Genomic DNA, 57671 nt, shown 5'->3' on the forward strand with positions numbered 1-57671 from the left:
CAGTAACGGTATCTGCTAGAGACAAATCACTTTTCCCTCCGGCAGCGTTATTATGACCGCCCCCGCTGTAATGATTTCTTGCAAATTCATTTACTGAAAAATCTCCTTTACTTCTAAATGAAATTTTAACTATAGACTCTTGCTTGTTTTCAATAAAAATTACGGCAAACTTTATTCCATTAACAGATAGTGCATAGTTTACAAACCCTTCGGTATCTCCTTTTTTAAACTTGTGGTCATCAAGTTCTTTTTGGGATAACGTAATGTAAGCAGTATTAAATTCTTTTAAAACAACAAGATTTTTTAATGCAACTCCCAAAAGTTGTAATTGCTCAGGGCTTTTAGTGTTATAAATATTTTGGTGTATTAAAGCTCCATTAGCACCCAATGCTACTAAATGTGCAATTACAGTGTGAGTAATCGCAGTTGTAGCAGGAAAACGGAACGACCCTGTATCGGTCATTATTCCTGTATAAATTTGGGTTGCAATATCTTTATTAAAAGTATGTTGTAACTCAAGGCTGGTTGCAAAGTGGTAAACCATCTCACAGGTAGAACTCATAGAAGTATCACTATACATCGCAACTGCATAGTCATCTGGTGCTTGGTGGTGGTCTATCATTATGAAATCTGCTGTAGCTTTCATAAGAACATCTCCAAGGTTTCCAACTCTAGAAAGAGCATTAAAATCTAGTGTAAAAATTAGGTTTGAGTTATCTATAATTTCTTTAGACTTTTCTATGGCTTGCTCGTAAATAACAATATTCTCACATTGTGGTAACCATTTCAAAAAATGAGGAAAGTCATTTGGCATCATTACAGTAACAGTATGCTCTGTAACTTTTAATATTTCACCAAGGGCTAAACAAGAACCTATTGCATCACCATCTGGGTTTTTGTGACCAATAATTGTTATATTTTTTGGAGACTGTAGCAGGTTTTTTACTTGCTGGATTGTTTCTTTATCCATAGAAGTACGAAGATACAATTTCTTAACTTTTGAATGGTTGAGAATGGCTAAATTTGAAAAACCTTTAACACTTACTTCATGAAATATCTAGTTTTTACATTTTCGCTCTTTATTTTGTTTTCATGTAAACAGCAAACTGCAGAGCATTCTCATGAACATCAAGAAACTGCTTATGAAAAAAAATCAGACTACACCATTGTTTTTGCAAGCTGTAGCGACCAAGATAGGCCACAACCTCTTTGGCTGCCTATAATTAACAATAATCCAGATCTATTTATTTGGGGAGGTGATAATGTTTATGCAGATACAGATGATATGGCAAAAATGGAAGCAGATTACAACAAAGTTTGGGATAATAAAGACTATCAAGAACTAGCTTCTAATACCGAAATTATAGGTGTTTGGGATGATCATGACTATGGTAAAAATGATGCAGGGAAAGAATGGACTAAAAAAGCCGAAGCGCAACAATTACTCTTAGACTTTTTAAAAGTACCAGAAGATGATGTGAGACGAAGTAGGGAAGGAGTCTATTTTTCAAAAATGATAACTACTTCAAAAGGGAAAATTAAAATCATTTTACTAGATACGCGTTACTTTAGAACTCAATTAAAGAAAAGTGAAGACCCTAATAAAAGGTATGACCCTTGGAGTGAAGAGGAGGGAGGAACCTTACTTGGTAAAACACAATGGGAATGGTTCACTGACGAATTAAATGATACTACTGCAGACTTCACCATGATTGTTTCTAGTATTCAGTTTTTAAGTGACCAACACGGTTGGGAGAAATGGGGAAATCAACAAGCTGAAGTAGAAAAAATGTACAATACCATTGCGAGTGCTAAAGCAAAAAATATCTTTTTTGTAAGTGGAGATAGGCACATGGCAGAGATTTCTAAAAATGAACTGGACTCTAAAGAGTATCCATTAATAGATTTTACCTCAAGCGGATTAACACATACTTGGCTTACAACACCTACAGAAGAAAACCCATATCGAATAAGTAATGTGATAAAACAGTTAAATTTTGGAGTGCTTCATTTTAATTTTGACACAAAAGAAATCACATTCGAAATTAGAGGAGAAGATAACTTTTTATATGAAAGTTATACGCAAAAGTATTAATCATCAATATTGATTGTTTTTGAACTCTAATTGGTTATTTTTGCACAAAATTTTAAAACTAGATGAGAACAGATAGAACGTTTACAATGTTAAAGCCTGATAGTGTTGAAAAAGGACACATTGGTGCTATTATTGAAAAAATTACTTCGGCAGGATTTAGAGTTGTTGCTATGAAGTTAACACAAATGACAACTGCAGACGCTAAAGAATTTTATGCAATCCATAAGGAGCGTCCTTTTTTCGGTGAGTTAGTAGAGTACATGACCAGAGGTCCTATTGTAGCTGCTATTCTTGAAAAAGAAAATGCAGTAGAAGATTTCCGTACACTTATTGGAGCTACAAACCCAGAAGATGCTGCAGAAGGAACTATTAGAAAACTATACGCAGCTTCTATTGGAGAAAATGCAGTACATGGTAGTGATAGTGATGAGAATGCAGCTATTGAAGGTGCTTTTCATTTTGCAGGAAGAGAAATGTTTTAAGACAATGTCTTAGTTATATTAAAAACGCCACTCAAATTGAGTGGCGTTTTTGATTTATCGTAAAACTAATTTGGTGATCAACTGTTTTCCCAAAGTTTCATTAAGCAGTTTTACTATCTTCTCTTTCCCATAACTTAATTCTTCTCGTAGCACCGAAGAACTTAACTGAATGTATAAAGTGCTTCCATCAAGTTTTACTTGCGTTGTATATCCAGAAACACCAGGCCCCATTACCTCATGCCATACCTCATTAATAGCAACTTTATCTAACCCCTTTTGCAGTTTGTTGTTGCTTATAAAATCTTTTAAAATATCACCCATAGGATTGGGCTCATGGTTTCTTTTACTCATAGTTACTCAAAAGTAAAGTTTTTAAAGCGTTTGTAGGTATATTTAATTTTATCTTTATTAAATACAACTAGTGAGCTGTCTTTAACATGTAGTATTGTTTCTTTCCAACTATTGTAAGGTGTTTTATAATACAAGTGCAGACTGTCATTTTCTTTTTTTATACTAAATGTTTCAGCACTTTTAGAGGTTGTAAAGGTACCATCAAGCTTTGGAGCAACTTTTTTTCTAATACCTACTGTATCGCCATTTATTTTAATAAAATCTATGGTAGTACTTAAACCGAAGTCTTTTTCAGTTCCGTCACTTAAAGCTACTTTCTCTATTTGCCAATACCCAGAAAGGTCCTCTAGATTAATTTCACTTTTCTTTTTACAACCAAAAATAAAGAGTGGAAGTAGTAGTAATAAGAATTTTTTCATTTTATAGTTTAAATAATTTATAGCTCTGGTGTACTTTTTTAATTACCGCTTCGGTTCTATCGGCATGGGTGTCACTAATAAATAGTTGCCCAAACTTTTCTTCATTAACAAGTTTCATTATTTGCGATACACGTTGCTCATCTAGTTTATCAAAAATATCATCTAGCAGTAGGATAGGATTTACGTTACTTTGTTGTTTAATAAAATCAAACTGCCCTAACTTTAAAGCAATGAGATATGACTTTTGCTGTCCTTGCGAACCAAATTTTTTAATAGGATGTCCGTCTATTTCAAAAATAAGATCATCTTTATGTATCCCAAAATTGGTGTATTGGCTCATCTTATCTTTTGTAATATTATCCTGTAATAGGTTAAGTAGAGGAGCCTCCTCTAACTGACTTCGATAACGCAGATGTACAGTTTCTTTACTATTGCTTATAGATTGATGGCGTTTTAAAAATATGGGTGTAAACGCTTCAAGAAACTGTTTACGTTTTTCAAAAATAAGCGTTCCATATTCATGTAATTGAGCGTTGTATATATCAATAGTATCTTGATTAAAAGTGTGGTTTGCTGCAAAATACTTAAGTAATGAGTTTCGTTGCGAGAGTACTTTGTTGTAGTTTATTAAACTTGTGAGGTAAGCACTATCGCCTTGTGAAATCACACCATCCATAAACTTTCGGCGCGTATCACTCCCTTCAATAATAAGGTCTCTATCGGCGGGAGAGATAATAACAAGAGGTAAAAAACCTATGTGTTCGCTAAACTTTTCATAGGGCTTTCCATTTCGTTTTATAATTTTTTTCTGTCCGCGTTTTGCGCTAACTAGTATCTTTTCTTCTCTTTCGGCTTTTAGATATTTCCCTTCAACCACAAAAAAATCTGTGTCGTGTTTTATGTTTTGCGTAGTGATAGGATTAAAATAGCTTTTTCCAAAGGAAAGATGGTAAATAGCATCTAGTACATTGGTCTTTCCAACCCCGTTATGACCCACAAAACAATTTATTTTTGGGTCAAATTCAAAATCTATCGAGTCAAAGTTTTTATAGTTAAGAAGGGCAATTTTTTGTAATATCATGTAAACTAACTACTTGCTATATTAGTATTGTATAATTTTATTCAGAAAAAGATACTCAAAATCTAATGCAAATTATTGAAAAATAAGGAATCTTTTCCCTTTTAAATTCTAATAAATATTTTATTTTTGCGCATCAATATTCAGAATATATGGCAACCTATAAGAAACGAGGTGGAAAACCTAGAACAAAGGCAGAAAAGCAAGTAGAGTTAGAAGACGATAGTGCAACGGCAGAAGTGTTTAACACGCTAGACTCTGGAGCTTCTAAGACCGAAGCTTGGATTGAGAAAAACCAAAAAGCAATTCTTGGTGTGATTGGTACTATTGCTGTTTGCGTACTAGGATACTTATTATATCAACAATTTGTACAAGAGCCTAAAGAAACAGAAGCGATGAATGAGATGTTTCAGGCACAGAAGTATTATAACCTAGCTTTAAATGCACCACAAGCAAAAGACTCTTTATACAACTTATCGCTTAACGGTGGTGAAGGGAAGTATGGGTTTATAGATATTGTAGATGAATATAGTGGTACAGATGCTGCAAACATGGCAAACTACTATGCTGGGATGGCGTTTTTGCAAACTGGTAAATACCAAGATGCAATTTCGCACCTTCAAGATTTTAGTAGTGACGATGCTATGCTAGGACCCCTTGCAAAAGGAGCTATAGGTGATGCCTTTGTACAAGTAAACCAAGAAGCAGATGCTTTAAAATATTATGAAGATGCTGCAAAAATGCAGGAGAACGAAGTTACAACACCACGTTTTTTACTTAAGGCTGGAATTACAGCGATGAACCTTGGTGAAACTTCAAAGGCATTAGAACACTTCTCTGCTATTTTTGAAAACTACCCTAACTCAACAGAAGCTACTAAAGCAGAAGCTTATAAGGGTATGACCGAAGCAAAACAATAAACACTTCCCCTTGTTGGGAATACTATATGGCAACAACCAATTTATCTGCATACGATAAAGAAACAATCCCAAACGCGAAAGACTTTCGGTTTGGGATTGTTGTTTCAGAATGGAATCCTGATATCACAAATGGGATGTTTCAAGGGGCTTTTGATGCTATTTTGGATTGTGGTGGGCTTAAAGAAAATATAGTACGTTGGAATGTGCCTGGTAGCTTTGAGCTTATTTATGGCTGTAAAAAAATGACCGAAAGCTTTGAGATGCTAGATGCCGTAATTGCTATTGGTAGTGTGATACAAGGCGAGACTAAGCATTTTGACTACGTATGTGAAGCCGTAGCACAAGGCATTAAAGACCTAAATGTACAAGGCGACATCCCTGTGGTGTTTTGTGTGTTGACCGATAATACAATGCAACAAGCCATAGACCGTAGTGGTGGTAAACACGGTAACAAAGGTACTGAGGCTGCCATAGCCGCTATAAAAATGGCACAACTTAAAAAAGACGCCAAGTTTTATAAGTAATCCTATATTCTACTTTAAGAGATTTTACTTTCTTACTTTTCTATTATTATTTTTTATAGCTTTACAGGATATCGTTCACCAAAAACTTACGTTAACCTGATTTATTTACGGGATAACGCTACTAAATTGAACGATATAACAAGTTGTAAGTAATGCGAAAAACGAACTTAGAAAATACAGCAAATGAAATTTTATACAGTATTACCAAAGAGCTTAAAACCTTTTTACGAATCAGAACTGAATAGCTACCAATTTGAGTATCAAAGTGACAATTTATCAAATGCTTGGAATCATTTAGAACGAGCACACATAATTGGACAAAAATATCCTTTTGCTCACACATATGTTCATTGGAAAATGTTACAGTTTGGAATCAAAATAAAAAGTGGAAAAGAAGTGATTGGACAGATTCCAAGATTAATATTTGGAGGTGTAAAATCTTTCGTAGGTAAAATTCCTGTTGGAAATCCTGGAGGAGCTAATGTCCCACCTTTAAAACCATTTCCAATAGACAAAGAGATACAAGATATTTTTATTAATGCAGGAATTCAAGTTTAAAGTATTTTAAATGAATAAGTCAATATTTGAAATTACCAAAATGGATTGTCCTTCAGAGGAAAATCTAATCCGAATGAAATTGGACGGAATCTCAAGTATTGCGAATTTGGACTTTGACATTCCGAATCGAAAACTGACCGTTTTTCACAGCGGAGAAACCGACCAAATCGAAAAGTCCGTTATCGAACTGAATTTAGGTGGAAAAAAAATCTTGACCGAACAGACCGACCAAAAGGAATTTAAAGAAAACGCAAACCAAAAAAAGCTACTTTGGTCTGTACTTGCAATCAATTTTGCCTTTTTCATTATCGAAATGACAACGGGAATAATCTCAAAATCAATGGGACTTGTTGCAGACAGTTTGGATATGCTTGCTGACAGTTTCGTGTACGGAATTAGCTTGTTTGCGGTTGGCGGAACGTTGATTAAGAAAAAGCGGATTGCCAAACTTGCTGGATATTTTCAAATTACACTTGCGATTATCGGATTTGTGGAAGTTTTAAGAAGATTTTTTGGAAACGAGAATCTTCCCGATTTTTCGACAATGATTATCGTTTCGATTTTTGCACTTATCGCAAACGGAATTTGTCTTTACATTTTGCAAAAGTCAAAGAGTAAAGAAGAGGCACATATGAAAGCGAGTATGATTTTCACCTCGAATGATGTCATTATTAATTTAGGAGTAATAATCGCTGGAATTTTGGTAAATTGGTTGAGTTCGAGTAAACCTGATTTGATTATCGGAACAATCGTTTTTGTATTGGTAATTCAAGGTGCGTTTCGGATATTAAAATTAAGTAAGTGAGTGAAAAAAGCACTACTTACAACAACGTATATAGCTCATAGCTTGTTAGTTGCTTAAATGAAGTTAAAGCATATTTGGAAAGTCGCCAAATTTTTAAATTTGACGACTTTCCAATAAAAAAGATAAATAGTAAAATTTAAAAATCTGGCTTGTGCTTAATCCGAAAATAATTTTCTAATTTGCACGCAACGAGCCATATACAAGACCGTTGGCGCTTATTGCACGGATGCGCCACAGGCGCAGAAAATTTTGGCAGTTTCTGAACCAATTTTGAACTAGTTCAGGCTCGGTCTCATTCAGACAGAGATCCTCACTCTGATCAAAAAACGGCTTATCTGAACCATTTTCTCGTGAAATTGAATTTTCCTCTTCTCAATAAACTTTTGATTTGATCAAAATGGAACATTTCTCACTCTTACGGTGACTGAAAAGCTGAATCGCTAGCTGAAAAACTAATGGTTGATTTGATTTCTTTGGGCTTTGAAAATCTCCATGTGACTTTTACCGAACCAGGTTCAGCCTGTGCCGGATCAAAGTTCCGGTTGTGCAACAAGAGCCAACAATGTATAACGCCCATTGCTTTGGTTGATTCCTACTGGGAATCAACCACGCATTCGGAAAATTCTCCGCAAATTCATTAAATTGCTAAGTGAAACGACGCAACGGGTCGTTATACGTTACCGTTGTGAGCAAGCTGTACAAAACGAAGTGAGAAACATTGAACAATTGATAAAAGAACTAATTCCGCCATCTGATTACCAAAATCGGAATGGATTTAGTAATGAACACATTGTTTTGAGCTTAACCGAAAAGGAAAAATTGGAAGTTGAGCGAATCCTAATTGAAATACTTGAAAAGAGTGAAGATGATTTGATTGGGGAAACGCTGACAATAATGAAATCGGCTAACTCACTTCCTGCTTTACAAAAACGGCTGAACTTATCTAAAAGTCCGACTATGACAATTATTTGGGCGAGTTACATAAACGAGATAAAAAATGGAGATGAGGAAATGAAAGAAATCGCGTTAAACGAAATGGACAAAGTTTCGGAAAAATATTCTCGAATCGGAATCTTTCACCATTTAGCTAAATTTAGTGACGACCGAATAAATAACAAGATTCGGAATTTTATAAATCATAAAGATTATTTGACTGCTTACAATGCAAGAACTTCTCTTGGAATTGACACAGCGGAAATAATAAAACGAGAACAAATAAAAAACGGAATCGGAACAAAAAAATGGTGGGAAATATGGAAATAAAAAGCCAGCTCACAACAATGTATAACCGCAATTACGGCAGATTCGACTACGTCCGAATCCACTCGGAATTGCTAAAGTCTGTGCTTAACCGAAAAGTCTGCGTATATTAACCCGTAACTGACGGTTATACGAGACCGTTGTGCGTCATATGACAAGCGACAGTAACAAAGAAAAACGGGAAAGCTGAAAACCGATTAGAGTAAGCACCTAAACTAAAACTGACAAAATATGAAATCAACTTTTAAATTTCTAATTGCTGTGATTTGCTTTGCAGTATTTTCGACTATTTCAGTTTTCGGACAAACGACTGAAGAACAAAAACTTTCGTATAAAACAGGAAATCCAGCGGATTGGCCAAAAGACCAAGATGCGGTTGTATCTGCACCAAATAATCATAAAATACTATTGGAAAATGATAAAGTAAGGGTTTTAGAAGTAACTGTCTTACCCAACGAAATTGAACCTGTTCACCATCATCAATGGAAAAGTGTCTTATATATTATAGAAGCTGGGGATTTCATTGACCGAGACGCAGAAGGAAATGTGATTATAGATACCCGGAAGTTACCTGAACCTCTTGTTTTTCCTTTGACAATGTACAAAGACCCTGAAGCACCTCATACAGTAGAAAATTTAAGCGATACGAAAACTATTCGGCTGATAAGAGTAGAAATGAAAGAATAAAATACGAACGCACAACAATGGCTATAAGCAATTGCTTGTTCTTGCCTACTTCTGAAAATCCTCGCGGATTTTCAGCTTGGTATGTACTTGCAAAGTTTAGTGCTAACCCACGCAACTACTCATAGCCTAACCGTTGTGCTTCATTATAACCAACCAATAACCAATGATAAAATTCTTTCGTAAAATTCGTCAAAACTTACTATCTGAAAATAAATTCAGCAAATATTTGATTTACGCAATTGGAGAAATAATTCTTGTCGTAATCGGAATACTGATTGCTCTGCAAATCAATAACAATAACGAATTAAATAAACAAAGAGCCAAAGAAGTACAGTTCTTGAAAAATCTAAAGAGTGATTTAATTTTTGAAGAAAGTGAACTTGAACGCTACATTGGAATTAGGGAAAGTATAGTGAGCTCGGCTCAAATTGCTCTTGAACATTTTAATGGAAAGCCTGTAGAGAATATTCAAATGTTTAACTATCATACCTTTAATGTGGGAATCTGGCAAGAATTTCAACGGAACAACAACACTTTCGTAGAATTATTAAATTCTGGAAATTTCACAATAATCTCAAACGAATCAATAAAAAATGAGCTTTTAAATTTAGACTTAATCCACAAACAAATTATATCATATCGAGAACATTTGAGAAATGATATGGAGCACTATTTTTATGACCCTTGGTTCAGAACTGTTGATTTAGATCCTTTTGCTCAAAGCTTTGTTTTCTACGCTAACAATGGAGAATTTGATACTGAAATAAGGCTTTCAAGGGAAGAAATAGACAGGCTGATTAACAATAAAGTCTTTAAGAATGGATTTGTCGTTTCAGTATTTACGAATTCGTTGATTATCGATGATTACAAAAAAATGAAAGATTTGAACAAAAAAGTTGTTGACTTAATTAACAAAGAAATAACGAAAGGCTAACAACGTATAACGCGCATTACACGGGATGGTCAAGAGAATGAAAAATACGTCGGAAAAAACAAAATATTCCTACATCTGAAAAAAACGTAACTTTCAAAACCGCACAACGCGCGTTATACAAAACCGTTGTAAAACATTTTGAAAAAAACACTCTACATATTGATTTTAGTAAGTTTCGGATTTAAATGCGCTGATAATAATTGCGAATTAAAAGACGGAAAATATAAAGTAATTTATGACGAACAGTTTTCGGAATATCCAAAATTTGAGTTTGAAATAAACGGACAAAACTTAACGGAAATAAACTCTGTGAAAAATCGGAATTATATTATTGAAAATCTTGGTGAAAATTCATTCCGACTAAAATCGCTGGAAAAACAAACGGACTCTCTGACTGAATTTCAAAAGACATTAATGTCGCACAGAAAACCATACTATGAAATAACGGATTGTAAAAATGACACTATCGAATTTACAATGCGAGTGAATTTGCACGTGATTTCACATTCTGGAAAATTTGTAAGAACAGAATGAATAAAAAACGTTTTACAACACCGTATAAAATTAATTGCTTGTTTTAAGCCTACTTACGAACATTCCTGCGGAATATTCTATCTGTGATTTATTTGCTAAATTAGGTGCTTATAACACGCAACAAACCATTTACAAAAACGTTGTGTGCAATTATGACCAGCGCATCGTCCTGAAAAAAAACCAAAGATTAAACTATTGAATTATGATATACTATTGGTTACATCTAATATACATTTACATAGGTTCAAAATTTTTTTGGAAAAAAATCGATTTGGATTCTGACCTCACTCGTATTAGAAGAGTTAGTATTTTGGATTGTGATTCCTTAAGATATATGGCAAATTCTAAATATTTTTATTATATGGATTTTATTAGGTTTGAGATTTTATTCAGGTCTAAACTTTACGAAAACACATTTAAAAAAGGAATATTTCCTGTTCTTGGTTCACAAAAGATTATTTATAAAAAACCTCTTAAGAGATGGACAAAATTTAGCATAACTCTTATTTTAGATGGATGGGACGAAAAGTGGGGCTATCATCGCCAAGTTTTTAAGCAGAATAATGAAATTTGTGCAATAGGATATACTAAATTTGCCTTATGGAAAAATAGAAAAGCACTTTACTTGCCAAAAATATTAGCTGATAGTGGAATCAAAAAAACAGAAATGAATCCATCTTCAGAAATGCTAAATATGTTCAAAAATGATTATGAAATGATTAAAAATTAAAATTAAAATAGTTGAATAAAACTGTACACAACAATGCATATATTTTATGTTTCGTTTTTGGCTTAACTTGAATCTCCCCAATTAATAGTAAATTGATCCAACGGATAAATCCGTCGGCGCGGCGCTACTGCCCCAGCTGATTCTCACGCTGTCGCTTCCAGCGCTAGCCGAACCAGCCGCAGTCACGCCACAAAACATATACAAGACCGTTAACAAATATTAGAACTGAATCTATGAAAGTAATTTACATAACAATCATACTTTCTTTTTTTTTGAGTTGTTCTTCATCTCAAAAAGCAGTTAAGGAAACGAAATGTCCAAAAATTTACAAGAATAAGTTTACGGAAATTTTAAATGAAAAGTATGTTGCTGTAAATGGTAAAGACACTACAAAAATTAATGAGGTTAGATATGAATGCGTTTTTTCTGCTTTATATACGCACAAAGTGATGTATGATAAATATGGGAAATGGGACAAAGTAATTTTTCCCAGTAACAGAAATCACCCAATACTAATGTGGAATAATGTTGACCTCTTGTCAAACGGAAAAAAATATACTGTTTTGACAAACGGACTTGAGGAATGGAAACATATTTACGCATCTGTTATGATTTTAGATGAAAAGGAAAGAGACATTTTAACAGAACAAACTGAAGAAAAAATTGCTCTGACAAATTTCTTTGGTGAATTAATTAAAAACCACAATCCAAAAAACAAAGATTTTTATGAAGTCTATTGGAAAATGGTTGACCCAAAACGTTGGGAGCAAATTAAAGAATATCAAAAGAATGAATAACCTTTGCTAACACCCGCTATAGTTAATTGCTTCTAACTTTCCTCTCGGAAATTCATTCGTGTTTGCTAACTTTGGTTTACGTCGCAATGATACTCTCACACCATTCTGTACCGAAACAAAGCTAAGACCGTAGTAACACATTAGAGAACAAAATTTGAGCCAACTAAAAAACTTCATAAACCCAATTACGGAGTTTTATACAAGTCCAAATGTGTATTCTAAAAAATGGTATAATCCAGCAATTAATCGTTGGTATCTATTCTTATAAATCTTTCAAAAATGAATTTAAATTAACAACTCAACGATACTTTAATGTATTTAGTTTTTAGTTCAGAAGCCTAATAATTATCATTTTTAAATAAAAAATTATCGTTTTACAATAATTTTATTTTATATTTGTCTCCATTATAATAATCTCTATCTAATAAAACGAACTTATGTCAAACAATTTACAATCAAGAGAAATCATAATCAAAGGAAATAAATTAGAATGTAGTATATGCAAGCATGACAAATTCTTATTAAGAAAAACCTTGATGAATACACCAAAAATGACTTTTTTCAAGTTAGATTGGGCTAATAAGACGGCACAAAATTATATATGCAACAATTGTGGCTTTGTACATTGGTTTATGAATTAATAACATACTATTATGACAACTAAAAGGATACTTAAGATAATGTATATTATTACATGGATAATCTTTATTGGGCTTTCACTTAGGGCTGTTGGCACAGTACTAGCTTACATCATTAGTTTCGTGAATGAGGGAGCTGTTAAAGATCTATATAAAGAAATGAATTTACTAGTATACAAGCAGAATAGTATAACTCAATATACCATTATTGTTGGTTACAGGCTTATACAATTTAGCATACAAGCTTATATAGCATTTCTCGTAACAAAACTTTTGAGCAATTTAAATATTCAAAGGCCTTTTAATACTAATGCATTAAAACAAATGCAAAAAATAAGCTATTCCCTTTTATCGCTTTGGGCAATAGTTGTAATACATAATTTTCATGTAGGTTTTTTAGAAGCAAGTACAGGAATATCCGCAAAATTGCTTTCAAGTGAGTTTGTTTATATTGTAGGTATTGTATATGTTTTTTCATTACTCTTTAAAAGAGGAATAGAGCTACAATCTGAAAGTGATTTAACCATTTAAATTATGCCTATAGTAGTTAACCTTGACGTCATGCTCGCAAAACGTAAAATGAAGAGCAAAGATTTAGCAGAGATCATTGGTATAACAACTGCAAATTTGTCCATATTAAAATCTGGAAAAGCCAAAGCTATTAGATTTTCTACTCTTGAGGCAATTTGCAGAGCGCTTGATTGTCAACCAGCAGATATTTTAGAATTTACAAATGAGTAATATAGAATATTAACTCTATAGTTAATTGGTTCTGTCTTTCATCTCGAAAAGTCCTCTTAATTTTATTATCTTTCGGTTACAGCGGAGAGAATCTTTGTAGATTACTCTGCAACGAAATCATAGCCGAGAAGGTAGGCAGTAATATAATTTAAAGCGATGCAACAGTACTCACTATCAATTTTATTCACATTAACAACTTTATTAAATATTCAATCACAAGAATATTTTGAAGGAGAAGTCCATTTTAAAACAACATACGAAACTCTCGTTGAAAGTGTTCCAAATGAATTACTAATTCAAGAGTTTGGTGATAGTTTGGTAGGCTATGTGCAGGAACACAGGTATATAATGAAAAGTAATACAAGAGGAGCATCTGGAGAACAAACATTATTGATGCTAATGGATGAGAATTTAGTCTATTTTGTTCAAGAAAAATCCGATACAATTTATAGATACCCAATTAATCAAGTTAAGGAAGAGCTACTTGAAGTCCATAAAATTAAGGATGAAACAAAGGTTATTTTAGGAGATGTTTGTCCAGCTTTAGTTCTAAACACTAAAAATGTTGACCCTGAAAACCCTTTTACAGTTACTTTAGGAAAGTATTATTATAACCCTAAGTACAAATTAAACAAAGAGGCTTATAAAAATCATAAAAGCGGCCATTGGAATGCTTTTGTTAACGAAAGTGGGGCAATTAGTGTAAGAAATGAGGTTCGGCACGAGCCTATTTATAAGTCCGTGATGGAAGCCTATCTTATCTTACCTAAAGAAATACCAGATGAACTCTTTAACATTGATAGATATAATAAAATAATTGTTGACATTGAATAGACTAATGTTAACTTCTGAAGCAAAACAAAGTACATGCTATTTTAAACTGTCACGAAACCAGACCTAAGCCTTGTAAGGGAATATTTAAGAGAAAACTAATGAAGAATTTTATAATTGCTCTACTATTAACAGCTTTCAATATAGCATTTAGCCAAGATAATCGAGTTGAGCAACCAATAAAAAACTTTGACAAGCTCTGGAATGAGTTTAACGATAGATATGCCAATTTTGAGATAAAAAACATCAACTGGAACGAAATCTACAAAAAATATAGACCCTTAATAAATGAAAATACAACCAATGATAGCTTGTTTAAGGTTTGTAATAACATGCTACTTGAGCTAAAAGATGGCCATGTTAATTTAGTCCAATATGGAAAAAAAGACAGAGTAGTAAACAAAGCAGATGACGGTAGCCCATCTACATTTATTAAAAACTTTCCTCTCTCAAAAGAAGAAACCCCAAATATTCATCAATTACTTAAAACAGCCGACAAAACCCTTAAAGACAATGGTTTTCTCACAATTGGGGTTTCCAAAAAAGGTTCTATGGAATATGCCGTGTCAAAAGAGTATGGTTATTTAAGGGTTTTATCAATGGGCAATCTGTCTTTGAGTGACTACAGGAAACACTCTGATAATGCCGTTGAAGCTTTTAAAAATTTAAAAGGTATAATCATAGATGTTCGATTTAATGGGGGAGGTGATGATAAGGCTTCATTTGAAATTGCAAGTAGATTTACAGACAAAAAAAGGATTGGACACTATAAGAGAGAAAAAATAAAAGGTAGTTCGGACTTTAAAAAACTAAAAACAAAATATTTAGAACCCTCTGGTGAAAAACAATTTGTCAAACCTATAGTAGTTTTAACAAGTGACCTAACTGCAAGTGCAGCAGAAGTTTTTACTATGATAATGAAAGAATTACCATATGTTAGAGTCGTAGGAGATAATACTAATGGAATTTTCTCTGATATGTATAATTTTAAGTTGCCTAATGGATGGCTTGCTACTTTATCACACCAGCAATACTTTTCATCCAAAATGAAAAATTTTGAAGGCATAGGTATAGAACCTGATATAAAACTCTTAAATCAACCTCAAGATATTAATAATGAGATTGACCCATTAATTGAAAAAGGAATAGCTGAATTAAAAAAAGCAGCCGCAAACAATGGCTATGAGTAGTTTTGCTATTGACAAAGATTTTGATGGTATATAAAAATTCTTACTACCCATGAATCGTTTCTTTTTTACTTAAATCCTTCATCACTTCTGCCTCAAAGGCTAGTAGTTTTTTCCATTTGACATCTACTTCTTCGCGGTCACCATATTTTCTTGCGAATCCTAAAAACATAGTGTAGTGATTAGCTTCACTTACCATTAATTTTCTATAAAATTCTGCCAATTTTTTATCTTCTAATTCTTCACTTAACAACCTAAAGCGTTCACAGCTTCGGGCTTCTATTAAAGCAGCATACAGTAATCTATGGACTAGTTGGGTAGTTCTACTACCTCCTTTGGGAAAGAACTTTGTAATCGCGATCACATAGTCATCTTTACGGTCTCGTCCCATGACCCAGCCACGCTCCGTAATTTTATCGTGAACCATTTTAAAGTGACTAATTTCTTCTTTTACCAAGCTAACCATTTCTTGTACCAGGTCTGTATATTCTGGAAAGGATACAATAAGAGAAATAGCAGTTGAGGCAGCCTTTTGCTCACAATACGCATGGTCTGTGAGTATTTCTTCTATATTTTTTTCAACAATATTTACCCATCGTGGGTCTGTAGGTAGTTGTAAGCCAAGCATAGTTTTAAAATTCCAAAATTAAATTATAAAATTCCAAGTATAAAGAACAAATTAAAAAGAACAAAGTAGTGAGAATTAATTTTCGCAACTTCATGTTTAAAACTCAAAGCCCTTGTTATCTGATTACCAAATTAATTAATCAACTAATTTCCCAACTTAAATATCCAAATCAAAATCTTTGCGGAGCTTCTCTATAGCTGGATTTTTTTCTTTTAGCTTTTCAAATTTTTCTCTTGGGGTGTAAGCATACCTTTTTATTTCGGTTTCGTTTACCTCAATAGAAAGATCTACATCGTAGTTGTTTAGTTTTTTACGTAAAAACCCTAGTAATTCGTGCTTTGCGCGTTCTACTTCTACTTTAATAGTACTGTTTGGAAACTCAAGATGAATTAATGAGCCCTCCAACTTGGGTACACCCATAGAAAGGTGTGAGAGTAAGTTGTATTGTCCTTTTAACTCTACTTTTTTGGTATATTCATTCCAAGCAGTAATCATTTCTGGCTCAGTAAAAGTTTCCTTTGGTAAATTTTTCTGGTCGGGTTGTTGTGCAACTAACTCTCTTTGTAATTCTTGCTTTTTTTGAATACTCTTAATAGAAAGTGCTGAAACTTTTTTTGCGTTTCGCTCTGCAAGTATTTGCGGTCTTTCTATAACTCGCTTTGGTTTTTCTGGGTCTGTTGGAGTAGGGGGTTCCTGTTCTTTTTTCTCTTCGACTACTATTTTTGAAGTTGAGACACTTTTATTTGTTACAGCTTCATTAGTTGGGATATTCTCTTTTGGTTCTTCTTCAGCTAATTTTTTTGAAGTTGTTTCTACTATCTCTTGAGCTATTGTAGTAGTTTCTTCTGCTGCTTTTACTTCTTGAGAATTAGATGTATCATCTTTAGGAGTTGGCTCTGCTGCTTTTACTTGTGATGGCGGAATCACATATCGCTTACTCGTTACACTAGTCTTTTTTTTTTCAGGCTGTGCTGTAATAGAAGCTAGCTGCAAAAGACAAAGTTCTACCAGTAATCGTTGATTTCTACTAGTTTTGTATTGTAAATCGCAGGTATTAGCTATTTGTATGGCATCTAGTAAAAAGTCATATGGTGCTTTCTGAGATTGCTCAAAATACATTGTTTTTACTTGCTCTCCCACTTCTAGCAAACCTATGGTCTCCTGATTTTGACAAACTAATAAATCTCTAAAATGAGAAGCAAGCCCCATAATAAAGTGGTGTCCATCAAAACCTCTGGATAGTATTGTATTGTATGCTAGTAATACTTCAGGAATTTTATTTTCTAATAATAGCTGTGTGACATTAAAATAATAGGTGTAGTCAAGCACATTAAGGTTTTCGGTAACTGCCTCTCTTGTTAAATTTTTTCCGGAAAAACTTACTACTCTATCAAAGATAGAAAGAGCGTCACGCAAGGCTCCATCTGCCTTTTGAGCAATAATATGTAAAGCGTCATCTTCTGCATCAATGTTTTCAGCTTTAGCAACTTCGGTTAGATGCCCTTTAATATCTTGTACGGTGATACGCCTAAAGTCAAAAATTTGGCAGCGAGACAAAATAGTTGGAATTATTTTGTGCTTTTCTGTAGTTGCCAAAATGAATATGGCATGTTTAGGCGGTTCTTCTAATGTTTTTAAAAATGCATTAAAAGCAGCCGATGATAGCATGTGTACCTCATCAATAATATAAACTTTGTATTTACCTACTTGTGGTGGGATGCGTACTTGGTCTATAAGATTACGTATATCATCTACAGAGTTATTGGATGCAGCATCTAGCTCAAAAATATTGAATGCAAAGTCTTCACCTTCTTTTTCGGTACCATCTTGGTTTATTTTTTTAGCAAGAATACGGGCACATGTAGTTTTTCCAACCCCTCTAGGTCCTGTAAATAATAGTGCTTGAGCAAGATGATTATTTGCTATGGCATTATCTAGAGTATTTGTAATGGCTTGCTGTCCTACTACATCTTTAAATGCTGTGGGTCTATACTTTCTAGCCGATACAATAAATTGTTCCATAGTAATAACAAATATAAAGATGTATGTAGTGTTATTAAAAAATTAGAGGTTGCTATTTTACGCTATTTATTAACATTACCCTACTTTTGTCGTTGCAGGCCGCCTTATCGTTCCGCTTTTAGCGGAAAGGAAAGTCCGGACACCATAGGGAAGCATAATGGCTAACAGCCATCCTCCTTTTTTAGGAGCGGACTAGTGCAACAGAAAGGATGTACAGGTAATGCTGTAGTGAAATCAGGTAAACTCTATGCGGTGAAATGCCACGTAAACCTACGCTTAAGAGTGCCCGCTCAATGTAGGAGGGTAGGCAGATAGATTGTGCAAGTAATTGTACAACCAGATAAATGATAAGGGTTACACTAAGTGTAATACAGAATCCGGCTTATAGGCCTGCTTTTTTTAAGTTTTGAAAAAACTAAATACAGATCCACCATATCTTCTTGATTCTGTATAGTTTTTTATACTTGACAAATCATTGTGTTTAGTGTGCTCAATGATAATAAAACCACTTTCAGTTAAAAAGTCATTAGTAAACAATGTATCCACAAGGTCTTCAAGTTCTTTTTCTGAAAAATTATAGGGAGGGTCTGCAAAAATGATATCGTGTTTTCCTTTTGGTTTTTCAATATACTTTTTAACATCAGATTTTATAGTTTGAATGTCAAAATCTAGTTTTGAAGCAGTTTCAGAAATAAACTTAATGCAACCGTAATGTAAATCTACACAAGTGATATTTTTTGTGCCTCTTGAAGCAAATTCGTAGCTTATGTTACCCGTGCCAGCAAACAGTTCTAAAAGTGATACCTCAGGAAAATAAATTCGGTTATTTAAAATATTGAAAAGACCTTCTTTTGCAAAATCTGTTGTAGGACGTACCGGAAGGTTTTTAGGTGCAACTAATCGTTTTCCTTTATGTTCTCCAGAGATTATACGCATTAAAGTAAATATTTTAATTCACAATTTTTGTGTGCAGCATCTTCTTCAGAAAGAAAAGGAGTTTCATTATAAGCTGAATAAAAATCTATATTTCTAATGTACTTATATAGAATTTCAAAAATTGCATCTTCCTTATCGATAGCTCCCATTACCGAAGTTTTAATACTATCAGGGTTAATTTTAAGCTGTTCAAAAGCAAAAAGCACATAGTATATAAAATCTTCTGGAGTTTTGTATAAATAGCTATTTACTAATAGTGGCGTACCGTTTTTAATGATAAAGAGATTAAAATGGTTTTCAAAAACATTGATATAACATACTTTTTCTAAGGTATGCTTTTCGTGGTCTAAGATCATTTTTAAAACCAAAGAACTGTTATGATAGTAGGTAAAGCTGCCAACTGTATCAATAAAGTAGTTATTGATGTTTACGTAAGGTACATATACATTAATTATGTCGTGTGTTTTTACTTCATCATATGCTATATAATCTGAAGGTAAAATCTTTGCATTAAATTTTAGGTATTCACTTAATTTGGTTTCGTCAAAAAGTGTTGAAGGAACTAGTGTACTTAAGTCTGTAGCGTAAATTATTGCAACACTATTGAATGTACTTTTTAATTTTTTCTCTTGGTCAATTGTATTCTTTAAATGAATTTCAATTTCTTCTGGAGTTGCAGTATTTGGTAGGCTTATTTTTTTAAAAAATAGAACCTCTTTAGTAGCTAAATTATGTACTAAAAAAGAAAGTCCGGTCAATGAAATTTGAACGGACAGTCTTTTAGTATTTAATGTTTCTATGTTATTGTCCTTTTGCAGGAGTGTCATAAATTTTAGGCCAGTTTCCTGTTGTATTTATATCGTTCATGTCACCTACTTTAATGTAAGCTCCATTTACACCATCTACAGATATTGTTTGCTTTTCTTTAATAATTTCATCCTTATCAAGCCCTTGTAAAACAACGTCTTTAGATACTTTTACTTCAAATACTGAGTATTCTGTCTCATTTTTAATGTAAGTACCAGCATCAAGATCAAACTGTTGGTCTGTGTCTGGAACATTCATCATTGTTTTATATCTATCTGTACCCTGATATAATGAATCTTTTACAGTTCTATACCCAATAGTATCTACAACTACCGTTTCTATGATATATCCTCCTGTTTGTGGATCTAATCCAAAGGCTCTGTTCTTTTCAACATCAGCATAAGCACTATCTCTACGAGTTGTAATTGCAAACTTTGCAGTATCAATAAAACGTACTAAACTATCAAAATCACCAACAAATGTTCTGTGTATATCTTGGTGGGCTAGCTCTGCAGCCTGGATATCTTTAAGCTTTTTAATAACCTTTGCGTATCTAATTTCTTTCTCTTTGTTGAATCTTACAGGTCCAATTATAGAGTCGTATAGTTGATATGCTAAAAATCCAATTAAAACCCATAAAACGAGTGATACTATTGGATTGAATTTTCTAGGAACAAATTTTCTAAGTATAAAAACTGAAAGTATTAATAGTATTAGTCCAACCAGAATTAAAAGAAGTGATGACATAGTTTTTAAATGAAGTTTATTTACATTTTGATTAATAGGTCTCTCGCAAATCTACAATTTTTTTTTGTTCGTAAAACTATATTCACAAAAAATCATAGCTATATTTAAACCATATTTTAAAAAGATTAATGGATAAGGCTCACTTTTATAGTTTACTAAAAACAGATTTTGAATATACAACTACCTCAAAACAAGATATTACCCTACAATTATTAGCAGATTTTATACTCAGTAAAACTAAAAATGAAGTTTTTTTACTTAAAGGGTATGCAGGTACAGGAAAAACAACTATTACTGGTACACTTGTGAAAAATTTGTGGAAAGCAAAGATGTCTTCGGTTTTACTTGCTCCTACTGGTAGAGCAGCAAAGGTGATTAGCAATTATGCAAAACGTGAGGCGTATACTATTCATAAAAAAATATATTACCCAAAAAGTGAAAAGGGTGGAGGAGTATCTTTTAGACTTCAAAATAACAAGCATAGAAATACTTTATTTATTGTTGACGAAGCATCTATGATACCAGATATCAATCAAGATGCCAAGTTATTTGAAAATGGGTCTTTGTTAGATGACTTAATGGAATATATCTATAGCGGCTATAATTGTAAATTACTTTTAATTGGTGATACCGCACAGCTTCCGCCTGTGAAACTCACTATTAGCCCAGCCTTAGATAAGCAAACATTGCAAAACCATTATAACAAAGAAGTTATTGAAGTTGAGTTAGATGAAGTGGTTAGACAACAGTTTGATAGCGGAATTCTTGTAAACGCTACTAAACTAAGAGAGCATCTTGAAGATGGATTTTATCAAGATTTTAAATTTAGATCAAAGTCTTTTCCAGAAGTAATTAGACCAGTTGATGGTCAAGAAATTATGGAAGCAATAGATGATAATTTTAGAGAATCTAGTGACGAAGACGCTGTTATTATAGTCCGTTCCAATAAAAGAGCTAATCTTTATAATCAAAACATACGTAGTCGAATTCTTTTTAAGGAAGAAGAGCTTTCAGGTGGAGACTATTTAATGGTAGTAAAGAATAATTATTTTTGGCTAAAAACCGAAAGTGAAGCCGGTTTTATCGCTAATGGAGATATTGTTCAAGTATTAGAAATATTCGGGTTTAAAGATTTGTATGGATTTAGGTTTGCTGAAGTAAAAGTACAAATGGTAGATTACCCAAAAATGAAACCTTTTGAAACTGTATTGCTTTTAGATACTTTAGCTTCACAAACTCCTTCACTTTCTTATGAGGATTCTAATAAACTTTACCAAGAGGTAGTTAAAGACTATGCAAACCTTTCAAACTATAGACGCTTTCTTTCAGTAAAAAAGAATAAATATTTTAATGCCTTACAAGTAAAGTTCTCGTACGCGATAACATGTCATAAATCGCAAGGGGGTCAATGGAATACTGTGTTTGTTGAGCAACCGTATTTGCCAGACGGCCCAGATAAAGATTATTTGAGATGGTTGTATACAGCCATTACTAGAGCTAAAGAAAAATTATATTTACTAGGGTTTAAAGATGGGTTTTTTGTAGATTAGTCTTTTATGGGTATAGTAGAAGTCATACTAAGTATTTGCCTAGGTGTTGGTCTTGCAGCAGCTGTTGGGTTTAGAGTATTTTTGCCATTGTTAATTTTAAGTATTGCTGCTTATTTTGATGTAATTCCTTTACAAGAAAATTGGCAATGGGCTGGAAGCCTTACTGCAATTATTACACTCTCTATCGCCACTTGTATTGAAATTTTTGGATATTACATTCCTTGGGTAGATAACATCCTGGATACTATTGCCGTACCATTGGCTACTGTTGCAGGAACAGCAATCATGCTAGCAACAATGGCAGATATGGACCCTATAATTACATGGTCCTTAGCTATTATTGCTGGAGGAGGAACTGCAGCAGCAATAAAGGGAAATACATCCGCTGTAAGACTTACATCAACTGCTACGACTGGGGGAGTAGCAAACCCTGTTGTAGCTACTGTAGAAACAGGAACCTCTACAGTAATGTCTTTACTATCCATATTTATAGCGCCTTTAGCATTTATATTAGTATTAGTATTCTTCTATTTAATTTATAAGTTTTATAAAAAGCTAAGAAAAAAGGATACTCCTACAACATAATCTTCCTATTTTTGAGAATAAATTACAAATAAGCATACATTTTGAAAGTAATAGCAATGATTCCTGCGCGTTATGGCGCATCTAGATTTCCAGGTAAGTTAATGCAAGATCTTGGCGGGAAACCAGTAATTGTAAGAACCTATGAAGCCGCAAAAGAAACTAACCTTTTTGATGAAGTTTATGTAGTTACCGATAGTGAAATAATTTACAATGAAGTAGAACTTCATGGCGGTAATGCTATTATGAGTGTTAAAGAACATGACTCAGGTAGTGATCGCATTGCCGAAGCTGTTGAAAATATGGATGTTGATATAGTAGTTAATGTTCAAGGCGATGAACCATTTACAAGTAAAGAAGGCTTAGAACTAGTATTAAACCTCTTTCAAGGTCCAGATGCAGAAAAAATAGACTTAGCTTCTTTAATGACAGAAATTTATGATTGGAAAGAAATTAGTGACCCTAATTGTGTAAAGGTAATAGTTGATAGAGAAAACTTTGCACAATACTTTTCTAGATCTCCTATTCCGTATCCAAGGGATAAAAATGCTGCTGTTCAGTACTATAAGCATAAAGGGATATATGCTTTTAGAAAAGAAGCGTTAATGGATTTTTATAGACTACCCATGCGCTCTCTTGAAGCTGCAGAAAAAATTGAGTGCATCCGTTACTTAGAATACGGAAAGAATATAAAAATGGCAATTTCTAATACACAAGGGATAGAAATAGACACTCCTGAAGATTTAGTGAGAGCTAACAAAGCGCTTAAAGAAGCTAATGAAGGTGAAGTAAACAATAAGTATAGAAATTTCCCAATGGTACCAAAAGTAGTATTTGGACAAGGAAGTTTTGACCAATTGCAATCTATACTTTCACCAGAACGTAAAAGTAAATCTCCATTTATATTTCTTGTTGATGATGTGTTTATTGGAAACAACGAACTTATTGATCGCATAAACTTAAGATTTAATGATAAGTTAATTTTTGTTTCTGCAGATGAAGAACCTAAAACTATTCAAGTAGACCAAATTGTAAAGGATATTAAAGCAGAATTTACTTATAGACCTTCTGGAATTGTTGGAATTGGAGGGGGTTCTATCTTAGATTTGTCCAAAGCAGTATCTATAATGTTAACTAATAAAGGTAGTGCATCAGATTACCAAGGTTGGGATTTAGTAAAAAACAAAGCACTTTATCATGTGGGAGTGCCTACGATATCTGGAACAGGTGCAGAAGTTTCAAGGACTACAGTACTAACAGGTCCAGTTAAAAAATTAGGAATCAATAGTGATTTTACTCCTTTTGATCAAGTTATCTTAGATCCAGACTTAACAAAGGGTGTACCTAGAAATCAATGGTTTTATACTGGTATGGACTGTTTTATTCATTGTGTGGAGTCTCTAAACGGAACTTTTTTAAATGCATTTAGTCAAAGTTATGGTGAAAAGGCTTATGACCTTTGTAAAGAAATATTCTTAGATAGTTCTCTTTCTGAAGAAGAAAGCAGAGCAAAGTTAATGATGGCGTCCTGGCATGGAGGAATGAGTATAGCATACTCGCAAGTAGGTGTTGCGCATGCGATGAGTTATGGACTTTCATACGTATTAGGAACTAAGCATGGTATTGGTAATTGTATTGTTTTTAACCATCTCGAAGAGTTTTATAAAGATGATGTAATACTATTTAAAGAAATGGTAGCAAAACATAATATAGATATTCCACAAGGTTTATGTAAAAATCTAACACAACAACAAATGGATACTATGATAGATATTGCATTAAGTCTTGTCCCACTTTGGGAAAATGCAATTGGTGATAATTGGGAAACTGTTATTACCCGAGAGAAATTAGCTTCTATGTATAGAAAAATGTAGCAACTGGGTTATAATGGGACTAACAAAATTTATCTTTTATAAAGTAATGGGCTGGCAGATTAAAGGTAAATTTAATCCTTCAGATAAAAAAGCGGTTGTAATTGTAGTGCCACATACTAGTTGGCATGACTTCTATATTGGTGTTTTTGCAAGACGTATATCTGGAGTAGAAATTAACTTTGTTGCCAAAAAGGAACTCTTTAAATTTCCCTTCGGAATTTACTTTAAGTGGATGGGTGGAGCACCGCTAGATAGAACCAAGGGACAAAACAAAGTAGATGCTATTGCAAAAGTGTTTGAATCTCATGAGGAGTTTAGATTAGCTTTGGCTCCCGAAGGTACTCGTAAAAAGGTATTAACTTGGAAAACAGGATATTATTATATTTCTCAAAAAGCTAATGTTCCCATAATTCCTGTTTCATTTGATTATAGCAAAAAAACTGTGACAATTGGAAATCCTTTTACTCCTACAAACAATATTGAGAAAGACACACAATATCTCAGGAGTTTCTTCACAGGAGTAATTGGAAAAAAGCCAGAGTACACTTAATAATAACTTTCTCTTAAGACTATTTTAATTAAATACTTTGTTAATTCAACACTGCATAAATGTTGTTAACTGTTTGATTATCAGTATTTAATTGTTAAAATATGTTTAATTTTTTGTATTATATTTTGTTAGACTAAAACTGCATCATATCTATGCTTTAAACAAATCTATATAATTATGAAAAAGTACAATTTTTTAACACTTATGGTTTTTGCTACATTAGCTCTAGTCTCTTGTAGTAATGATGATAACGGAGATGATGATGGTCAAACAGCCAATTTAGAATCTCAAGTTTACGCAACAAGTAACACAGACGGTAACGTAAGACGTTACGATAATGATGATAGTGGTAATACAACCACGACAACTCTAATAACATTATCTTCAGACTCAGAAGGGATTTATTATGATGAATCTTCAGATCAAGTTACACAAGCATCTAGATCATTATTGCAATTAAATACTTATGCAGATGCATCAATTACTCCAGATGGAGTAACAATAGAAGTAACAGCATCTAGCTCAATAGACCTTGTTAGTCCAAGAGATATTGCTGTTAATGGTAATATTTATGTAGTAGCAGATAATGCAGATGTAGATGGAGACCCTAATACAGCAGATGGAAGGTTTTTTGTTTATACTAAGTCTGGTTCAAATTTTACATTACGTAATACAGTAACAGTAGATTTCGCTGTTTGGGGAATCGAATTTGTAGGTAATGATTTATATGCAGTAGTTGATAAAACATCAGACATCGCTGTTTTCACAAACTTTACTGCAACAAATACAACAGATGCCACAGTTGCAGCTTCAAAGAGAATTACTATTGAAGGTATTGTGAGAACGCATGGTATTGCTTTTGATGGCGGAACAATGATTCTAACTGATGTAGGTGAAGCAAGTAGTGACATTGACGGTGCATTTCATGTAATAACTGATTTTGAAACTAAATTTAATGCTGTTGCAGATGGTGGTACAATGGCTTTAGCTGGAAACCAAACACGTGTGTCAGGAGCTCTTACTTTATTAGGAAACCCTGTTTCAGCAGATTTTGATAGTACTACTAATACAGTTTATATTGCCGAAAGAGCAAATGGTGGAGGTAGAGTATTATCTTATACAGACATTGGAACTGGAGGAAATGTAGGACCTACATTAAATGCTACCCTTTCAGGAGCATCATCAGTATATTTTACTAGATAATATATACTAAATCTATAACACATAAAAAGGAACTCAATTGAGTTCCTTTTTTTTTAAAGTTATGTAAGAAAAATGGACTATTCTGTTTCTTTCATAGTGTGATATACATTTTGTACATCATCATCCTCTTCAATTTTTTCGAGTAATTTTTCTACATCTGCTGCTTGTTCTGGTGAGAGCTCTTTTGTTACTTGTGGGATTCTTTCAAAACCAGAAGATAGGATCTCTATAGAATTTTCTTCAAGATATGATTGTATTGCTCCAAAACTTTCAAAAGGTGCATATATAAGCACACTAGTTTGCTCATTTCCATCTGCATCTTCGTCGGTATCCTCAAAAATTTCTTCAACACCATGGTCTATAAGCTCTAGTTCTAGCTCTTCAATATCCAGACCTTCTCCATTAATTTTAAAATTGCAAGTATGGTCAAACATAAAAACTGTAGAACCTGACGTTCCTAAACTACCATCACACTTATTAAAATAAGAGCGAATGTTAGCTACTGTACGGGTATTATTATCTGTTGCAGTTTCAACTAAAATAGCAATACCATGAGGCGCATATCCTTCAAAAAGGACTTCTTTATAATCACCAAGATTTTTATCACTCGCTCTTTTAATAGCTCGTTCTATATTGTCTTTTGGCATATTAACTGCCTTGGCATTTTGTATAACTGCCCTAAGTTTTGAGTTTGTGTCTGGGTCTGGGCCCCCTTCTTTAACAGCCATAACAATATCCTTACCAATACGCGTAAAGGCTTTGGACATTGCAGACCAACGTTTCATTTTTCTTGCTTTTCTAAATTCAAAGGCTCTTCCCATAAAAAATTATTTTTTTGCAAAAATAAAAAAATGTAATTAGTATTAATTACCCAACAAGTTTATCAATAATCTCCGCGAGTTCAAAATCTTTTTGAGTGACACCACCTGCATCGTGTGTGTTTAATGAAATATGAAGGGTATTATAAACATTAGTCCAATCTGGATGGTGTTGCATTTCTTCAGCTTCAAAAGCAATACGTGTCATCATTGCAAAGGCATCTTTAAAAGAAGAGAACTGAAGTGAAGTGTGTATAGCATTATCATAATACTCCCAACCTGGATGGTCTTTTAAATTTTGATGGATTTTATTTTCCTCTAAAGGATTCATATTTTTTGTTTTAAAGTGATTATTTCATCTTTTAGTGTACAACTTTCTATTACTTCTTCTATACTAATTGTATAATTTTCTGGTAACTTGTTGTGTTTTGGTAAAATAGCTAGAAATCTATCTTCATTACTAGAAAATACTTGCTTAAAAATAGGCATTTGAGAACCAAAAGCCTGAGCAATTTCTTTAAAAAGATCATCGTGATGTGTAACATCTGTGCTAGATAAATGAAATATTCCACTTAAGTTTTTACTAATTATGTAGTGTAATTGTTGACTAGCTTTATCTACGGTTGTAGCACTTATAACTAGATTGGGATAAACATCAAAAGCAGCATGATTTTTAATAGCTTGCTGTAATTGTATTACAAGCGGAGCAGTTACACCAAGTATCATTGGCAACCTTGCGATTACAACCTTTTCTTTAGGTATAGTAAGTAGCATTTTTTCTACTGATGCAAAATAACGTCCTTCACTACTTTGGGGGTTTAGCGTATCCTTTTCATAGGATGGAAACTTAAATGCGCCATCAAAAACAGATGATGAAGAAATAAATAAAAGTTTACAATTTTGAGAAGTGGCTATATATGTTGCGATTTCCTCATGCGCCTTAAATCTACTTGAATACTCACCACTAAAACAAGAAATAATAAAAGTTGGTGCTACCTCTTGTAAAATACTATAAATACTATCTTCCTCACAGTTGTAAGGAAAAAGTATACTGTTTTCGGTTGCGTAAGTCGTTGGAGTAACGTATGTCCCATAAATATCAAAGTAGGCACGTAGCTCTTTGTATATTGCTTGACCAATAAATCCAGTAGCACCAAGAATTAAGATTCTGTTCAAATCAGATTTTATTTTTTATAAAAGGGTAATTTAACAACTTTAGCAGCTACTTTGTTTTTTCTAATTTGAATGAAAATTTCAGTATCAACTTTACTATGTTCTAGGGTCACATAACCTAAACCAATTCCTTTATTAAGAGAAGGAGACATTGTTCCACTAGTTACAACGCCAATAGTACTATCTTCATTATCAACAATTGTATAACCTTGTCGCGGAATCCCTCTTTCGAGTAACTCAAATCCAACAAGCTTTTTTGATACTCCTGTTTCTTTTTGTTTTTTTAATTTTTCTGAATTGATAAAGTCTTTTGTAAACTTTGTAATCCAACCCAATCCAGCCTCTAAAGGTGAAGTACTGTCATCTATATCATTTCCATAAAGACAGTAGCCCATTTCTAGACGTAAGGTGTCTCTTGCAGCAAGACCAATTGGTTTTATTCCAAAATCTTTTCCAGCTTCTAAAACATGATTCCATATTTGTTCTACTTCACTATTCTTACAATATATCTCGAAACCACCACTTCCTGTATAGCCCGTTGCGCTAATAATTACATGTGGAATTCCAGCAAAATCTGAAACTTTAAACGTGTAAAATTTAATAGCACTTAAATCTTCAGAAGTTAAAGATTGCATAGCCTCAACTGCTTTAGGACCCTGAATAGCAAGAAGAGAATACTCTTCAGAAATATTTCTGAGCTCTGCCTTCATTGTGTTATGAAGGTTAATCCAGTTCCAATCTTTCTCTATGTTGGATGCATTTACAACAAGCAACCATTTTTCAGCTTCTAATCTATACACAATTAAATCATCAACAATTCCCCCTTCTTCATTTGGAAAACAACTGTATTGCGCTTGACCATCTACTAGCTTTGATGCATCATTACTACATACTTTTTGAATTAAATCTAAAGCATTAGGGCCTAGGACCAAAAACTCTCCCATATGAGAAACATCAAAAACGCCAACCGAATTTCTAACTGTTTCATGTTCTGCATTTACACCCTCATAAGAAACAGGCATGTTATATCCCGCAAAAGGAACCATTTTTGCGCCAAGGGCTTCATGTACTTTAGTAAGTGCTGTATTATTCATAGTGTTTACATAAAATTTATTGTTACAAATGTATAGAATAGAGTTTAGGTAAATAAAGCATTTAATCCTATTTTAAGTATTATTTTTACAGTATAAGTTTTTTATATTATTATGAAGATATTTTCAGCAGCACAATTACATGAGGCAGATAAAGTAACTGCAGAGAAACACAATATTACATCGTTGGATTTAATGGAGCGCGCAGGTGGGCAAATTTTTGCTTGGCTGCATCAACGTATGCAAGGTGCCCAAGTACCTATTCATATTTTTTGTGGTATTGGTAATAATGGAGGGGATGGACTAGTCTTAGGAAGACTACTAATTGAAAACGGTTATAATGTCACTATTTATGTTGCAAATTTTACTGATAAAAGATCTAAATGTTTTTTGGTTAACTATGATAAAGTAAAGAACATAACAAAGAAGTGGCCTATTTTAATGACGAGTGAGGCAGACTTCCCTGAAATACATAAAGACGACATAATAATTGATGCAATTTTTGGTATTGGGCTAAACAGAGCTCCTGAAGGATGGGTTAAGAAATTGATTCAATACCTTAATAAAAACAAAGCTTTTACTTTGTCAATTGATATGCCAAGCGGGATGTATGCGAACCAAGCACTAGAGGATGCTGATGCTGTTATTACATCTAATCATACCCTAGCGTTTCAAACACCTAAATTTTCTTTCTTTTTACCTGAAACGGCAAGGTTTGTTCCCTTTTTTGAAGTTTTGGATATCGGTTTAGACCCAGAATATATTTATACTACAGAACCCTATGCACAAGTAATTTCTAAACCAGAAGCACAGCAATTATACAAGCCTCGTGACAGGTTTAGTTACAAGGGCACGCATGGTCATACACTTGTTGTTGCAGGTAGTTATGGTAAGATGGGGGCAGCTGTTTTGAGTACAAAGGCTAGTTTAAAAATTGGAAGTGGGATAGTAACGACATTTATTCCGAAGGTTGGATATACAATTTTACAGACAAGTGTGCCAGAAGCTATGGTGCTTACAGACGATAATGAAAATGTACTTTCTAGTATAAACTATAATTTTAATCCTCAATGTATTGCTGTTGGACCCGGAATAGGAACAAGTGAGCAAACGGTTAATGCTATCAAAGAACTTTTTAAAAGAAGTAAAAGTCCAATTGTTATTGATGCAGACGGACTTAATTGTATTGCAGAGGATAAAAGTTTGCTAAAATTAATCCCCAAGCAATCTATACTAACACCACATAAAGGAGAGTTAGAGCGTCTCATTGGTACTTGGAAAAATGATTATGATAAAATAAAAAAAGTGAAAGCTTTTGCTAAGAAGTACGAAGTTGTTGTTGTGATTAAAGAGACATTTACAATTGTTGTTTTTGAAGATAAGCTATACATCAACACTAGTGGTAATCAAGCTTTAGCAACTGCTGGTAGTGGTGATGTATTAACCGGAATTATTGCTGGATTAGTATCTCAGGGGTATGATAGTTTACTCGCATCTGTTTTAGGAGTGTATTTGCATGGAAGTGCAGGTGTACTAGCCTCTAAACAGATGGGTTATGAAGGTGTTATTGCTAGTGATATTATAGACTTTATACCAGATTCTTATATAGAATTGTTTAAACAAGAGCAGGCACCACAACAAGAAAAGACTGAAACTAAATAAAAAAAGCCTCAGAAAAAGAGGCTTTTAATTGAAGGTTTTTCCTTTAAATTAATCCATCCAGCACTTCGCGTAATTTAGGGTTTGAAGGTCTTGGCGCGCTTGCATCAATAATATTTCCTTGTTTGTCTATTAAAATAAATCTAGGGATTCCTTTTATTCTATAGTCTTTAATAAACTGAGATTGCCATCCTTTTGGAGCCATAATTTGTATACCTCTCAATTCTTTGTCTGCCACCATAGCTCTCCAATCTTTATTAGCTTGTTCCCAAGAACCCTTATGGGTTTTGTCATCATCTATAGACATGCTTACAAAAGCTATTTCATTATCATGATAATCTGCTTCTATTTCTTTTAAATATGGTATTTCAACTTTACATGGTCCACACCAAGTTGCCCAAACGTCTATATATACATACTTTCCTTTTAAATCTTCTAGAGAAGTTGTACCTCCTGCATAATTTTCGTAGTCAGCAAAAGAAGGAGAGGGAGCCCCTTTAGGTAATGCTCTTCTTAGTGCGATTAATCCAGAATAATAACTTTTATAAGACTTTACAAGTCCTTTGACATCCTCTTTGCTAGAATTAATAACCATTGTGTCAATATCCTTGGCACTATCTATATATTCATTAAGCTTATTGGCAATATTGTTCATTTTGGTATTTAAGCCAGCTTGATTAAGACCATCAAAGTCTCCTTCAAGTAGTTTCTCTTCAAGTAAGGATTTTTTTGCTAAAAAGTTGCTGTTTTCAGAACCTGGACCAGTATAACTAACAGTTTCATCAAACTGCTCTGTATCTATTGTCATGTTAATTTCATATCCATTTTTTAGAAAAATAGTAGTTCTCTCAGATCCATTATACATAGAATAAAGACCAGCATCTACTTTAAGTGTGTCACTAAAAGTGCCGTCTTCATTTACTTGTATTTTTTTGGTATATCCTCTTTTTCTTATTTGTATAGAATTACTATTGGTATTTGTGATTATTCCTGAAAATGTTACATAATCCTTGGGTTCTTCAGCACATGCAAACATTAAAACTGCAAGTGTAGCTAGGGCTATTTTTTTCATAGGTAAGCGATTTATTCTATAAAATTACATTTTTATTTTAGAGTTGCTATCTAAGCAAGCTATTTTGTAATCAATATTGTATTTTAGCAAGACAAAAAAACAACCTAAACTATGCAAGAAATCCATTATATAAGTAGTGACGTACTACAATTAACTACTATTAAGGATATTATTGAATTTAATAAACAACTAGCCCTTTCTGAAGAAGCCATTCTCAATATTAAAAAATGCCATTCCTATTTATCAAATAAAATGAAAGATAATGATACCCCTGTGTATGGTATTAATACTGGATTTGGGTCATTATGTAATGTAAAAATATCTACTGAAAACTTATCTAAGCTTCAAGAGAACTTAGTGATGTCTCATGCTTGTGGTACAGGTGATTATGTTCCAAAGCCTATTATAAAACTAATGCTGTTACTTAAGATTCAATCCTTAAGTTATGGGCATAGTGGAGTGCAATTACAAACGGTAGAACGTCTTATTGATTTTTACAATCATGATATTTTACCAGTTATCTACACGCAAGGAAGTCTGGGTGCTTCTGGTGATTTAGCTCCTTTGGCACACTTAGCATTACCTTTATTGGGCAAGGGAGAAGTATATCTTGACGGTGCTATAACCTCATCTAAAGAATCATTACAAAAACATAAATTAAAACCTGTTGTGTTGCAAGCAAAAGAAGGCTTGGCATTATTAAACGGGACACAATTTATGAGTGCATACGGAATATACAGTTTATTAAAAGCACATAAATTATCGTATCTAGCAGATGTTATTAGTGCTATTTCGGTTGATGCTTTTGATTGCAACATGAGCCCCTTTGATTCGTTGGTTCATTTGGTAAGGCCACATCGGGGTCAAGTTAAAACGGCAGAACGTATTAATGAACTATTGGATGGAAGTGAGTTAGGAGCTTCAGAAAATAAAAAAGTACAGGACCCTTATTCGTTTAGATGTATTCCACAGGTGCATGGTGCTACTAAAGATTCTATTGTATTTGTAACAAAAACTTTTAAAACTGAAATAAACTCAGTAACCGATAACCCAAACATCTTTATTGCTGAAGATAAAATTATATCTGGCGGTAATTTTCATGGTCAACCCTTAGCATTGGGACTAGATTATCTTTCTATTGCTATGGCAGAACTTGCTAATATTTCAGAAAGAAGAACGTATCAATTAGTATCTGGTTTAAGAGATTTACCAGACTTTTTAGTTAATAACCCGGGTCTTAATAGCGGTTTTATGATTCCTCAATATACTGCTGCAAGTATTGTGAGTCAAAATAAACAATTAGCTTCACCAGCTTCAATAGATTCGATTGTATCATCAAATGGGCAAGAAGATCACGTTAGTATGGGGGCTAATGCTGCTACAAAATGTTTAAGAATTATTGAGAATGTAGAAACAGTTCTTGCTATTGAACTCTTAAACGCTTCTCAAGCACTAGCATTTAGAGTACCTAAAAAGACTTCTCCATTTTTAGAATCTTTTCTAGAGCCCCTTAGGGATACTGTTCCTTTTGTAAAAGAAGATAGGATTCTTGCCGATGATATTCACGCCTGTGTAGGTTTTATACAGAGTTTTAGTATTGATAATGATTTACTTTTTGAATAAACACATACTCAAAATGAAAAAAATACTTTTATTATTTCTTAGTTTAATAGTATTAACCTCATGCAAAACATTAAATAAAAATGTTACTCATGAGCAAATGATAGCAATGGGTTCTAACGATGCAAAGCTCCTAGTTAATACACCAGATTATAAAAAATGTAAGGAAGGAAAAAAAGAGATAGATGACATTACTGTAAAAAACAATTTATGGGGAAAGGCAAAAGTAAAAAGTGGAAGAGCAGAATTATGTACGTATGTTAAGGGGAATACTTATGGTTGGGAATGGAAAGTAGATAAAGGTGCTAGTGGTGTAATAGGGTATCCAGCTATTGAAGTAGGTAGAAGTCCATGGGGTAATAAGTCTAGAAAGGGTGAAGACGGTTTCCCTATTAAAGTTACTGAAATTGAAAGCTTACCAGTTAGCTATGATTTTGAAACGCTGGTAAAACACAAAAAGTTTAATTTATCTTTTGATATCTGGCTAACCAATGTACCTAATGCCAATAAGGATAATATTACTACAGAAATTATGATATGGGAGGACTATTTTGATTTTAGTTCTTATGGTAAAGTAATAGATAAAATTGCAACTCCTTTTGGTTTATACAAAGTGTATAAGGGGTATTTAAAAAATGATAATTATAGTCAAGATTGGGTGTATCTAGCCTTTGTTAGAGAAACTCCTAGAAGTCAAGGAGAAGTTGAGATAAAATACTTTTTAGATTATTTACTACGTAAAAAACACATTTCTCAAAATGATTATTTTGCCTCTGTAGAATTAGGTAATGAAATAGGAAACTCAAGTGGTTTAACACTTGTACGTAATTTTGAATGGGATTTAAAAGTTAAGTAATGTTATCCAGCGCAATTAACACAGGTAATAGCCTGTGGTATTAGTAAAATTCTACCTTCAGGTATAGGCTTTTTACACTTAATACAGATGCCAAAATCTTCATCATCAATTTTTGATAGTGCTACTTTTAAGTTTTTAAATTTTAGTTCGGCTTGCTTAAGTGCTTTGTCATTTATGCTTTTATTGTTTATAGCATCCATTCTTGATACTCTACCAATAGCATTTTCAGGAGCAATAGGTTTTGTAAGCTCCTTGTATTTTTCTATTTGAAGTGAAGTAGTCTCAATAGCTTCAATTATCTTTTTTTTAATTTTTGAAGTATCCAACTAGTCTCTATTCTCATTAATTATAGTTTGCACCCATTGCATGGCCTTACTTAGAGTATCAAAAACCTTGAAAGGCTTATTGAAAAAGTTACTTTCGTATAATGCGTTCTTTTTGTTTAAATGTTTTTCGGCAACGATGGCAATAGCTAATAGATTATAAATGCTAGATGTACCTAGATAGGTTATAGGATCAACAGAATAAGAATTTATTCTATTTGAAATATATACAAAAGGTTTATTTTTAAAATACTTTTCTATAACATTAACTAAAGTGTTATTATGCTCTGGTGTTATTGTTACTCCCTCTTGAATTTGATTAATCAAAAATTCATCAAAAATGAAAACTTCTGTGTAACCCAAGTCAAAGTATTTAAAGGCCCCCATTATAATATGTTTTAGTTAGCTGCCTAAATATACTAAGTTTTTGATTATCAGTAAATAAAAAAACCTACGATTCCGTAGGCTTTTTTTGTTTCTTAATTTTAATTTTGAGCTCTTCAGCTTTTTTATCGAGATCCATAATAATGGAATCCCCCTCTTGAAGTTTTGAGTTTATTATTTCTTCAGCTAAGGCATCTTCAATATATTTTTGAATAGCTCTCTTAAGTGGACGAGCTCCATAATCTTTATCAAAGCCTTTATCTGCAATATAATCTTTTGCAGCCTCAGTAAGTGTTAAGTTGTATCCTAGATCCTTAATTCGAAGAAACAACTTATCAAGTTCAATATCTATAATTTTATGAATATGTTCTCTCTCTAGCGGATTAAATACCATAACATCATCAACACGATTTAAAAACTCTGGTGCAAATGCTTTTTTAAGTGCATTTTCTATTACAATTTTTGCATTTGCATCTATTTGTGATTCTCTTGCGGATGTCCCAAACCCAACACCTTGACCAAAGTCTTTAAGCTTTCTAGCACCAATATTAGATGTCATAATAATTATAGTGTTTCTAAAGTCAATTTTTCGACCTAAACTATCTGTTAAATAACCATCATCCAATACTTGAAGTAACATATTAAATACGTCTGGATGTGCTTTTTCAATTTCATCTAATAGAACTACCGCGTAGGGTTTTCTTCTTACTTTCTCGGTTAATTGTCCTCCTTCTTCATATCCAACATATCCAGGAGGTGCACCAATTAATCTAGAGATAGCAAACTTCTCCATGTACTCACTCATGTCGATACGCACCAATGCATTGTCCGAATCGAAAAGTTCTTTTGCCAATACTTTTGCTAATTGTGTTTTACCAACTCCTGTTTGTCCTAAAAATATAAAAGAACCAATAGGCTTGTTAGGGTCTTTAAGACCAGCTCTATTTCTCTGTATTGCTTTTACAACTTTAGCAACAGCTTCATCCTGACCAATTACTTTTCCTTTAATTTGGTTTGGCAAGTCAGCTAGTTTCCTGCTTTCGGTTTGTGCAATTCTGTTAACGGGAACACCAGTCATCATTGAGACAACTTCGGCTACATTTTCTTCATCTACAGTTTCTCTATGTAACTTAGAATCGTTTTCCCATTTTTCTTGTGCAGTAGCTAATTCTTTTTCAAGATTTTTTTCATCATCTCTAAGCTTTGCAGCCTCTTCATACTTTTGCTTTTTAACAACAGTATTTTTTAGCTCTCTTACTTCTTCAAGCTTTTCTTCAATTTGAAGAATTGTTTCTGGGACATTGATATTAGTTATATGAACTCTAGAACCTGCTTCGTCAAGCGCATCAATAGCTTTGTCTGGTAAAAAGCGCTCTGTCATGTATCTATTTGTGAGCTTTACACAGGCTTTTAATGCATCATCTGTATAAGTAACATTGTGATGAGCTTCGTATTTATCTTTAATGTTTTGAAGAATTTCAATGGTCTCTTCTACGCTAGTTGGTTCTACTAGAACCTTTTGAAAACGCCTTTCTAAAGCACCATCTTTTTCAATGTATTGTCTGTATTCATCTAGTGTAGTGGCTCCAATACATTGTATTTCGCCTCTTGCTAATGCAGGCTTAAACATATTTGAAGCGTCTAATGACCCTGTTGCACCACCTGCGCCTACTATGGTATGGATTTCATCAATAAAAAGAATAATATCATCATTCTTCTCAAGTTCATTCATTACCGCTTTCATTCGTTCCTCGAACTGTCCTCTGTACTTAGTACCGGCTACAAGACTAGCAAGGTCAAGGGTGACAACTCTTTTTTCGTATAAAATTCTTGAGACTTTCTTTTGAGTAATTCTAAGTGCAAGCCCTTCGGCGATTGCAGACTTACCAACTCCAGGCTCTCCAATTAATAAGGGGTTGTTCTTTTTTCTTCTACTTAATATTTGTGAAACACGCTGTATTTCAGCCTCACGACCCACCACAGGGTCTAATTTACCCTCATCTGCAAGTGCGGTAAGGTCTCTACCAAAATTGTCTAAAACAGGTGTTTTAGATTTTTTACTGGTTTTTGAGTTTCCTCCAGCAAACAAGTTCTCTTTATTTTCTTCTTCTTGCGCATTATCATCATCATTAGGGAATGATTCCGCAGAAGGGGAGTCTATATAATCTTGACTATCGTCGTTAGCTATCATTAATTTAAATTGATCTTTTACATTATCATAATCTACTTTAAGCTTATTTAAAAGCTTTGTAGTTGGGTCATTTTCATTTCTTAAAATACAAAGCAACAAGTGAGCAGTATTTATTGATGTACTCTGGAATAACTTTGCTTCTAAAAAAGTAGTTTTAAGAGCACGTTCTGCTTGCCTAGTTAAATGTAAATTCTTTTTATCGTTACCTGTTGATCCTACATTGGGATTGGCAGGGCTTAATATTTCTACTTTTCTGCGTAGGTGGTTAAGATCAATATCTAATGCATTAAGTATTGTAACCGCTTTGCCATTACCATCACGAAGTAATCCTAGCATTAAGTGCTCAGTCCCAATAAAATCATGACCTAGCCTTAAAGCTTCTTCTTTACTATATGCAATTACATCTTTTACTCTTGGGGAAAAATTATCATCCATACTATAAAATCCTATCTTCTAAAATTACGAATATTTAGTTTAAAATATTCAAAAACTATACCCATTTAGGGCTTACAAAGTAAATTGACAAAAAAACGTCATAAAAACAAAGCATAATGTACAATACTTATTAACCATTACCCATTAAATTTTTGTTAATAAAATCGTGAATAATCAACACTAAAATGCTGTCTTAAACCCCCAAATTAGTGTATCTTGCTTCATTAGATAAAAAAACAAACTAAAGATATATTTTATGGCTGAAGGTGAAAAATTGATTCCTATCAATATTGAAGATGAAATGAAATCTGCGTACATCGATTATTCAATGTCCGTCATCGTGTCACGTGCATTACCAGATGTAAGAGATGGTATGAAACCTGTACATAGAAGGGTTTTATATGGAATGCATGAGTTAGGAATACGAGCTACTGGCTCGCACAAAAAATCGGCAAGAATTGTTGGAGAAGTATTAGGTAAGTATCACCCACACGGAGACACCTCTGTATATGACGCTATGGTACGTATGGCACAAGAGTGGAGTTTACGATATTTATTAGTTGATGGGCAAGGTAATTTTGGTTCTATTGATGGTGATAGCCCTGCTGCAATGCGTTATACAGAAGCACGTATGCAAAAGATTTCTGAAGAAATGTTAGCAGATATTGATAAAGATACTGTAGATCATCAACTTAACTTTGATGACACCTTAAAAGAACCTACTGTATTACCAACCCGTGTACCAGGTCTTTTAATTAATGGAGCGTCTGGTATTGCTGTTGGTATGGCAACCAATATGCCTCCTCATAACCTTACAGAAGTAATTAATGGAACAGTTGCTTACATCGAAGATAACGACATTGATATTGATGGTTTAATGCAACACATTAAAGCGCCAGATTTTCCAACAGGAGGTGTTATTTATGGATATGATGGTGTAAAAGATGCCTTCCACACAGGTCGAGGACGTGTTGTAATGCGTGCAAAAGCTAGGTTTGAAGAAGTACAAGGACGTGAATGTATTATCGTAACTGAAATCCCATATCAAGTTAATAAGGCAGATATGATTAAAAAGACTGCCGATTTAGTTAACGACAAAAAAATTGAAGGGATATCAAACATTCGTGATGAGTCTGATAGAAAGGGAATGCGAATTGTTTATATCTTAAAGCGTGATGCAATCCCTAATATTGTTCTAAACACCTTATTTAAGTATACGGCATTACAATCTAGCTTTAGTGTAAACAATATTGCACTTGTTAAAGGTCGCCCGCAAATGCTGAATCTTAAACAATTGATTCATTATTTTGTTGAACACCGTCATGAAGTAGTTGTAAGGCGTACCGAGTATTTATTACGAAAAGCCGAAGAACGAGCACATATACTAGAAGGTTTAATCATTGCCTCAGATAATATAGATGAAGTAATTAGATTAATTCGTGCTTCTGCTAATGCTGATGAAGCAAGAGAAGTATTAATGAAAACCTTTGAGCTTTCTGAAATACAGGCTAAGGCTATTGTAGAAATGCGTTTACGCCAACTTACAGGTCTTGAGCAAGATAAATTACGTAGTGAGTATGAAGAGTTGATGAAAACTATTGAAGACTACAAAGATATTCTTGCAAAAAAGGAAAGACGTATGGCAATTATAAAAGAAGAGTTGCTAGAAATACAAAGTAAATATGGAGATGAGCGTCGTTCTATTATTGAGTATGCAGGAGGAGATGTTAGTATAACAGATTTAATTCCTGACGAAAAAGTAGTAATTACAATTTCTCATGCAGGTTATATAAAAAGAACTTCGTTAACCGAATATAAGAAACAAAATAGAGGAGGGGTTGGGCAAAAAGCATCTGCTACTAGAAATGAAGATTTCTTAGAGTACCTTTTTGTTGGTACCAATCATCAATATATGTTATTCTTTACTCAAAAAGGAAAATGTTTTTGGATGCGAGTTTTTGAAATTCCTGAAGGAAGTAGAACTTCAAAAGGAAGAGCAATTCAAAATTTAATAAACATTGAACCAGACGATAAAGTAAAAGCATTTATCTGTACACAGGATCTTAAAGATGAAGATTACATAAATAACCACTATGTGATTATGGCTACCAAAAAGGGACAGGTAAAGAAAACTCCATTAGAGCAATATTCAAGACCAAGAACCAATGGTATTAATGCTATAACTATTAAAGAAGGAGATGAGCTACTTGAAGCTAAGCTTACTACTGGAGATAGCCAAGTAATGCTGGCGGTTAAATCTGGTAAAGCAATTCGCTTTGAGGAAGAGAAAACCAGACCTATGGGACGTAATGCTTCTGGAGTACGAGGAATTACTTTAGGTCATGATAAAGATGAAGTAATAGGTATGGTTGCTATTAATGATAGTGAGTCTGATATCCTTGTAGTTTCTGAAGGCGGCTATGGTAAACGTTCTAGCATTGAGGACTATAGAGTTACTAACAGGGGAGGAAAAGGAGTAAAAACTATTAATGTTACCGAAAAAACTGGTAATTTAGTAGCCATAAAGAATGTAACAGATAATGATGGTCTTATGATTATTAATAAATCTGGAATTGCTATTAGAATGGCAGTAGAAGATTTACGAGTAATGGGTAGAGCCACACAAGGTGTACGTTTAATTAAGGTAAAAGATGACGATTCAATTGCAGCTGTCGCAAAAGTAATGAATGAAGATGACGATGTTGATGAAGACGGTAATCCAATTACAGATTCTGAAAATGGCACACCTCTTGATAATAATGAAAAACAAACCGAAAACAAAGAATAATTAAAACACTTAATGATGAAAAAACAAATATTAGTAGTAGGTATTTCATTAATAACTACTATTTCGTTTGGACAAAAAAAAGAAATTAAAAAAGCACAAAAGGCTGTTAAATCTGGAGATTATACTGAAGCAATTTCCCTACTTGATACTGCAGAAGGATTACTTGGATCTGCCGACAATGACTTAAAGACAGATTTTTACGTAGCAAAAGGAGAAGCATACTCTGCTAGTGCTGGAACAAGTAATTTTGATAAAATGAAAAAGGCTGCAGATGCTTTTTTAATGGCAATTGAAATTGACCCAACAATAGAAAGAGATATAAGTGAGTCTATCCAAAAACTAAGAGTAAATCTTATTAACAGCGCTATTGATGACCAAAATGCAAACGATCATATAAACTCATCCAAAAAACTTTACACTAGTTATACTATAAGTAAAAAGGATACTTCAGATTTATATTTTGCAGCTTCTAGTGCCGTAAATGGAAATGATTACGATACAGCCCTTGAATATTACAATAAATTGCTAGACCTAGGTTATACTGGAATAGCAAAGCAATTTGTAGCTACAGATAAATCTACAGGTGAAGTAACACCATTTCCTTCAAAAAATGAGCGTGATTTAATGGTTAAGTCTGGAGAGTTTATAAAACCAGAAACTAAAATTGCAGAATCAAAAAGAGGTGAAATATTAAGGAATATGACACTAATCTATTTTGAGCAAGGAAATCAAGAAGAAGCAACTAAGCTATTATCAAAAGCTCGTAAAGAAAACCCAAATGATATGTCCTTAGTGAAAGCTGAAGCAAATCTTGCATATCAATTAGGAGATAAAGAAAAATATAATAAACTAATGAACGAGATTGTTAAAAGTGACCCTAATAATCCAGAGGTTTATTTTGGTTTAGGAGTTAGTAGTGCAGATATTGGACAAAATGAAAAAGCAATTGAATACTACCAAAAAGCCATTGAACTTAAACCAGATTATGCTGAAGCTTTGATTAATCTAGCAGTTATAAAACTTTCTAGTGAAAAGGATATAGTTGAAGAAATGAATGGCTTAGGTACTTCTCGAGCAGATGATGCTAGATATGAAGAATTAAAACAGAAAAGGCAAGACTTATATACAGAAGTACTACCTACATTAGAAAAGGCATATCAATATCTTCCAGGAAATATTGAAATAATGAAAACACTTATGAATCTATACAGCCAACTTGGTCAAGATAATAAGTATAAAGAAATGAAAGCCCTAGTTGAAGAAAAAGAAGGTTAATTAACCCTTATTATAATTAAAAAAAATCCAACTTTCTTAAGTTGGATTTTTTTATACAATACGTTTTATAACACGTAGTTTATGGGTATGGCTTTTTGTTTCGTAATTAAAAATACCTGTATGATCTAGTCTATCTATTCTAACTTTACCATGAGCATGAATTATATAATTGTCTTTCATAATAATTCCTACGTGAATAATATCACCTTCAGCATTATCAAAAAATGCTAAATCTCCCGGCTCACTTTCTTCAATAAAACTTAATGGTTCTCCTTGGTTTGATTGTTGACTAGCGTCGCGTAATAAGCTATGACCATTTAACTTATAAACCATTTGTGTAAAACCACTACAATCAATCCCAAAAGGAGTTCTACCGCCCCATAGATAGGGCGTGTTCAAAAATAATAATGCTGTTTCAATAAAACTATCTTTTGTTTTTTGTTCTCGTGAAGACGTTCCTTCAAAAGAGTGAGATAAGTGAGATAGTGTATTTAAAGTACTGCCAATGCAAATAGAAAGCAACTGATCATTTTCATTAGCTACAAAATCTACCATGTCTTGTGATAGTAAGGGAATTTCTTTTTCAAGGCTTTTGTAGTCCTCTTCAGAAACTTCAAGAAATTGTTTGTTGTCTATCCAACCTTCATATTTATCATAAGAAAGTCTAATTTTACTCCACTTTTTTCTACTTTCTACGATTTTAAAAAACTCCCCATACAATACCTGAGAAACAAGTTCACTTTTATCACTTGCTTCAAATCTCATGGGAACAATACTAAGATTGCAGATTCCGTATTTCATAGAAAATGTAGAGGGGTTATTTCCTATCTTTCAATTACCATTGCTGAAGCACCGCCCCCACCATTACATATACCTGCAGCACCAATTTTTCCGTCATTTTGTTGTAATACGTTTAAGAGAGTAATTAGGATTCTTACACCACTTGCTCCTAAAGGATGGCCTAATGAAACGGCACCACCATTTACATTTACTTTATCATCATTTAACCCAAGTATCTTCATGTTTGCTAAACCAACTATTGAGAAAGCTTCATTTAATTCAAAATAATCTACATCTTCTTGTTTTACACCCGCTTTTGCTAGGGCTTTTGGAAGTGCTTTTGCTGGAGCTGTTGTAAACCACTCCGGCTCATGAGCTGCATCCGCATAACCTGTAATTGTTGCTAGAATGTTGATTCCTAATTCATTCGCCTTGTCTTCAGACATTAAAATCATTGCTCCAGCACCATCATTAATGGTAGAAGCATTTGCGGCTGTTACAGTTCCTTCTTTTGTAAATGCAGGGCGTAAAGCAGGAATTTTTTCCATTTTTACGTTTTTAAATTCCTCATCTTCAGATACTACAATAGGCTCTCCTCTTCTCTGAGGAACCTCTACAGGGACAACTTCATTTTTAAATTTTCCATTTTCCCATGCTTTTGCAGAACGTTTATAAGATTGAATTGCAAATGCGTCTTGATCTTCTCTAGAGAAGTTATATTCAACTGCACACGCATCTGCACATACTCCCATTGCATTTTTATCATAAGCATCAACTAAACCATCTTTCTGCATTCCGTCTACTAGAGTTGAAGGTCCAAATTTATGTCCATTTCTCATATGCACATAGTGTGGTATGTTACTCATACTTTCCATTCCACCAGCTACAACAATTTCTGTATCACCTAACGCTATACTTTGAGCTGCTTGTATAACTGCCTTCATACCAGAAGCACATACTTTATTTACTGTTGTACATGGCACCGTATTAGGTATACCTGCGTAAATAGCAGCTTGTCTCGCTGGGGCTTGTCCAACTCCAGCTTGTACTACGTTACCCATAAACACTTCTTGAACTAAACTTGGATCAAGATTAATTTTATCTAGTGCTCCTTTAATAGCGATGCTTCCTAATTTTGAAGCACTCAAAGAGGAAAGACTCCCCATAAAGCTGCCTATTGGCGTTCTTACTGCTGATACAATTACAACTTTTTTACTCATATATAGTATGATTTATTTAATAATTACTTCACCCAAAAGCTGAGCTTAATTTTACTGCAAATTTACTTATTTTATTTGGTTTTATAAATAGTCACACTATATTGTTACCTTTACTTAACAATAGAGTTTCAAATTCAGAGAGGTCAGTTTTAAGACTAAAACTATTCAACAAAAAAAGTCGAACAAATCTGCTAGAAGTGGATTGTTTTTATTAAAAAATAATGAATTCTTTTTTATCAAAATTTTCAAAAAACCAATCACTTTTATACAAGGGTTTATTATTTATATCTGCTACTTTACTTATTATCTATTTTTTACCAAAAGGTGGGCAATTTAAATATGATTTTGATAAAGGAAAGCCTTGGCAGTACGAAAACCTCTATGCCCCTTTTAGTTTTACAATAAAAAAGGATAAAGAAACTCTTGAGAAAGAGGAGAAATCAATTAGGGATAGTGCCATTCCTTATTTTGATAAAGATACTAGTGCAGTATCAGAAAGCTTAAGTCGATTTTCTGAATCATTAGAAACCTCGTTTATAGACTCTTTATATGCAGATAAAGCTTTAATTAAAAATATTGGAGAAACTATACTGAAAAAGGTTATGGGTAGGGGTATAACCAATGAAGTGCACCCATATTCAGAATCTAAACTTATTTACATTAAAAATGGTAATGAAGTTGAAGAAGTTTTATACAAACAAATTTATACCGAAGATGACATTACTGCTACGATAAATAGTGAGCTTATTGCATATGAACTTCCTAATACTAAGAGTTACCTTTCTTCAATTTTAGAAAGAAGTATAACAGCTAATGTTACACTAAATTCAAGATTAACAGAAGATGCTATTACTTCAGAAATAAATGCAATTAATCCTAACCAAGGTATAATAGAAAAGGGAGCAAGGATTATTGCAAAAGGAGAAGTTGTTGAGGGGAATACATTTAAAATTTTAAATTCATTAAGTGCTGAATATGAATCTCAAATTTGGAGTAAGTCTAATCAACTATGGCTTTTGGTTGGTTATTCTATATTAATCGCACTTGTTTTTTTAATGCTCTTTTTATTTTTAAAAAAATATAGACTCGAAATTTTTAATAACAACACGAAGCTTACTTTTATATTCTTCAACATTGTGTTGATGATTTTTTTAACCACACTAATAATTAAGTATAATGCTTCTTATGTATATGTAGTTCCACTATGTATTTTGCCTCTTGTACTTAAAGCTTTTTTTGACCCGCGTTTAGGTCTTTTTGTACATGTATTAACGTTATTGCTTTTAGGCTTTATAGTTCCTAATAGTTTTGAGTATTTATTCCTTCAAATTATAGCCGGTATTGTTACAATCCTTACCGTTTCTGAATTATACAAAAGAGCAAATTTATTTATATCTGTTGGACAAATAACATTTGTGTACATCGTTGGGTATTTTGCTTTTTCTGTGATTCATGAGGGGAATATAGATACTATTGAATGGGAGACACTAGGGTTGTTTATTATATGTGGATTAGTAACCTTATTTGCGCATCCACTAATCTATTTATATGAGAAGATTTTTGGATTAGTATCTGATGTATCACTTTTAGAATTAAGTGATACTAATTCTAAATTATTGAAAGAGCTTTCTAACAAAGCACCAGGTACTTTTCACCATTCGCTGAATGTGGCAAACTTAGCAGAAGCTGCAGCAAACGAAATAGGGGCAAACGCTATGCTTGTTAGAGTAGGGGCTTTATACCACGATATTGGTAAAATGAAGAACCCAACTATGTTTACTGAGAATCAAGTAAACTCTATTAATTCTCATAATGAGTTAGAACCACTTGAAAGTGCTTCAATTATAATTGGCCATGTAATTGACGGCATTGAAATAGCCAGAAAACACAAGCTCCCAGATAGAATTATAGATTTTATACGTACACATCACGGTACAAGTTTAGTCTATTATTTTTATAAAAAAGAAAGTGAGCAAAATCCTGATGTAGCTAAAGAAAACTTTATGTACCCGGGGCCCATACCATTCTCCAAAGAGACAGCGATATTAATGATGGCAGATAGTGTAGAGGCTGCTAGTAAAAGTCTTAAAGAACCTACATCTACAAAGATTAATGATTTTGTTGAGAAAATTATTGATGGGCAAATGGAGCAAGGACAGTTTTTAAATGCCAATGTAACTTTTAAGGAGATTCAACAAATAAAAAAAGTTCTTAAAAAGAAATTAAATAATATTTATCACCTACGTGTGGAATATCCTGAATAAAGAATAATAACTTTCTAAACGGCTTACTTTAGACGCTTTCCTTCGGTTACAAATGAAATCCCTTGTTGGCCATAGGTAGAAATCATTACTGCTTCAAATAGGGGAGTGATAGTGTTGGGTTTTATTTGCCAATCAAATATAAAGTTGGCGCCAGTTCCTCCTTCGTTATCTAAACCATCTATTACAATCTGAACAGTTTCCATAGGTTTAATAAATATTGTTTTATCAATATAGGTGCGTATAGCTCTCCCTTCAGTATTATAATAAATTGCACTATTTATATATACACTATCTGCTATGTTTGGATTGTGTAAGCTTACTGTGGCTGTTAAATCTGCCTCATCTTTTTCAGTACGCAGAAAAATTTGGGAATAGATAGACAAAAATGTACTTCCTGATTCTAGTGAATCTGCTATAGCACCTTTAACCATTTTTTTCTCCCAGTTTACAGGGTTAGTAGAACTTAATTGTCTTGGTTGTTCACATGAAGTTAATACAACTGCTATTAAAAAAAATAAAAAAATAGATTTCATTTTAGAGTTTTTTTAATTTAAACATAAAGATACAATAAGTAAGAGACGAATACTATTTATTATTTGTCAAGGTTTTAATTTTTGAAACAGACTTGACTTTTATGAAGTTTATGCTGAGATTATGTTACTTAGTATTTTATTAAAAGCAGTAAAACAAAAAAGCCCCACTTTTGTGAGGCTTTTCGTGATCGCACCAGGATTCGAACCTGGGACCGCCTGCTTAGAAGGCAGGTGCTCTATCCAGCTGAGCTATGCGACCCTAATAAAATAAAAAACCGAACTTTTTTTCAGCTCGGTTTTAGTCGGGGTGGCAGGATTCGAACCTGCGGCCTCCACGTCCCAAACGTGGCGCGATAACCGGGCTACGCTACACCCCGAGGTTTTTGCGGAGAGACCGGGACTCGAACCCGGGCAGCACTTACGCGCTGACAGATTAGCAATCTGCTCCGTTACCACTCCGGCACCTCTCCAGCAATAAAAAGGAACTGTTCTTTTTAAATGCGGATGCAAATGTAACTTAACAATTACTATCTCGCAAAAAAATATCAACTTTTTAGGTTAATTTTTTGTGTTTGTTTTTTACTTAGTTTTCTCACAAATCAGTACTACTTTTTTTCTATCTTGTAATGTTGTGAAAAACAAATAAGTATCTCCTCCATCTTTAACCTTCCATTTCTTTTTTAATTGTGAAACTGTTTCAGTAAAATTTCGTGTTGTAATGTTAGCTTTTATTCCTGTAACCTTTTTATTAACTTCTTTTTTAGTGTATGTTATTAAATCTTTTATAACAAAGCTTCTACCAGGAAAATGTACCAACTTGTCACTTGTGTAAAGGTGTGAATGTTTGGCTAGTTTATTAAGGGAGTATTTTTCTGAAACTGCATTAAAAGCCCCACTCTTTAATATACTTGCATTTGGCTCATATAAATATTTGCTTGGATTACTATAGGTGGCAGTATATGATTTATTATAATTTATTTTAAAGAAGGTAGCTCCTTCCTTTGTATGATTTGTAGCAATTAACTTTGTCTCTCCTGATATTTCCTTAGTAAGTAACCACAAAAGCTCTTTAACTTCATTTTGTACCGCAACTATATGAATTTCACTAACATGTATCAGGTCTGAAACTCCCTTGCTAATATCAATCATGGGAGAAGTTTTTACCAAAACAACTGGAGTAATTGAGAACAAATGTTCTAAATGCTCTATAATATTAGGTTCATAGTCTTCAAGAAATAATACCTTGTTTTTTTGTTGGTTTCTTCTAGAGGGGTCAATATATATAACATCATATTTTTTATTATTTATTAGTTGAAGACCATTTCCTGCAATAACTTTAATTTGTTTATTGAGTTGTTCAAAATTATGCTTAGAGAGGCTACTAAGGCTTTCATTAACTTCAAAATGAGTTACATCTTTAAATTTCTTAGAAAAATAATAGCTATCTACTCCAAAACCACCTGTTATGTCTGCTAAAGAGTTTCCAGAAATAATTGATGCTTTATACTTTGCAGTAATTTCTGAAGAAGTTTGCTCTAGATTTAAAGTAGGGGGGTAGAGTATATTTTCGGTATGATACCAAGTGGGTAGTTTTTTTCTGATCTTATTTCTTGAGGCAATTTGCTGAACAAGTTCTTTAGTTGAAATACCAACAAAGGGACTTTTTTTAAAAGCTAGCGTTTTTAAATCTACTTCCTGATTTTTAATAAAATCCTGAACTTCTTTATGTAATAAATTAGGATTCAAAATGTGTACTAATTATTGTGTACAAACATACTGCCGTTGCTGTAGTCACATTCATGCTACTGTTTTTTCCATACATTGGAATATGCAAACAATAATCACTAGACTTTAGCATATTCTCCGAAATACCGTGTTTTTCATTACCTATAATTAATACTACTTTTTGGTCTTCATTAATTTTAAACTCGTTTACGGGTTTACTTTCTGAAGTAATCTCAAGAGCACAAATAAGATAACCATTTTCTTTAAATTTTGTAATTAGTCCAGAAGTATTCTCAACACACTTGTAGGGAGTATTTTCTATAGTGCTTCTAGCGGTTTTTTTTAATCTAGGGGAGTTTACATCAATCTCAGTTCCGCAAAAAATCAACTCTTCAGCTCCAAATGCATCACATATTCTAAATAAGCTACCTACATTGGCAGGACTTATTACATTGTCACAAATAAGAGTTATAGGATGCTTTTTTTCTGAAAAAGGATATTCTGAATGTAAGTATTGACGATTCATTACTTTCTTGGAATCATTGTCTTATTAAAATCACTTGCCTTTTTTTGAGCTTGAAATACAAGAGCAATAGGTATAGAGAAGGTTAATGCAGCGATGAAGCCTAAAAAATAAACTGCTACAGATAAAATAAGTATTAATGGAATACAAATAAGGAAGTAAATTATGTTAGGCTCTGCATGTAATCTATTTATATGTCTTTTTTGTATTATTCCACAGTTTCTACATCTTTTAGAAATCTCAGTAGATCCAAGTTCACGTTGTAAGTCAAACCTGTTAGTAGCTTTTGTAGTAAGGTAGTTTTTGACCGAGCAAGATTTGCAATAATAACTTAACTTCATAAGATTAGTTTTCAAAAGCGTATGTGAGGATATTTGCTCCCATTCTTAATGCTTTTAAGCGAACCTCTTCTGGGTCATTATGTATTTCTGGGTTTTCCCAACCATCTCCTAAGTCACTTTCGTAGGTATATAGTAAAACTAACCTTCCTTGAAATGTAATCCCAAAAGCCTGTGGTCTTTCATTATCATGTTTATGAATTTTAGGTAAACCATCTGGAAAAGGGTATTTGTAATTGAAAATAGGGTGATTACCTGGAAGTTCTTTAAGCTCTATATCTGGGAAAATTTTTACAATTTCTTTTCTTATGTACTGGTCCATACCATAGTTGTCATCAATATGTAAAAAACCACCACTTAGCATATAGTCACGTAAATTAGAAACATCTTCTTCATTTAAAAACACATTTCCGTGACCTGTCATATGTAAAAAAGGATAGTCAAAAATATCAAGGCTAGATGGTGACACAGTTTCTGGCGAACTATCAATTTTAGTATCGACTTCTGTATTACAAAATTTTATTAGGTTTGGTAGTGCAGTAGGGTTACTATACCAATCACCACCGCCACCATATTTTAATATAGCAATGTCTTGTCCAAATACAGGATTGCTGGTTAAGAATAAAATAAGAATTATTGTAAGTAGTCGCACAAACCAAAAATACAAACAAATATATATTTGAGTGAAGTAATTAACTTATTTCGTCAATAATTCCTTCGCAAATCTGATTAAAAAAGTCTTGCCAGTCTTCAAGGTGTGTGTTTTTGGAACTCCTACGATAAACAACATCTAGTTTTGTAGGTTTAGAAGTAATTTCCTTTATGGATGGGCTATTTGCACTATCTATTAAGGTATTGTTTGAAACAACTTTTCTTAAGGGGATAGCTTTTTTTATAGCTGTTGCCATAACATTGACTTTGTTAGTTCGTCGCTAAAATAAGTCTTTTCATCGATTAAATTGACATTATAAATGTTAAATTATCGATTAAATTAAGTATCTATCGATAAAAAACATTTTAATGACTTTTGTGTATTTTAAAAAAATTGTAAGTACTAACTAGTTTTTTACGACTAGTTAAAATAAAAAATGAAATATAGATTTCTTTTTAGTGCATTTATTATAGTTGTATGTTCATCATTTCTATCGTATAGTTCTCTTTTGGAAGAGAATCCCAATTCAAAATCAATTACTGTAATACAATTGTTTACATCTCAAGGATGTAGTAGTTGTCCTAGTGCAGATAGACTATTAGATAAGGTAAAGTCTGAGTATGAAGAAAATGGAGTTTATGTATTATCGTATCATGTAGATTATTGGAATAGACTAGGCTGGAACGATCCTTTCAGTAAAGAAAAATTTACAAATCTTCAGCGTCAATACGGTTCTAAGTTTAGAAGTAGAAGTGTATATACGCCACAAGCAGTTATAAATGGGAAACTCGATTTTGTAGGATCTAATGAGGCTAAGATGTACGGAAACATCAAAAAGAACCTTAAAAGTAATGCTGTAAATAACCTTGAGTTATTAAATCTGAATAAAAATGGAGGGACAATTTCCTTACAATACAAAGTCTCCGGAAATTTAAATAATAAAGATTTAAAACTTGCATTAGTTATAGACTCAAAAACTACTCAAGTTAAGAGAGGTGAAAATGGAGGCAGGACTCTAAAAAATAGTAATATTGTTGTTGAGCAAGTTGCTCTTGATCTTTCAGAGAATAATGGAAAAACAACTATAAAAATACCTACTATAGTTTCACCTGATGATTCTTTACGTATAATTGGCTTTATTCAGCAAGATGATTTAGAAATAACTGGAGCTGCACAATTAAAAGTTTAATTATGGTTCGCAAAGGCTACACTATGGCAGGCTACAATAGCAGCTGTTTCGGTACGTAGTCGAGTATCTCCCAATGATATTGATTTATACTCATTTTTTATAGCAAGTTCAATTTCAGTAGTAGAAAAATCACCTTCAGGACCTATGAGTATTGTTGTGTTTTTTAATTTTTCAGAAAAAGATTTTAAGGATACTTTTTTACTTTCCTCACAATGTGCAATAAGCTTTATCTCCTTATTTTCTTGATTTATAAACTCTTTATAGCTAGTTGCTTGATTTAATTTTGGAAGGTACATTTTAAGCGACTGCTTCATGGCGCCAACTACAATTTTTTGGTATCTATCATGTTTAATTACTTTACGCTCACTATGATCACAAATAATGGGAGTAATTTCAGAAACACCAATTTCAGTAGCTTTTTCTAGAAACCACTCGTATCTATCATTTAGCTTAGTTGGAGCTACGGCAAGATGCAAATAATAGGGAAGTGGAGCTTCTTTAGAAACAGATTGAATTCTTGCGATACATTTTTTAGGATTTTCACTTTCTAACTGAGCTTCAAAAAGTAAACCTTTCCCATTGGTAATATGTAGAGTATTGCCAATTTTAGTTCGTAATACTTTTGCTATGTGCCTGCTTTCATCTTTATCAAAAATGATTTCAGAAATACTTTCGTTTATATGTTCTTGGTAAAATAAATTCAAAGTACTATTGTGTTTTACTTTTGGCATGCTCTATTCCTAATTCGACCCAATACTGCAGTTTTTCTTCAGTATCAAAGCCATTATGTGTGACAAAAATAAACTCTTTCATAGGTTTTCCAGTAAAATCCATTGGTTTAACTTCTGGTTTTTGGAGTATAGTTTCCATTTTTTCTGCGACTATTCTAACCATTAACTTTTGCTTAGTTTCTCCAACACACATTTTTCCTTTGTACAAAAAGCAAGTGCCGCCAAACATTTTTTTCTGAGTTATTTCATCAGCCCAATATTTTGTAGCAATTGCTAAACGTTCTACAATTATTTGGGAGGTTGTCATATTAAAATTTCATTCGTGCTTTAGCAACAACATTGTTGGCGCTAAAAGCTTCTTTTTTATACTTTAGTTCTCCTACGATAGCTATCATGGCAGCATTGTCTGTGCAGTACTCAAACTTTGGTATATGTGTTTTCCAACCGTATTTTTTTTCAGCTGCTTTTAAAGCATTTCTAATTCCACTATTTGCAGAAACTCCTCCACCAATGGCTATTTCTTTAATTCCTGTTTGTTTTACAGCGTTTTTAAGTTTATCCATCAAATAATCCACAATTGTATATTGCAAACTAGCACAAATATCTTCTATGTTTTCTTTAATAAAGCCTGGGTTTTCTTTTGTTTCTTTTTCAATAAAATATAATACTGCAGTTTTAAGTCCGCTAAAACTAAAGTCAAGAGGCTTAACTTTTGGTTTGGTAAATTTAAAACGCTTTGGATTCCCTTTTTGAGCATATTTATCTATCAAGGGGCCACCTGGATAGGGAAGGCCTAAAATTTTAGCCGACTTATCAAATGCTTCTCCAACGGCATCGTCTATTGTCTCTCCAATAATTTCCATTTCAAAAAAATCACTCACTTTTACAATTTGAGTATGCCCCCCACTAATGGTTAAGGCAATAAAGGGAAAATTAGGAGCCTGCTGTCCTTCAGTTTTAATAAAATGTGCCAAAATATGCGCCTGCATATGGTTTACATTAATAAGAGGTACATCTAATCCTAAAGCTAAACTCTTTGAAAATGAAGTGCCTACAAGTAATGATCCCATCAATCCAGGACCTTGTGTAAAGGCTATGGCACTTAGTTGATTTTTATCGATATTTGCTTCTTGAAGTGCTTGGTGAACAACAGGGACTATATTTTGTTGATGCGCGCGTGATGCAAGTTCTGGAACAACACCACCATAGGCTTCGTGAATTGCTTGTGTAGCAACAACATTAGAGAGTATAACTCCGTTGTTAATTACAGCAGCAGCAGTATCGTCACAAGACGATTCTATACCAAGTATATAGCAGTTATTTGTATTCAAAATCTAAATAGGCATATTTATTGGTAGTAAAATTATAACTTTAAAAGCGTATCAAAAAATTAAGAAAAATAATAGTTAGAATTATAGCAACATTCCTGTTGTTGTTACTGCTATTAATTATTATTTTTTCAATCCCAAGCGTACAAACTTACATTGCAAAAAAAGTTACTAGTAACCTAAACGAAACCTACGGAACCGATATTAATATTAAACGAATAGGTCTTAACTGGAGAGGACAAGTAGATGTAAGAGAAGTTTATATTGCAGATCATCACAAGGATACACTCATTTATGCCAATGAGTTACGAACTAATATATTAAGCTTTAGAAACTTAATTAAAGGAGATTTAGGTTTTGGTGAAATAGAGTTAGAGAAGGCTAAGTTGTACGTGAAAACATACAAAGGCGAGGACGATGATAACTTATATGTTTTTTCTGAAAAATTTAATACTGGGAAAGAGAGTGAAAACATTTTCTCATTGTTTAGTAATGATGTTGAACTAGTAGATACCAAAATAAAGATTACTGACGAAAACCTTGAAACCCCCGAAATATTCCAATTATCAAACCTTAATCTTGATGCAGATGATTTTAAAATTACAGGGCCAGAAATTGAGGCAAAAATTAACTCATTATCATTAAATGCTAAGAGGGGTTTTGTTATTAAAAACTTGCAATCTGATTTCTCATACTCACTTACACAACTAAAGCTTGATAACTTAACCTTAGAAACAGAGTTCTCTGTAATAAAAGGAGCTATAGAACTAAGTTATGATGAAGAAAACGGATTGGCAAATTTTGAAAATGAAGTAACCATCAATGCCGATTTACAAAACACTATTTTATCTACAAACGATTTAAACTCTTTTTACGACGAATTTGGAAATAACCAAGAAATAGCTATTGATGGTATTGTTAATGGAACATTAAACAAATTTGATGCGAAAAATATAAACCTTAGAACTGGGGCAACTAGACTAGCGGGCACTTATTCTTTTGAAAACTTATTAAATGAAAACCCATTTAAAATTAGTTCGAGAAACCACAATATTGCAACAAATTATTACGACTTAAATAGGCTTATGCCACGTGTTCTAAGCGATTTACCACAAGAACTTAAGGCTCTTGGAAACTTTAGTTTTAATGGCGCTACTACACTTACAGAAACAAAGTTAATAACAACAAGTGCACTAGTAACAAATAACGGAAGTGCAGATGTTGACATATCTTTAGGTAATATCAATGATTTTGAAAACGCCACCTATAGTGGAAACCTAGTTTTTAATAAATTTGATTTAGGCGCTATTGCAGGTACAACTTCAGTAGGTAAAATTACTGCAGATATAGATGTAGATGGGCGTGGTTTCACACAAGAATCTGTTAACACACAAATTATTGGAGCTATAAGCTCATTTACATTCGAAGACTATAACTATAAAAACATTACAGTCTCGGGTAATCTTAAAAACCCATTATTTAATGGAGATTTAGCTATTGACGACCCAAATTTAAAAATGGAATTTAAGGGTTTAATTGATGCTTCAAAGAATTTTAACCAATATGACTTTGAAGCTAATGTTGAATTTGCAGAGCTAAATAAACTAAATTTGATAAAACGTGATAGCATTTCAGTATTTGCAGGGAATATAATTATGGATATGGATGGTACTACTATAGATAATGCTGTTGGTACTATTATTTTTAATGAAACTTTTTATCAAAACGAGCGGGATGATTTCTTTTTTGATGACTTTAAAATTACGTCTTCGTTTGCTGAAGATGAACGTACCATATCAATAAACTCTGCAGATATTGTAGAAGGTCAAATTTCTGGGAAGTTTTTGTTAGAGGATATTCCTAATCTCTTTAGAAATGGAGTAGGTAGTATTTATTCAAATTATATTCCAAATGAAGTGACAAGTAATCAATACATTGATTATGAGTTTGAAATAAATAACAAAATTGTTGATCTTTTTGTTCCGCAATTAAAACTTGGTGAAAACACTCGTATTAAGGGTTCTGTGTCTTCAGATGAGTCTAAATTTAAGTTAGATTTTAAGTCTCCAGAAATTTTATTATTAAAAAACTATTTGGGTAAAGTAAATATTCAAGTTGATAACGATAACCCATTATATAACACGTATATAGCTGTAGATTCGGTTTACACAGGTGTTTATAATGTAACCGATGTTAATCTAATTAATAAGACATTAAAAGATACATTGTATTTGCGTTCAGAATTTAAAGGAGGTAAAGACAAAGATGATATTTTTAACCTTTCACTATATCACACAATTAATCCAGAAGGAAAGTCTGTTGTAGGAGTTAAAAAGTCTGATATAACTTTTAAAGATAAAGTATGGTATCTTAATGAAAAGAATGATAAACTTAATAAAGTTTCATTTGATGATAATTTTAATACCATTAAGATTGACTCCCTAGTAATGAATCATAATAATGAGTTTATCAAAGTTGCTGGAATTATAAGGGACTCAACCTATAAAGACCTAAAAGTTAGATTTCAGGATGTAAATATTGGCAATATAACCCCAGAGGTAGATAGTCTTCGCCTAGAAGGTAATGTAAATGGTAAACTAGATTTTTTACAACGTGATGGCGCTTATTATCCAAATTCTAATGTTACTATAGATGGAGTTGTTATTAATGATATAGCGTTTGGTAATTTGGTACTTTCAGTTCAAGGAAATCAAAATTTATCTAAGTACGCTATTAATACATCTTTAACCAACAACAATGTAAAATCAATAAATGCAATAGGAGAGATTGATGTAGAGACTGAAAACCCCAGAATAAAACTAGATGTAGACCTTAACGATTTTAATATGCAGGCCTTTAGTCCTTTTGGCGGGGAAGTTATAACAGATATTAGAGGTTTAGCATCTGGGAACGTGCGTGTTCGCGGTAATTATAAATCCCCAGACATTAACGGAAGATTACTGTTAAACAATAGTGGTTTAAACATTCCATTCTTAAATACTGATTTTGATATTGAAGATGATACACAAGTAGTTGTTAGAAAAAGCAGTTTTGACATTTCTGAAACAACAATTACAGATACCAAATATAATACCGTAGGGACTTTTTCAGGTAACGCAACACACACTAACTTCGGAAATTGGGAGTTAGACTTAAATATACAAACTGATAATTTATTGGTTTTAGACACCCCTCCAGATGATGATGCTTTATACTACGGAACAGCCTTTATAAGTGGTACTGCAGATATAGAAGGCCCAATAGACGAGTTAAATATTGATGTGTTAGCAACTACCGAAGAAAACACATCATTTAAAATACCTTTAAGTGATACCCAAGCAATAGGGGATGATTCATTTATTACATTTTTATCTCCTGAAGAGAAAAAAGCACGTATTAGTGGTGAAACTATTATAAGGGAAGAGGAGAAAGGACTGACATTAAATTTTGACCTTGATATTAATGATAAAGCAGAAGTTGAAGTGGTAGTTGATCCAGTTAACAACTCTAAATTAAAGGGAAGAGGAGCAGGAACACTTCTAATCAGAATAAATACTTTAGGTGCATTTAATATGTGGGGTGAATTTACAGTAATAGAAGGAACCTATGATTTTAGATACGGAGGCCTCATACAAAAAGTTATAGACGTTGTTCCCGGTGGAAACATTAATTGGGATGGTATTCCTGAACGAGCACGATTAAACTTAACTGCAAAGTATGCGACAACGGCTAACCCCTCTATTTTACTAGATAATCCCACAGTAAACCGAAAAATTCCTGTTGAAGTTCTTGTTGATTTAACTGGAGAATTAATTCAACCAGAAATAGACTTTAGAATAGAGTTTCCAAAAGCTAGTTCTATAGTAAGAAATGAATTAGAATATAAATTACAAAATGCCGAAGAACGGGAAAAACAGGCTTTATTTCTTGTATCCTCAGGTTCTTTCGTAAATGATGATTTTACTGGAACTGGTGCATTTGGGGCCAATTTACTTGTTGATAGAGTATCAAACATTGTAAATGAAATTTTTGCAGATCAGGATAGTAAATTTAAAGTAGGTCTTAATTATGAAACTGGAGATAGAACTCCTACACAACAAACTGCAGATAGGTTTGGTATTACGCTCTCAACTCAAATAAATGAGCGTATTTTAATTAATGGAAAGGTTGGAGTGCCTGTTGGTGGTGTTAATGAAACTGCAGTTGCTGGAGATATCGAAGTACAATGGTTAG

At 33.1% G+C, this 57671-nt stretch carries 57 protein-coding genes, 3 tRNA genes and 1 other RNA gene (2 of these 61 cut by a window edge); 30 read left to right on the forward strand and 31 right to left on the reverse strand.

Annotated features, from left to right (window positions below):
- Nucleotides 1-970, reverse strand: the 5' portion of a protein-coding gene (locus tag RM538_RS01860) for a DHH family phosphoesterase (RefSeq protein WP_311331691.1). The gene continues 53 nt to the left of window position 1, outside the view; only the first 970 of its 1023 coding nucleotides appear in the window; its start codon is at nt 968-970; its stop codon lies off the left edge, out of view.
- A 78-nt stretch (nt 971-1048) separates the two neighbouring features.
- Here RM538_RS01860 and RM538_RS01865 point away from each other — a divergent pair, with 78 nt between their 5' ends.
- The gene (locus RM538_RS01865; protein WP_311331692.1) at nt 1049-2095 is read left to right on the forward strand and encodes an alkaline phosphatase D family protein; all 1047 of its coding nucleotides are present in this window, start codon (nt 1049-1051) and stop codon (nt 2093-2095) included.
- 62 nt (nt 2096-2157) lie between these two features.
- The gene (locus RM538_RS01870; RefSeq protein ID WP_311331693.1) at nt 2158-2577 is read left to right on the forward strand and encodes a nucleoside-diphosphate kinase; all 420 of its coding nucleotides are present in this window, start codon (nt 2158-2160) and stop codon (nt 2575-2577) included.
- A 54-nt stretch (nt 2578-2631) separates the two neighbouring features.
- Here RM538_RS01870 and RM538_RS01875 read toward each other — a convergent pair whose 3' ends face one another.
- Genes RM538_RS01875 through recF form a run of 3 tightly spaced genes read right to left on the reverse strand, consistent with a single transcriptional unit; the run spans nt 2632 to nt 4428 of the window.
- A complete protein-coding gene (locus RM538_RS01875) occupies nt 2632-2928 on the reverse strand; it encodes a DciA family protein (RefSeq protein WP_311331694.1) in 297 nt (98 codons plus the stop codon).
- 2 nt (nt 2929-2930) lie between these two features.
- Nucleotides 2931-3347, reverse strand: a complete 417-nt coding sequence (locus tag RM538_RS01880) for a hypothetical protein (RefSeq protein WP_311331695.1) — start codon at nt 3345-3347, stop codon at nt 2931-2933.
- Nucleotide 3348: 1 nt separating this feature from the next.
- Nucleotides 3349-4428 carry a DNA replication/repair protein RecF gene (recF, locus tag RM538_RS01885; protein WP_311331696.1) on the reverse strand — a complete coding sequence of 360 codons (1080 nt, stop codon included), beginning with the start codon at nt 4426-4428 and terminating at the stop codon, nt 3349-3351.
- Nucleotides 4429-4577: 149 nt separating this feature from the next.
- Here recF and RM538_RS01890 point away from each other — a divergent pair, with 149 nt between their 5' ends.
- The 14 genes from RM538_RS01890 (at nt 4578) to RM538_RS01955 (ending at nt 15574) form a co-directional block, all read left to right on the forward strand.
- Nucleotides 4578-5345, forward strand: coding sequence for a tetratricopeptide repeat protein (locus tag RM538_RS01890; protein WP_311331697.1), 768 nt, complete (start codon nt 4578-4580; stop codon nt 5343-5345).
- Between the two features lie 26 nt (nt 5346-5371).
- Entirely contained in the window at nt 5372-5869 is a 498-nt protein-coding gene (gene ribH / locus RM538_RS01895; RefSeq protein WP_311331698.1) for a 6,7-dimethyl-8-ribityllumazine synthase, read from the forward strand.
- A gap of 183 nt (nt 5870-6052) precedes the next feature.
- Nucleotides 6053-6427, forward strand: a complete 375-nt coding sequence (locus RM538_RS01900) for a DUF3703 domain-containing protein (protein WP_311331699.1) — start codon at nt 6053-6055, stop codon at nt 6425-6427.
- 10 nt (nt 6428-6437) lie between these two features.
- Nucleotides 6438-7232 (forward strand): cation efflux transmembrane domain-containing protein, encoded by a 795-nt coding sequence (locus tag RM538_RS01905; RefSeq protein WP_311331700.1) that lies wholly within the window; start codon nt 6438-6440, stop codon nt 7230-7232.
- Between the two features lie 726 nt (nt 7233-7958).
- Nucleotides 7959-8495: a hypothetical protein gene (locus RM538_RS01910; RefSeq protein ID WP_311331701.1), complete on the forward strand. Its 537-nt coding sequence runs from the start codon at nt 7959-7961 to the stop codon at nt 8493-8495.
- 228 nt (nt 8496-8723) lie between these two features.
- Nucleotides 8724-9179 (forward strand): hypothetical protein, encoded by a 456-nt coding sequence (locus RM538_RS01915; RefSeq protein ID WP_272854332.1) that lies wholly within the window; start codon nt 8724-8726, stop codon nt 9177-9179.
- Between the two features lie 163 nt (nt 9180-9342).
- Complete coding sequence (locus tag RM538_RS01920; protein ID WP_311331702.1) at nt 9343-10113, forward strand: DUF6090 family protein; 771 nt, start codon at nt 9343-9345, stop codon at nt 10111-10113.
- Nucleotides 10114-10251: 138 nt separating this feature from the next.
- Nucleotides 10252-10647: a hypothetical protein gene (locus RM538_RS01925; protein WP_311331703.1), complete on the forward strand. Its 396-nt coding sequence runs from the start codon at nt 10252-10254 to the stop codon at nt 10645-10647.
- A 202-nt stretch (nt 10648-10849) separates the two neighbouring features.
- Nucleotides 10850-11377: an acyl-CoA thioesterase gene (locus RM538_RS01930; RefSeq protein ID WP_311331704.1), complete on the forward strand. Its 528-nt coding sequence runs from the start codon at nt 10850-10852 to the stop codon at nt 11375-11377.
- A gap of 233 nt (nt 11378-11610) precedes the next feature.
- Nucleotides 11611-12174 carry a hypothetical protein gene (locus RM538_RS01935; protein WP_311331705.1) on the forward strand — a complete coding sequence of 188 codons (564 nt, stop codon included), beginning with the start codon at nt 11611-11613 and terminating at the stop codon, nt 12172-12174.
- 653 nt (nt 12175-12827) lie between these two features.
- Nucleotides 12828-13343 (forward strand): DUF2975 domain-containing protein, encoded by a 516-nt coding sequence (locus tag RM538_RS01940; protein WP_311331706.1) that lies wholly within the window; start codon nt 12828-12830, stop codon nt 13341-13343.
- A 3-nt stretch (nt 13344-13346) separates the two neighbouring features.
- Nucleotides 13347-13553 (forward strand): helix-turn-helix domain-containing protein, encoded by a 207-nt coding sequence (locus tag RM538_RS01945; RefSeq protein WP_311331707.1) that lies wholly within the window; start codon nt 13347-13349, stop codon nt 13551-13553.
- Nucleotides 13554-13709: 156 nt separating this feature from the next.
- Nucleotides 13710-14387: a hypothetical protein gene (locus tag RM538_RS01950; protein WP_311331708.1), complete on the forward strand. Its 678-nt coding sequence runs from the start codon at nt 13710-13712 to the stop codon at nt 14385-14387.
- A 98-nt stretch (nt 14388-14485) separates the two neighbouring features.
- Nucleotides 14486-15574 carry a S41 family peptidase gene (locus tag RM538_RS01955; RefSeq protein WP_311331709.1) on the forward strand — a complete coding sequence of 363 codons (1089 nt, stop codon included), beginning with the start codon at nt 14486-14488 and terminating at the stop codon, nt 15572-15574.
- Nucleotides 15575-15617: 43 nt separating this feature from the next.
- Here the strand turns inward: RM538_RS01955 and RM538_RS01960 are convergent, their stop codons facing one another.
- Together RM538_RS01960 and RM538_RS01965 are read right to left on the reverse strand one after the other, a co-directional pair.
- Nucleotides 15618-16199 (reverse strand): MiaE family protein, encoded by a 582-nt coding sequence (locus RM538_RS01960; protein ID WP_311331710.1) that lies wholly within the window; start codon nt 16197-16199, stop codon nt 15618-15620.
- A 156-nt stretch (nt 16200-16355) separates the two neighbouring features.
- Nucleotides 16356-18221, reverse strand: a complete 1866-nt coding sequence (locus RM538_RS01965) for a DNA polymerase III subunit gamma/tau (protein WP_311331711.1) — start codon at nt 18219-18221, stop codon at nt 16356-16358.
- Between the two features lie 91 nt (nt 18222-18312).
- Between RM538_RS01965 and rnpB the strand changes: the two genes are divergently transcribed.
- Nucleotides 18313-18622: RNase P RNA component class A (rnpB, locus tag RM538_RS01970), an RNA gene on the forward strand.
- Here rnpB and RM538_RS01975 read toward each other — a convergent pair.
- The 3 genes from RM538_RS01975 to RM538_RS01985 are packed head-to-tail and all read right to left on the reverse strand — an operon-like array spanning nt 18621 to nt 20711.
- Entirely contained in the window at nt 18621-19157 is a 537-nt protein-coding gene (locus RM538_RS01975) for an RsmD family RNA methyltransferase (RefSeq protein WP_311331712.1), read from the reverse strand. The genes rnpB and RM538_RS01975 overlap by 2 nt on opposite strands.
- Nucleotides 19157-19984: a DUF3822 family protein gene (locus RM538_RS01980; RefSeq protein ID WP_311331713.1), complete on the reverse strand. Its 828-nt coding sequence runs from the start codon at nt 19982-19984 to the stop codon at nt 19157-19159. The genes RM538_RS01975 and RM538_RS01980 overlap by 1 nt, the downstream gene beginning before the upstream one ends.
- Nucleotides 19959-20711: a hypothetical protein gene (locus RM538_RS01985; RefSeq protein ID WP_311331714.1), complete on the reverse strand. Its 753-nt coding sequence runs from the start codon at nt 20709-20711 to the stop codon at nt 19959-19961. The genes RM538_RS01980 and RM538_RS01985 overlap by 26 nt, the downstream gene beginning before the upstream one ends.
- Nucleotides 20712-20839: 128 nt before the next feature.
- Between RM538_RS01985 and RM538_RS01990 the strand changes: the two genes are divergently transcribed.
- The 5 genes from RM538_RS01990 (at nt 20840) to RM538_RS02015 (ending at nt 26470) form a co-directional block, all read left to right on the forward strand.
- Nucleotides 20840-22261 (forward strand): ATP-dependent DNA helicase, encoded by a 1422-nt coding sequence (locus RM538_RS01990; protein WP_311331715.1) that lies wholly within the window; start codon nt 20840-20842, stop codon nt 22259-22261.
- A gap of 6 nt (nt 22262-22267) precedes the next feature.
- Nucleotides 22268-22846: a DUF4126 domain-containing protein gene (locus RM538_RS01995; protein WP_311331716.1), complete on the forward strand. Its 579-nt coding sequence runs from the start codon at nt 22268-22270 to the stop codon at nt 22844-22846.
- A 56-nt stretch (nt 22847-22902) separates the two neighbouring features.
- Nucleotides 22903-24717 (forward strand): 3-deoxy-manno-octulosonate cytidylyltransferase, encoded by a 1815-nt coding sequence (kdsB, locus tag RM538_RS13430; protein ID WP_432279789.1) that lies wholly within the window; start codon nt 22903-22905, stop codon nt 24715-24717.
- Nucleotides 24718-24730: 13 nt separating this feature from the next.
- Complete coding sequence (locus RM538_RS02010; RefSeq protein WP_311331717.1) at nt 24731-25267, forward strand: 1-acyl-sn-glycerol-3-phosphate acyltransferase; 537 nt, start codon at nt 24731-24733, stop codon at nt 25265-25267.
- Nucleotides 25268-25444: 177 nt separating this feature from the next.
- Complete coding sequence (locus tag RM538_RS02015; protein ID WP_311331718.1) at nt 25445-26470, forward strand: hypothetical protein; 1026 nt, start codon at nt 25445-25447, stop codon at nt 26468-26470.
- Nucleotides 26471-26547: 77 nt separating this feature from the next.
- Here the strand turns inward: RM538_RS02015 and RM538_RS02020 are convergent, their stop codons facing one another.
- The 4 genes from RM538_RS02020 to gcvT are packed head-to-tail and all read right to left on the reverse strand — an operon-like array spanning nt 26548 to nt 29555.
- A complete protein-coding gene (locus RM538_RS02020) occupies nt 26548-27291 on the reverse strand; it encodes a YebC/PmpR family DNA-binding transcriptional regulator (RefSeq protein ID WP_311331719.1) in 744 nt (247 codons plus the stop codon).
- A 46-nt stretch (nt 27292-27337) separates the two neighbouring features.
- Nucleotides 27338-27619: a 4a-hydroxytetrahydrobiopterin dehydratase gene (locus RM538_RS02025; protein ID WP_311331720.1), complete on the reverse strand. Its 282-nt coding sequence runs from the start codon at nt 27617-27619 to the stop codon at nt 27338-27340.
- Nucleotides 27616-28464, reverse strand: a complete 849-nt coding sequence (locus RM538_RS02030) for a sugar nucleotide-binding protein (RefSeq protein ID WP_311331721.1) — start codon at nt 28462-28464, stop codon at nt 27616-27618. The genes RM538_RS02025 and RM538_RS02030 overlap by 4 nt, the downstream gene beginning before the upstream one ends.
- A gap of 8 nt (nt 28465-28472) precedes the next feature.
- Nucleotides 28473-29555, reverse strand: coding sequence for a glycine cleavage system aminomethyltransferase GcvT (gene gcvT / locus RM538_RS02035; protein ID WP_311331722.1), 1083 nt, complete (start codon nt 29553-29555; stop codon nt 28473-28475).
- A gap of 111 nt (nt 29556-29666) precedes the next feature.
- Between gcvT and RM538_RS02040 the strand changes: the two genes are divergently transcribed.
- Nucleotides 29667-31214 carry an NAD(P)H-hydrate dehydratase gene (locus RM538_RS02040; protein ID WP_311331723.1) on the forward strand — a complete coding sequence of 516 codons (1548 nt, stop codon included), beginning with the start codon at nt 29667-29669 and terminating at the stop codon, nt 31212-31214.
- Nucleotides 31215-31257: 43 nt separating this feature from the next.
- On the opposite strand, the gene RM538_RS02045 is transcribed toward RM538_RS02040, so the two are convergent.
- Nucleotides 31258-32283, reverse strand: a complete 1026-nt coding sequence (locus RM538_RS02045; protein ID WP_311331724.1) for a TlpA family protein disulfide reductase — start codon at nt 32281-32283, stop codon at nt 31258-31260.
- Nucleotides 32284-32394: 111 nt separating this feature from the next.
- On the opposite strand from RM538_RS02045, the gene hutH reads away from it, so the two are divergent.
- Together hutH and RM538_RS02055 are read left to right on the forward strand one after the other, a co-directional pair.
- The gene (gene hutH, locus RM538_RS02050; RefSeq protein ID WP_311331725.1) at nt 32395-33906 is read left to right on the forward strand and encodes a histidine ammonia-lyase; all 1512 of its coding nucleotides are present in this window, start codon (nt 32395-32397) and stop codon (nt 33904-33906) included.
- Between the two features lie 13 nt (nt 33907-33919).
- Nucleotides 33920-34759, forward strand: a complete 840-nt coding sequence (locus RM538_RS02055) for a GH12 family glycosyl hydrolase domain-containing protein (protein ID WP_311331726.1) — start codon at nt 33920-33922, stop codon at nt 34757-34759.
- A gap of 2 nt (nt 34760-34761) precedes the next feature.
- Here RM538_RS02055 and RM538_RS02060 read toward each other — a convergent pair whose 3' ends face one another.
- From RM538_RS02060 to RM538_RS02070, 3 genes are all read right to left on the reverse strand, one after another.
- Nucleotides 34762-35085, reverse strand: coding sequence for a TraR/DksA family transcriptional regulator (locus tag RM538_RS02060; RefSeq protein ID WP_311331727.1), 324 nt, complete (start codon nt 35083-35085; stop codon nt 34762-34764).
- Entirely contained in the window at nt 35086-35469 is a 384-nt protein-coding gene (locus RM538_RS02065; RefSeq protein ID WP_311331728.1) for a hypothetical protein, read from the reverse strand.
- Between the two features lie 64 nt (nt 35470-35533).
- Nucleotides 35534-38092 carry an ATP-dependent Clp protease ATP-binding subunit gene (locus RM538_RS02070; protein ID WP_311331729.1) on the reverse strand — a complete coding sequence of 853 codons (2559 nt, stop codon included), beginning with the start codon at nt 38090-38092 and terminating at the stop codon, nt 35534-35536.
- Nucleotides 38093-38348: 256 nt separating this feature from the next.
- On the opposite strand from RM538_RS02070, the gene gyrA reads away from it, so the two are divergent.
- Both gyrA and RM538_RS02080 read left to right on the forward strand, forming a co-directional pair.
- Complete coding sequence (gyrA, locus tag RM538_RS02075) at nt 38349-40880, forward strand: DNA gyrase subunit A (RefSeq protein ID WP_311331730.1); 2532 nt, start codon at nt 38349-38351, stop codon at nt 40878-40880.
- Nucleotides 40881-40895: 15 nt separating this feature from the next.
- On the forward strand, nt 40896-42155 hold the full coding sequence (locus RM538_RS02080) for a tetratricopeptide repeat protein (protein ID WP_311331731.1): 1260 nt from the start codon (nt 40896-40898) through the stop codon (nt 42153-42155).
- Between the two features lie 51 nt (nt 42156-42206).
- Here RM538_RS02080 and RM538_RS02085 read toward each other — a convergent pair whose 3' ends face one another.
- Both RM538_RS02085 and RM538_RS02090 read right to left on the reverse strand, forming a co-directional pair.
- Nucleotides 42207-42956, reverse strand: coding sequence for a C40 family peptidase (locus tag RM538_RS02085; RefSeq protein ID WP_311331732.1), 750 nt, complete (start codon nt 42954-42956; stop codon nt 42207-42209).
- A gap of 23 nt (nt 42957-42979) precedes the next feature.
- Nucleotides 42980-44155 carry an acetyl-CoA C-acyltransferase gene (locus RM538_RS02090; RefSeq protein ID WP_311331733.1) on the reverse strand — a complete coding sequence of 392 codons (1176 nt, stop codon included), beginning with the start codon at nt 44153-44155 and terminating at the stop codon, nt 42980-42982.
- A 221-nt stretch (nt 44156-44376) separates the two neighbouring features.
- Between RM538_RS02090 and RM538_RS02095 the strand changes: the two genes are divergently transcribed.
- Nucleotides 44377-46419 carry an HD family phosphohydrolase gene (locus RM538_RS02095; RefSeq protein WP_311331734.1) on the forward strand — a complete coding sequence of 681 codons (2043 nt, stop codon included), beginning with the start codon at nt 44377-44379 and terminating at the stop codon, nt 46417-46419.
- Nucleotides 46420-46442: 23 nt separating this feature from the next.
- Here RM538_RS02095 and RM538_RS02100 read toward each other — a convergent pair whose 3' ends face one another.
- The 9 genes from RM538_RS02100 to RM538_RS02140 all read right to left on the reverse strand — a co-directional run bounded on the left by RM538_RS02100 (nt 46443) and on the right by RM538_RS02140 (nt 50446).
- Nucleotides 46443-46952 (reverse strand): DUF3124 domain-containing protein, encoded by a 510-nt coding sequence (locus RM538_RS02100; protein ID WP_311331735.1) that lies wholly within the window; start codon nt 46950-46952, stop codon nt 46443-46445.
- A 185-nt stretch (nt 46953-47137) separates the two neighbouring features.
- Nucleotides 47138-47211, reverse strand: a tRNA-Arg gene (locus tag RM538_RS02105).
- Nucleotides 47212-47254: 43 nt separating this feature from the next.
- A tRNA-Pro gene (locus tag RM538_RS02110) sits at nt 47255-47329 on the reverse strand.
- A 9-nt stretch (nt 47330-47338) separates the two neighbouring features.
- Nucleotides 47339-47422: transfer RNA gene (locus RM538_RS02115), tRNA-Ser, on the reverse strand.
- 109 nt (nt 47423-47531) lie between these two features.
- Nucleotides 47532-48698 carry a class I SAM-dependent methyltransferase gene (locus RM538_RS02120; protein WP_311331736.1) on the reverse strand — a complete coding sequence of 389 codons (1167 nt, stop codon included), beginning with the start codon at nt 48696-48698 and terminating at the stop codon, nt 47532-47534.
- Entirely contained in the window at nt 48688-49203 is a 516-nt protein-coding gene (locus tag RM538_RS02125; protein WP_311331737.1) for a TrmH family RNA methyltransferase, read from the reverse strand. Before RM538_RS02125 ends, RM538_RS02120 begins: the two co-directional genes overlap by 11 nt.
- Nucleotides 49203-49541: a hypothetical protein gene (locus RM538_RS02130; RefSeq protein ID WP_311331738.1), complete on the reverse strand. Its 339-nt coding sequence runs from the start codon at nt 49539-49541 to the stop codon at nt 49203-49205. Before RM538_RS02130 ends, RM538_RS02125 begins: the two co-directional genes overlap by 1 nt.
- Nucleotides 49542-49545: 4 nt before the next feature.
- Nucleotides 49546-50190, reverse strand: a complete 645-nt coding sequence (locus tag RM538_RS02135) for a DUF4159 domain-containing protein (protein WP_311331739.1) — start codon at nt 50188-50190, stop codon at nt 49546-49548.
- A gap of 40 nt (nt 50191-50230) precedes the next feature.
- Entirely contained in the window at nt 50231-50446 is a 216-nt protein-coding gene (locus RM538_RS02140; protein ID WP_311331740.1) for a hypothetical protein, read from the reverse strand.
- A gap of 180 nt (nt 50447-50626) precedes the next feature.
- Between RM538_RS02140 and RM538_RS02145 the strand changes: the two genes are divergently transcribed.
- Nucleotides 50627-51379, forward strand: a complete 753-nt coding sequence (locus RM538_RS02145) for a DUF1223 domain-containing protein (protein WP_311331741.1) — start codon at nt 50627-50629, stop codon at nt 51377-51379.
- Here RM538_RS02145 and RM538_RS02150 read toward each other — a convergent pair.
- The 3 genes from RM538_RS02150 to tsaD are packed head-to-tail and all read right to left on the reverse strand — an operon-like array spanning nt 51376 to nt 53441.
- Complete coding sequence (locus RM538_RS02150) at nt 51376-52083, reverse strand: 16S rRNA (uracil(1498)-N(3))-methyltransferase (RefSeq protein WP_311331742.1); 708 nt, start codon at nt 52081-52083, stop codon at nt 51376-51378. The two genes, RM538_RS02145 and RM538_RS02150, sit on opposite strands and share 4 nt — an antisense overlap.
- A gap of 4 nt (nt 52084-52087) precedes the next feature.
- Nucleotides 52088-52417 (reverse strand): TfoX/Sxy family protein, encoded by a 330-nt coding sequence (locus tag RM538_RS02155; RefSeq protein ID WP_311331743.1) that lies wholly within the window; start codon nt 52415-52417, stop codon nt 52088-52090.
- Between the two features lies 1 nt (nt 52418).
- Entirely contained in the window at nt 52419-53441 is a 1023-nt protein-coding gene (gene tsaD / locus RM538_RS02160; RefSeq protein ID WP_311331744.1) for a tRNA (adenosine(37)-N6)-threonylcarbamoyltransferase complex transferase subunit TsaD, read from the reverse strand.
- Nucleotides 53442-53542: 101 nt separating this feature from the next.
- On the opposite strand from tsaD, the gene RM538_RS02165 reads away from it, so the two are divergent.
- Nucleotides 53543-57671, forward strand: partial view of a translocation/assembly module TamB domain-containing protein gene (locus RM538_RS02165; RefSeq protein ID WP_311331745.1) — the 5' portion only. The gene runs 257 nt beyond the window's last position; only the first 4129 of its 4386 coding nucleotides appear in the window; its start codon is at nt 53543-53545; the stop codon falls past the right edge of the window.

This window comes from Patiriisocius hiemis (assembly GCF_031846325.1).
GTDB classification, from domain to species: domain Bacteria; phylum Bacteroidota; class Bacteroidia; order Flavobacteriales; family Flavobacteriaceae; genus Patiriisocius_A; species Patiriisocius_A hiemis.

Excerpts from the sequence above, each read along its gene's own strand:
- RM538_RS01865 (WP_311331692.1), top strand. The coding sequence starts at position 1,049 with ATGAAATATCTAGTTTTTACATTTTCGCTCTTTATTTTGTTTTCATGT.
- RM538_RS01870 (WP_311331693.1), top strand. The coding sequence starts at position 2,158 with ATGAGAACAGATAGAACGTTTACAATGTTAAAGCCTGATAGTGTTGAA.
- RM538_RS01875 (WP_311331694.1), bottom strand. The coding sequence starts at position 2,928 with ATGAGTAAAAGAAACCATGAGCCCAATCCTATGGGTGATATTTTAAAA.
- RM538_RS01880 (WP_311331695.1), bottom strand. The coding sequence starts at position 3,347 with ATGAAAAAATTCTTATTACTACTACTTCCACTCTTTATTTTTGGTTGT.
- recF (WP_311331696.1), bottom strand. The coding sequence starts at position 4,428 with ATGATATTACAAAAAATTGCCCTTCTTAACTATAAAAACTTTGACTCG.
- RM538_RS01890 (WP_311331697.1), top strand. The coding sequence starts at position 4,578 with ATGGCAACCTATAAGAAACGAGGTGGAAAACCTAGAACAAAGGCAGAA.
- ribH (WP_311331698.1), top strand. The coding sequence starts at position 5,372 with ATGGCAACAACCAATTTATCTGCATACGATAAAGAAACAATCCCAAAC.
- RM538_RS01900 (WP_311331699.1), top strand. The coding sequence starts at position 6,053 with ATGAAATTTTATACAGTATTACCAAAGAGCTTAAAACCTTTTTACGAA.
- RM538_RS01905 (WP_311331700.1), top strand. The coding sequence starts at position 6,438 with ATGAATAAGTCAATATTTGAAATTACCAAAATGGATTGTCCTTCAGAG.
- RM538_RS01915 (WP_272854332.1), top strand. The coding sequence starts at position 8,724 with ATGAAATCAACTTTTAAATTTCTAATTGCTGTGATTTGCTTTGCAGTA.
- RM538_RS01920 (WP_311331702.1), top strand. The coding sequence starts at position 9,343 with ATGATAAAATTCTTTCGTAAAATTCGTCAAAACTTACTATCTGAAAAT.
- RM538_RS01930 (WP_311331704.1), top strand. The coding sequence starts at position 10,850 with ATGATATACTATTGGTTACATCTAATATACATTTACATAGGTTCAAAA.
- RM538_RS01935 (WP_311331705.1), top strand. The coding sequence starts at position 11,611 with ATGAAAGTAATTTACATAACAATCATACTTTCTTTTTTTTTGAGTTGT.
- RM538_RS01940 (WP_311331706.1), top strand. The coding sequence starts at position 12,828 with ATGACAACTAAAAGGATACTTAAGATAATGTATATTATTACATGGATA.
- RM538_RS01945 (WP_311331707.1), top strand. The coding sequence starts at position 13,347 with ATGCCTATAGTAGTTAACCTTGACGTCATGCTCGCAAAACGTAAAATG.
- RM538_RS01950 (WP_311331708.1), top strand. The coding sequence starts at position 13,710 with ATGCAACAGTACTCACTATCAATTTTATTCACATTAACAACTTTATTA.
- RM538_RS01955 (WP_311331709.1), top strand. The coding sequence starts at position 14,486 with ATGAAGAATTTTATAATTGCTCTACTATTAACAGCTTTCAATATAGCA.
- RM538_RS01960 (WP_311331710.1), bottom strand. The coding sequence starts at position 16,199 with ATGCTTGGCTTACAACTACCTACAGACCCACGATGGGTAAATATTGTT.
- RM538_RS01965 (WP_311331711.1), bottom strand. The coding sequence starts at position 18,221 with ATGGAACAATTTATTGTATCGGCTAGAAAGTATAGACCCACAGCATTT.
- RM538_RS01975 (WP_311331712.1), bottom strand. The coding sequence starts at position 19,157 with ATGCGTATAATCTCTGGAGAACATAAAGGAAAACGATTAGTTGCACCT.
- RM538_RS01980 (WP_311331713.1), bottom strand. The coding sequence starts at position 19,984 with ATGACACTCCTGCAAAAGGACAATAACATAGAAACATTAAATACTAAA.
- RM538_RS01985 (WP_311331714.1), bottom strand. The coding sequence starts at position 20,711 with ATGTCATCACTTCTTTTAATTCTGGTTGGACTAATACTATTAATACTT.
- RM538_RS01990 (WP_311331715.1), top strand. The coding sequence starts at position 20,840 with ATGGATAAGGCTCACTTTTATAGTTTACTAAAAACAGATTTTGAATAT.
- RM538_RS01995 (WP_311331716.1), top strand. The coding sequence starts at position 22,268 with ATGGGTATAGTAGAAGTCATACTAAGTATTTGCCTAGGTGTTGGTCTT.
- kdsB (WP_432279789.1), top strand. The coding sequence starts at position 22,903 with ATGATTCCTGCGCGTTATGGCGCATCTAGATTTCCAGGTAAGTTAATG.
- RM538_RS02010 (WP_311331717.1), top strand. The coding sequence starts at position 24,731 with ATGGGACTAACAAAATTTATCTTTTATAAAGTAATGGGCTGGCAGATT.
- RM538_RS02015 (WP_311331718.1), top strand. The coding sequence starts at position 25,445 with ATGAAAAAGTACAATTTTTTAACACTTATGGTTTTTGCTACATTAGCT.
- RM538_RS02020 (WP_311331719.1), bottom strand. The coding sequence starts at position 27,291 with ATGGGAAGAGCCTTTGAATTTAGAAAAGCAAGAAAAATGAAACGTTGG.
- RM538_RS02025 (WP_311331720.1), bottom strand. The coding sequence starts at position 27,619 with ATGAATCCTTTAGAGGAAAATAAAATCCATCAAAATTTAAAAGACCAT.
- gcvT (WP_311331722.1), bottom strand. The coding sequence starts at position 29,555 with ATGAATAATACAGCACTTACTAAAGTACATGAAGCCCTTGGCGCAAAA.
- RM538_RS02040 (WP_311331723.1), top strand. The coding sequence starts at position 29,667 with ATGAAGATATTTTCAGCAGCACAATTACATGAGGCAGATAAAGTAACT.
- RM538_RS02045 (WP_311331724.1), bottom strand. The coding sequence starts at position 32,283 with ATGAAAAAAATAGCCCTAGCTACACTTGCAGTTTTAATGTTTGCATGT.
- hutH (WP_311331725.1), top strand. The coding sequence starts at position 32,395 with ATGCAAGAAATCCATTATATAAGTAGTGACGTACTACAATTAACTACT.
- RM538_RS02055 (WP_311331726.1), top strand. The coding sequence starts at position 33,920 with ATGAAAAAAATACTTTTATTATTTCTTAGTTTAATAGTATTAACCTCA.
- RM538_RS02065 (WP_311331728.1), bottom strand. The coding sequence starts at position 35,469 with ATGGGGGCCTTTAAATACTTTGACTTGGGTTACACAGAAGTTTTCATT.
- RM538_RS02070 (WP_311331729.1), bottom strand. The coding sequence starts at position 38,092 with ATGGATGATAATTTTTCCCCAAGAGTAAAAGATGTAATTGCATATAGT.
- gyrA (WP_311331730.1), top strand. The coding sequence starts at position 38,349 with ATGGCTGAAGGTGAAAAATTGATTCCTATCAATATTGAAGATGAAATG.
- RM538_RS02080 (WP_311331731.1), top strand. The coding sequence starts at position 40,896 with ATGAAAAAACAAATATTAGTAGTAGGTATTTCATTAATAACTACTATT.
- RM538_RS02085 (WP_311331732.1), bottom strand. The coding sequence starts at position 42,956 with ATGAAATACGGAATCTGCAATCTTAGTATTGTTCCCATGAGATTTGAA.
- RM538_RS02090 (WP_311331733.1), bottom strand. The coding sequence starts at position 44,155 with ATGAGTAAAAAAGTTGTAATTGTATCAGCAGTAAGAACGCCAATAGGC.
- RM538_RS02095 (WP_311331734.1), top strand. The coding sequence starts at position 44,377 with ATGAATTCTTTTTTATCAAAATTTTCAAAAAACCAATCACTTTTATAC.
- RM538_RS02100 (WP_311331735.1), bottom strand. The coding sequence starts at position 46,952 with ATGAAATCTATTTTTTTATTTTTTTTAATAGCAGTTGTATTAACTTCA.
- RM538_RS02125 (WP_311331737.1), bottom strand. The coding sequence starts at position 49,203 with ATGAATCGTCAATACTTACATTCAGAATATCCTTTTTCAGAAAAAAAG.
- RM538_RS02130 (WP_311331738.1), bottom strand. The coding sequence starts at position 49,541 with ATGAAGTTAAGTTATTATTGCAAATCTTGCTCGGTCAAAAACTACCTT.
- RM538_RS02140 (WP_311331740.1), bottom strand. The coding sequence starts at position 50,446 with ATGGCAACAGCTATAAAAAAAGCTATCCCCTTAAGAAAAGTTGTTTCA.
- RM538_RS02145 (WP_311331741.1), top strand. The coding sequence starts at position 50,627 with ATGAAATATAGATTTCTTTTTAGTGCATTTATTATAGTTGTATGTTCA.
- RM538_RS02155 (WP_311331743.1), bottom strand. The coding sequence starts at position 52,417 with ATGACAACCTCCCAAATAATTGTAGAACGTTTAGCAATTGCTACAAAA.